At 70.7% G+C, this 57,671-nt stretch carries 52 protein-coding genes and 1 pseudogene; 7 read left to right on the top strand and 46 right to left on the bottom strand.

The window, feature by feature from the left end; all coding sequences use genetic code 11:
* Positions 1-63: 63 nt before the first annotated feature.
* From aroQ to aroC, 4 genes are all read right to left on the bottom strand, one after another.
* On the bottom strand, positions 64-495 hold the full coding sequence (gene aroQ, locus K228_RS0106705) for a type II 3-dehydroquinate dehydratase (RefSeq protein WP_025617732.1): 432 nt from the start codon (positions 493-495) through the stop codon (positions 64-66).
* Positions 492-1,565, bottom strand: coding sequence for a 3-dehydroquinate synthase (aroB, locus tag K228_RS0106700; protein ID WP_025617731.1), 1,074 nt, complete (start codon positions 1,563-1,565; stop codon positions 492-494). Before aroB ends, aroQ begins: the two co-directional genes overlap by 4 nt.
* A gap of 91 nt (positions 1,566-1,656) precedes the next feature.
* Entirely contained in the window at positions 1,657-2,160 is a 504-nt protein-coding gene (locus tag K228_RS0106695) for a shikimate kinase (protein WP_025617730.1), read from the bottom strand.
* Positions 2,160-3,338, bottom strand: a complete 1,179-nt coding sequence (gene aroC / locus K228_RS0106690) for a chorismate synthase (RefSeq protein WP_033776594.1) — start codon at positions 3,336-3,338, stop codon at positions 2,160-2,162. Before aroC ends, K228_RS0106695 begins: the two co-directional genes overlap by 1 nt.
* Positions 3,339-3,492: 154 nt before the next feature.
* Here aroC and K228_RS0106685 point away from each other — a divergent pair, with 154 nt between their 5' ends.
* A complete protein-coding gene (locus K228_RS0106685; RefSeq protein WP_025617728.1) occupies positions 3,493-4,758 on the top strand; it encodes a cation:proton antiporter in 1,266 nt (421 codons plus the stop codon).
* A gap of 69 nt (positions 4,759-4,827) precedes the next feature.
* Here the strand turns inward: K228_RS0106685 and K228_RS26845 are convergent, their stop codons facing one another.
* The 27 genes from K228_RS26845 to K228_RS0106555 all read right to left on the bottom strand — a co-directional run bounded on the left by K228_RS26845 (position 4,828) and on the right by K228_RS0106555 (position 35,483).
* Positions 4,828-5,346, bottom strand: coding sequence for a DUF1990 domain-containing protein (locus K228_RS26845; protein ID WP_080671550.1), 519 nt, complete (start codon positions 5,344-5,346; stop codon positions 4,828-4,830).
* Between the two features lie 92 nt (positions 5,347-5,438).
* Positions 5,439-6,104, bottom strand: coding sequence for a class I SAM-dependent methyltransferase (locus tag K228_RS0106675; protein ID WP_025617726.1), 666 nt, complete (start codon positions 6,102-6,104; stop codon positions 5,439-5,441).
* Between the two features lie 33 nt (positions 6,105-6,137).
* Positions 6,138-7,076 (bottom strand): glycosyltransferase family 2 protein, encoded by a 939-nt coding sequence (locus tag K228_RS0106670; protein ID WP_050580954.1) that lies wholly within the window; start codon positions 7,074-7,076, stop codon positions 6,138-6,140.
* The gene (locus tag K228_RS0106665) at positions 7,073-7,732 is read right to left on the bottom strand and encodes a glycosyltransferase (RefSeq protein WP_029723391.1); all 660 of its coding nucleotides are present in this window, start codon (positions 7,730-7,732) and stop codon (positions 7,073-7,075) included. The genes K228_RS0106670 and K228_RS0106665 overlap by 4 nt, the downstream gene beginning before the upstream one ends.
* A 70-nt stretch (positions 7,733-7,802) precedes the next feature.
* On the bottom strand, positions 7,803-8,285 hold the full coding sequence (locus tag K228_RS0106660; RefSeq protein ID WP_025617723.1) for a glycosyltransferase family protein: 483 nt from the start codon (positions 8,283-8,285) through the stop codon (positions 7,803-7,805).
* A 103-nt stretch (positions 8,286-8,388) separates the two neighbouring features.
* Positions 8,389-9,651, bottom strand: a complete 1,263-nt coding sequence (locus tag K228_RS0106655; RefSeq protein WP_025617722.1) for a hypothetical protein — start codon at positions 9,649-9,651, stop codon at positions 8,389-8,391.
* Positions 9,651-10,550 carry a sulfotransferase domain-containing protein gene (locus K228_RS0106650; RefSeq protein WP_025617721.1) on the bottom strand — a complete coding sequence of 300 codons (900 nt, stop codon included), beginning with the start codon at positions 10,548-10,550 and terminating at the stop codon, positions 9,651-9,653. The genes K228_RS0106655 and K228_RS0106650 overlap by 1 nt, the downstream gene beginning before the upstream one ends.
* 8 nt (positions 10,551-10,558) lie before the next feature.
* The gene (locus K228_RS0106645) at positions 10,559-12,139 is read right to left on the bottom strand and encodes a lipopolysaccharide biosynthesis protein (protein ID WP_025617720.1); all 1,581 of its coding nucleotides are present in this window, start codon (positions 12,137-12,139) and stop codon (positions 10,559-10,561) included.
* Positions 12,136-13,521: an O-antigen ligase family protein gene (locus tag K228_RS0106640; RefSeq protein ID WP_025617719.1), complete on the bottom strand. Its 1,386-nt coding sequence runs from the start codon at positions 13,519-13,521 to the stop codon at positions 12,136-12,138. The genes K228_RS0106645 and K228_RS0106640 overlap by 4 nt, the downstream gene beginning before the upstream one ends.
* Positions 13,522-13,529: 8 nt before the next feature.
* Positions 13,530-15,209 (bottom strand): P-loop NTPase family protein, encoded by a 1,680-nt coding sequence (locus tag K228_RS0106635; protein WP_025617718.1) that lies wholly within the window; start codon positions 15,207-15,209, stop codon positions 13,530-13,532.
* The gene (locus K228_RS0106630; protein ID WP_080671548.1) at positions 15,202-15,744 is read right to left on the bottom strand and encodes an acyltransferase; all 543 of its coding nucleotides are present in this window, start codon (positions 15,742-15,744) and stop codon (positions 15,202-15,204) included. Before K228_RS0106630 ends, K228_RS0106635 begins: the two co-directional genes overlap by 8 nt.
* Positions 15,745-15,831: 87 nt before the next feature.
* Entirely contained in the window at positions 15,832-17,769 is a 1,938-nt protein-coding gene (locus tag K228_RS0106625; protein WP_029723389.1) for a hypothetical protein, read from the bottom strand.
* Positions 17,770-18,007: 238 nt separating this feature from the next.
* On the bottom strand, positions 18,008-18,835 hold the full coding sequence (locus tag K228_RS0106620; RefSeq protein WP_025617716.1) for a shikimate dehydrogenase: 828 nt from the start codon (positions 18,833-18,835) through the stop codon (positions 18,008-18,010).
* Complete coding sequence (mltG, locus tag K228_RS0106615) at positions 18,825-20,030, bottom strand: endolytic transglycosylase MltG (protein ID WP_025617715.1); 1,206 nt, start codon at positions 20,028-20,030, stop codon at positions 18,825-18,827. Before mltG ends, K228_RS0106620 begins: the two co-directional genes overlap by 11 nt.
* Positions 20,027-20,488, bottom strand: a complete 462-nt coding sequence (ruvX, locus tag K228_RS0106610) for a Holliday junction resolvase RuvX (protein WP_025617714.1) — start codon at positions 20,486-20,488, stop codon at positions 20,027-20,029. Before ruvX ends, mltG begins: the two co-directional genes overlap by 4 nt.
* Before the next feature lie 64 nt (positions 20,489-20,552).
* Entirely contained in the window at positions 20,553-23,231 is a 2,679-nt protein-coding gene (gene alaS, locus K228_RS0106605) for an alanine--tRNA ligase (protein ID WP_025617713.1), read from the bottom strand.
* A complete protein-coding gene (locus K228_RS0106600) occupies positions 23,228-23,533 on the bottom strand; it encodes a hypothetical protein (RefSeq protein ID WP_025617712.1) in 306 nt (101 codons plus the stop codon). The genes alaS and K228_RS0106600 overlap by 4 nt, the downstream gene beginning before the upstream one ends.
* A 31-nt stretch (positions 23,534-23,564) precedes the next feature.
* Positions 23,565-24,026: a DUF948 domain-containing protein gene (locus K228_RS0106595; RefSeq protein ID WP_025617711.1), complete on the bottom strand. Its 462-nt coding sequence runs from the start codon at positions 24,024-24,026 to the stop codon at positions 23,565-23,567.
* Positions 24,027-24,177: 151 nt separating this feature from the next.
* Entirely contained in the window at positions 24,178-24,903 is a 726-nt protein-coding gene (locus K228_RS0106590; protein ID WP_025617710.1) for a hypothetical protein, read from the bottom strand.
* Between the two features lie 215 nt (positions 24,904-25,118).
* Positions 25,119-25,277 (bottom strand): hypothetical protein, encoded by a 159-nt coding sequence (locus K228_RS28200; RefSeq protein WP_155251560.1) that lies wholly within the window; start codon positions 25,275-25,277, stop codon positions 25,119-25,121.
* 1,218 nt (positions 25,278-26,495) lie between these two features.
* Complete coding sequence (locus K228_RS0106585; protein WP_025617709.1) at positions 26,496-28,004, bottom strand: replication-associated recombination protein A; 1,509 nt, start codon at positions 28,002-28,004, stop codon at positions 26,496-26,498.
* A gap of 121 nt (positions 28,005-28,125) precedes the next feature.
* Positions 28,126-29,514: an MFS transporter gene (locus tag K228_RS0106580; protein WP_025617708.1), complete on the bottom strand. Its 1,389-nt coding sequence runs from the start codon at positions 29,512-29,514 to the stop codon at positions 28,126-28,128.
* The gene (locus tag K228_RS0106575) at positions 29,514-30,110 is read right to left on the bottom strand and encodes an ArsR/SmtB family transcription factor (protein ID WP_025617707.1); all 597 of its coding nucleotides are present in this window, start codon (positions 30,108-30,110) and stop codon (positions 29,514-29,516) included. Before K228_RS0106575 ends, K228_RS0106580 begins: the two co-directional genes overlap by 1 nt.
* A 168-nt stretch (positions 30,111-30,278) precedes the next feature.
* The gene (aspS, locus tag K228_RS0106570; protein ID WP_025617706.1) at positions 30,279-32,102 is read right to left on the bottom strand and encodes an aspartate--tRNA ligase; all 1,824 of its coding nucleotides are present in this window, start codon (positions 32,100-32,102) and stop codon (positions 30,279-30,281) included.
* 200 nt (positions 32,103-32,302) lie between these two features.
* On the bottom strand, positions 32,303-33,238 hold the full coding sequence (locus K228_RS0106565) for an acyl-ACP desaturase (RefSeq protein WP_025617705.1): 936 nt from the start codon (positions 33,236-33,238) through the stop codon (positions 32,303-32,305).
* Positions 33,239-33,384: 146 nt separating this feature from the next.
* Positions 33,385-34,713: a histidine--tRNA ligase gene (gene hisS / locus K228_RS0106560; RefSeq protein WP_025617704.1), complete on the bottom strand. Its 1,329-nt coding sequence runs from the start codon at positions 34,711-34,713 to the stop codon at positions 33,385-33,387.
* A gap of 53 nt (positions 34,714-34,766) precedes the next feature.
* Complete coding sequence (locus K228_RS0106555) at positions 34,767-35,483, bottom strand: MBL fold metallo-hydrolase (protein WP_025617703.1); 717 nt, start codon at positions 35,481-35,483, stop codon at positions 34,767-34,769.
* A 238-nt stretch (positions 35,484-35,721) separates the two neighbouring features.
* On the opposite strand from K228_RS0106555, the gene K228_RS0106550 reads away from it, so the two are divergent.
* Together K228_RS0106550 and K228_RS0106545 are read left to right on the top strand one after the other, a co-directional pair.
* Positions 35,722-36,597, top strand: a complete 876-nt coding sequence (locus K228_RS0106550; RefSeq protein WP_025617702.1) for a peptidylprolyl isomerase — start codon at positions 35,722-35,724, stop codon at positions 36,595-36,597.
* A 41-nt stretch (positions 36,598-36,638) separates the two neighbouring features.
* Entirely contained in the window at positions 36,639-37,472 is an 834-nt protein-coding gene (locus tag K228_RS0106545; protein WP_025617701.1) for a peptidylprolyl isomerase, read from the top strand.
* Positions 37,473-37,536: 64 nt separating this feature from the next.
* On the opposite strand, the gene K228_RS0106540 is transcribed toward K228_RS0106545, so the two are convergent.
* The 8 genes from K228_RS0106540 to ruvC all read right to left on the bottom strand — a co-directional run bounded on the left by K228_RS0106540 (position 37,537) and on the right by ruvC (position 47,064).
* Complete coding sequence (locus K228_RS0106540; protein WP_025617700.1) at positions 37,537-39,996, bottom strand: RelA/SpoT family protein; 2,460 nt, start codon at positions 39,994-39,996, stop codon at positions 37,537-37,539.
* A gap of 271 nt (positions 39,997-40,267) precedes the next feature.
* The gene (locus tag K228_RS0106535) at positions 40,268-40,834 is read right to left on the bottom strand and encodes an adenine phosphoribosyltransferase (RefSeq protein ID WP_025617699.1); all 567 of its coding nucleotides are present in this window, start codon (positions 40,832-40,834) and stop codon (positions 40,268-40,270) included.
* 86 nt (positions 40,835-40,920) lie between these two features.
* Positions 40,921-42,105 carry a protein translocase subunit SecF gene (gene secF, locus K228_RS0106530; RefSeq protein ID WP_025617698.1) on the bottom strand — a complete coding sequence of 395 codons (1,185 nt, stop codon included), beginning with the start codon at positions 42,103-42,105 and terminating at the stop codon, positions 40,921-40,923.
* 1 nt (position 42,106) lies between these two features.
* Positions 42,107-44,101 carry a protein translocase subunit SecD gene (gene secD, locus K228_RS0106525; protein WP_029723388.1) on the bottom strand — a complete coding sequence of 665 codons (1,995 nt, stop codon included), beginning with the start codon at positions 44,099-44,101 and terminating at the stop codon, positions 42,107-42,109.
* A gap of 240 nt (positions 44,102-44,341) precedes the next feature.
* Positions 44,342-44,677, bottom strand: a complete 336-nt coding sequence (yajC, locus tag K228_RS0106520; protein WP_025617696.1) for a preprotein translocase subunit YajC — start codon at positions 44,675-44,677, stop codon at positions 44,342-44,344.
* A 144-nt stretch (positions 44,678-44,821) separates the two neighbouring features.
* Positions 44,822-45,880: a Holliday junction branch migration DNA helicase RuvB gene (ruvB, locus tag K228_RS0106515; protein WP_025617695.1), complete on the bottom strand. Its 1,059-nt coding sequence runs from the start codon at positions 45,878-45,880 to the stop codon at positions 44,822-44,824.
* Between the two features lie 54 nt (positions 45,881-45,934).
* Positions 45,935-46,537 (bottom strand): Holliday junction branch migration protein RuvA, encoded by a 603-nt coding sequence (gene ruvA / locus K228_RS0106510; RefSeq protein ID WP_025617694.1) that lies wholly within the window; start codon positions 46,535-46,537, stop codon positions 45,935-45,937.
* Complete coding sequence (ruvC, locus tag K228_RS0106505; protein ID WP_018743965.1) at positions 46,534-47,064, bottom strand: crossover junction endodeoxyribonuclease RuvC; 531 nt, start codon at positions 47,062-47,064, stop codon at positions 46,534-46,536. The genes ruvA and ruvC overlap by 4 nt, the downstream gene beginning before the upstream one ends.
* 231 nt (positions 47,065-47,295) lie before the next feature.
* Between ruvC and K228_RS0106500 the strand changes: the two genes are divergently transcribed.
* Positions 47,296-48,078 carry a 3-hydroxybutyrate dehydrogenase gene (locus tag K228_RS0106500; protein ID WP_025617693.1) on the top strand — a complete coding sequence of 261 codons (783 nt, stop codon included), beginning with the start codon at positions 47,296-47,298 and terminating at the stop codon, positions 48,076-48,078.
* A gap of 14 nt (positions 48,079-48,092) precedes the next feature.
* The gene (locus K228_RS0106495; protein WP_025617692.1) at positions 48,093-50,012 is read left to right on the top strand and encodes a helix-turn-helix domain-containing protein; all 1,920 of its coding nucleotides are present in this window, start codon (positions 48,093-48,095) and stop codon (positions 50,010-50,012) included.
* Positions 50,013-50,067: 55 nt separating this feature from the next.
* On the opposite strand, the gene K228_RS0106490 is transcribed toward K228_RS0106495, so the two are convergent.
* From K228_RS0106490 to K228_RS0106465, 6 genes are all read right to left on the bottom strand, one after another.
* On the bottom strand, positions 50,068-51,081 hold the full coding sequence (locus K228_RS0106490) for a branched-chain amino acid ABC transporter permease (protein ID WP_025617691.1): 1,014 nt from the start codon (positions 51,079-51,081) through the stop codon (positions 50,068-50,070).
* The gene (locus K228_RS0106485; protein WP_025617690.1) at positions 51,078-51,959 is read right to left on the bottom strand and encodes a branched-chain amino acid ABC transporter permease; all 882 of its coding nucleotides are present in this window, start codon (positions 51,957-51,959) and stop codon (positions 51,078-51,080) included. The genes K228_RS0106490 and K228_RS0106485 overlap by 4 nt, the downstream gene beginning before the upstream one ends.
* Positions 51,956-53,215: an ABC transporter substrate-binding protein gene (locus K228_RS0106480; RefSeq protein ID WP_025617689.1), complete on the bottom strand. Its 1,260-nt coding sequence runs from the start codon at positions 53,213-53,215 to the stop codon at positions 51,956-51,958. The genes K228_RS0106485 and K228_RS0106480 overlap by 4 nt, the downstream gene beginning before the upstream one ends.
* 40 nt (positions 53,216-53,255) lie before the next feature.
* Positions 53,256-53,948: an ABC transporter ATP-binding protein gene (locus K228_RS0106475; RefSeq protein WP_025617688.1), complete on the bottom strand. Its 693-nt coding sequence runs from the start codon at positions 53,946-53,948 to the stop codon at positions 53,256-53,258.
* Positions 53,935-54,696 (bottom strand): ABC transporter ATP-binding protein, encoded by a 762-nt coding sequence (locus K228_RS0106470; protein WP_025617687.1) that lies wholly within the window; start codon positions 54,694-54,696, stop codon positions 53,935-53,937. The genes K228_RS0106475 and K228_RS0106470 overlap by 14 nt, the downstream gene beginning before the upstream one ends.
* Positions 54,697-54,971: 275 nt before the next feature.
* On the bottom strand, positions 54,972-55,316 hold the full coding sequence (locus tag K228_RS0106465; protein WP_025617686.1) for a hypothetical protein: 345 nt from the start codon (positions 55,314-55,316) through the stop codon (positions 54,972-54,974).
* Here K228_RS0106465 and K228_RS30125 point away from each other — a divergent pair.
* Positions 55,302-56,056: pseudogene (locus K228_RS30125) on the top strand (DUF5753 domain-containing protein). The gene K228_RS0106465 and the pseudogene K228_RS30125 sit on opposite strands and share 15 nt — an antisense overlap.
* Positions 56,053-56,244 carry a DUF397 domain-containing protein gene (locus K228_RS0106455; protein WP_025617684.1) on the top strand — a complete coding sequence of 64 codons (192 nt, stop codon included), beginning with the start codon at positions 56,053-56,055 and terminating at the stop codon, positions 56,242-56,244. The pseudogene K228_RS30125 and the gene K228_RS0106455 overlap by 4 nt, the downstream one beginning before the upstream one ends.
* A gap of 148 nt (positions 56,245-56,392) precedes the next feature.
* Here the strand turns inward: K228_RS0106455 and K228_RS0106450 are convergent, their stop codons facing one another.
* On the bottom strand, positions 56,393-56,689 hold the full coding sequence (locus tag K228_RS0106450) for a maleylpyruvate isomerase N-terminal domain-containing protein (protein WP_025617683.1): 297 nt from the start codon (positions 56,687-56,689) through the stop codon (positions 56,393-56,395).
* Positions 56,690-57,671: the final 982 nt, after the last annotated feature.

Raw genomic sequence — 57,671 nt, 5'->3', positions numbered from 1 at the left:
CGGCAAGTCTACTAGGCCGCGTTCGGACAGGCTCGCCCGAGCAAGCGCGGCCCCCGCCGACGGTCAGCGGACCCGGGCCGCCAGGTGGTGCAGCGCCAGGCGGTAGCCGTCCACGCCCAGCCCACAGATCACCCCGGTCGCCACCGCCGAGACCACCGAGTGGTGCCGGAACGCCTCCCGGGCATGAATGTTGGAGAGGTGCACCTCGACCAACGGGGCACGCAGCAGGGCGCAGGCGTCCCGTACCGCGATCGAGTAGTGCGACCAGGCGGCGGGGTTGAGCACCACGCAAGCGCCCAGGTCAGCAGCCTCATGCAGCCAGCCGAGCAGCTCATGCTCGGCGTCGGTCTGCCGGACGACCACCTCCAGCCCCAGCTCCCGCCCGGTCTGCTGGCACAGCTCGACCAGGTCGGCGTAGGTGGTGGTGCCGTAGACCTCCGGTTGCCGGGTGCCCAGGCGGCCCAGGTTGGGCCCGTTGAGCACGTACACCCTCATTCGGCGATCTCCTGGTAGGCGGCGTACAGCAGCTCGTCGGAGGGCGCCTCGAGAATCGTCGGGCGGGCGAGCCCGGCCAACACCACGAAGCGCAGGATGCTGCCCCGCGCCTTCTTGTCCACCCGCATCGTGGCGAGCAGGTCCGGCCAGGCCTCCGCCCGATATCCGGTGGGCAGGCCGAGCGCACCCACCACCGCCCGGTGCCGCTGCGCGGTCTGCGCGTCCAGCCGGCCTTCGAGCTGGGCCAGGGTCGCCGCGTAGACCAACCCCACCGCAACCGCGTGGCCGTGCCGCCAGCGGTAGCCCTCCACCTTCTCGATGGCGTGCGCCAGGGTGTGCCCGTAGTTCAGTATCTCCCGGGCCCCCGACTCGCGAAGGTCGCCGGCGACAACCTGCGCCTTGACCCGGATCGCCCGCTCGACCAACTCCCGGAGCACCGGCCCCGCTGGGTCAACGGCGACGGCGGGCTCCCGCTCGACCAGCTCCAGGATCACCGGGTCGGCGATGAAGCCACACTTGACCACCTCGGCCATTCCCGCGGCCAGGTCGACCGGAGAGAGGCTGTCCAGCGCAGTCAGGTCACAGATCACCCCGGCCGGCGGGTGGAAGGCACCGACCAGGTTCTTGCCGGCGGAGGTGTTGATCCCGGTCTTGCCTCCTACCGCCGCGTCAACCATGGCCAGCAGCGACGTCGCCACCGGCACCCAGCGCACCCCGCGCAGCCAGCAGGCCGCGACGAAGCCAGCCAGGTCGGTAACCGCGCCGCCGCCCACACCAACGACGGCGTCGGCGCGGGTGAAGCCCGCTGCACCGAGCCGTTCCCAACAGCTGGCGGCGACCTCGATGTGCTTGCCCGCCTCCGCGTCCGGCACCTCGACCAGCAGCGGCGTCACGCCGGCCGCCCGGGTCCGCTCCGCCAGCTGCTCGGCCCGGCCCTGCATCGGCGGCGCGTACAGCACGGCCAGCCGCTGCGCGCCCGGCAGCAACTCTGGCGGGTCGAACAGATCCCGCCCCACCAGCACGTCGTACGGTTGGTCACCACCAACCACGATCCGGGTTATCTCGTCCATCGCGCGCAGCCTAGCTGAGCCGACCGGGCCGAAGGCGGCGACGGGCACCGCGTCCCGAACCGTAGACCGCCCGACTGGACCATGGCGCCCGTCAGGCGGGAAGCAGCGCGGCGACCTCGGCCGCGAGCTGCTCCGGCGTCCGGCCGTCGGTCACCACCGTCGCCGTCGCCACCGCCGCGTAGTGCGGCCGGCGCTGCTCCAGCAGGTGTTTGAGGGTGGCCCGTGGGTTGACCGCGAGCAGGGGTCGCCCCGCACCGAGCCCGACCCGGCGTACCGCGTCGGGCAGCTCCACCGAGAGGTACACGACGGTGTGCCCCACCAGCGCCGACCGGGTCTGTTCGGCGAGCACGGCGCCACCACCGAGGGCGAGCACGCCGGTGGCAGCGGCGAGCGCCGTCGCCACCGCCGCCCGTTCGAGGGTACGGAAGTGCGCCTCCCCCTCGTCGATGAAGATCTCCGAGATCGGCTTGCCCGCCATCGCCTCGATGTCGAGATCGGTGTCCCGAAACTCCACTCCGAGCAATTCAGCGAGTGCCCGCCCGACGGTGGTTTTACCCGAGCCGGGTGCGCCGACCAGGACGCAGACCGGCGCCATCAGCGGACAACCAACGCTTCGAGGTAGCCGACGAGGTTTCGGCGCTGCTCGGCCACCGAGTCGCCGCCGAGCTTCTCCACCGCCGCCTCGGCCAGCACCAGCGCCACCATCGCCTCGGCGACGACCCCCGCGGCCGGAACCGCGCACACGTCCGAGCGCTGGTTGATCGCGGTGGCGGGCTCGCCGGAGGTGATATCCACCGTCGACAGCGCGCGGTTCAGGGAGGAGATCGGCTTCATCGCGGCCCGCACCCGCAGCGGCTCACCGGTGGTGATGCCCCCCTCCAGGCCGCCGGCCCGGTCGGTGGCCCGCCGGACACCGGTCGCGGTGGGGATGATCTCGTCGTGCGCGACGGAGCCCCGGGAACGCGCCTGCTGCCAGCCGTCGCCGATCTCCACCCCCTTGATCGCCTGAATGGACATCAGCGCGGTGGCCAGCCGGGCGTCCAGCTTCCGGTCCCACTGCACGTGGCTACCGAGCCCCGGGGGCACCCCGTACGCGAGCACCTCGACCACGCCGCCGAGCGTGTCGGCGTCCTTCTTCGCGGCGTCAACCTCGGCGACCATCCGGAGGCTCGCCTCCGGGTCCAGACAGCGCAGCGGGTCCGCGTCGATCCGCTCGGCGTCCGCCGGGCTGGGTCGCAGCCCCGGCTTCGTGGCGACTATCCCCAACTCCACGACGTGCGAGACGACCTCGATGCCCAGCGCCTGCCGGAGCAGCGCCTTGGCGACGGTGCCGACGGCGACCCGGGCAGCCGTCTCCCGGGCGCTGGCCCGCTCAAGGATCGGGCGGGCGTCGGTGTGCCCGTACTTCTGCATGCCAGCCAGGTCGGCGTGCCCCGGTCGGGGACGGGTCAGCGGCGCGTTCCGGGCCTGTCCGGCCAGCTCCGCCGAGTCGACCGGATCGGCGGACATCACCGTGCGCCACTTGGGCCACTCGGAGTTGCCGACCCGGATCGCCACCGGGCTGCCCAGGGTCACCCCATGCCGCAGCCCCCCGATGATCTCGACCTCGTCCTGTTCGAACGCCATCCGGGCACCCCGCCCGTAGCCGAGTCGACGCCGGGCCAGCTCACCAGCGATCTCCTCGGTGGTCACCTCGACCCCGGCCGGCACCCCCTCGAGCAACGCGACGAGAGCGGGACCGTGTGATTCCCCTGCAGTCAACCAGCGCAACACAACGGCCAGTTTGGCATGTCCGGTCGGCACCCGGTGCCACACCCGCCCCGTCCCGCCTTGCGGACACGACTGTCCGCGGGACGGTCACGATCACCCCGTTGGCAGCGAATCCGTACGATCTTGGCGGCCTCCCGGAAGTCTGGTCGGCGACGACGTGGTTTCGACCCACCCGGAGGCCCCGGTGCTGCTCCTCGCGTTCGCAGCCGTGCTGCTGCTGGCCGTCCTGCTGTCCAGCCTCGCGCACCGCAGCATCCTCTCCACCGCCGTGCTCTTCCTCCTGGCCGGCTTCCTCCTCGGTCCGGACACCACCGGTGTCCTGGAGATCACCGCCGACAGCGAGATCGTCGCCACCCTCGCCGAGCTGGCACTCTTCACCGTGCTCTTCACCGACGGCATGCGAGTCGGCTTCGCCGACCTGCGCTCGGCGTGGCGGCTGCCCGGGCGGGCGCTCGGCTGGGGGCTACCGCTGACCCTGGGGATCACCGCCGTGTTGGCGCACTACGTGGCCGGGCTCGACTGGCCGGAGGCGCTGCTGATCGGGGCGGTCCTCGCCCCCACCGACCCGGTCTTCGCCGCCGCCCTGGTCGGCAACGTGGGTGTTCCGCGCCGACTGCGACACCTGCTCAACGTCGAGTCCGGCATCAACGACGGACTCGCACTGCCGTTCGTCATCCTCTTCCTGGCGGTCGTCGAGGGCTCCGACGACCTGCACCTCGACGAGTTGGGCATCGAGCTGCTCCTGGGCCTGGTGATCGGGGTGGCGGTGCCATGGCTGGCCCTACGGCTGGAGAAGGGGCGGTACTTCTCCGCCTCCACCCAGTACGAGCCCCTCAACGGCGTGGCGATCGGCCTGCTGGTCCTCGCGCTGGGGCTGATCACCCACGCCAACCTGTTCCTCGCCGCGTTCGCCGCCGGCATCACCGTGGCCACCTTCGGCGAGCAACAGCGGGAGAGCTTCGAACACTTCGGCGAGCTGATCGCCGAAGTGTTCAAGCTCGCCGCCCTGCTGGTGTTCGGGGCCCTGATCTCGGTGCAGTTCCTCAGTGAGATCAACTGGACCGGCTGGCTCTTCGCGGTGTTGGCCATCGTGGTGGCCCGCCCACTCGCGCTCGCCGTGTCGTTCCTCGGTTCGAACCTAAGCCGCACCGAGCAATTCGCCGCCATGTGGTTCGGCCCGAAGGGTTTCGCCTCGGTGGTCTACGGTCTGCTGGTGCTCCAGGCCGGTATCGCCGCGGGAGACCAGGTGTTCCACCTGGTGGCGCTGACCGTCGTGTTGTCGATCCTGGCGCACTCGTCAACCGACGTCCTGGTCGCCCGGATCTTCGACCCGGCGATGACCCCCCAGTGGTACGAAAGACTGCGGGCGGCCTCCGCCGATCGGCGAGAACGCCGCAGTGACGGGGATCAGCCGCCGCCGTAGGCCGCCCAGGCAGGTCGGGAGTGGTTGCTCAGGTCGGGAGCGGTCGCCCAAGTGGTGGGAGCCGGTCAGTCAAACCCGGGACAGGGACCGCATCGCGCCAAGATATCTCGACGTTATTACATCCTGCGCGAGCCGACCCAGCGGCCCAGCTATTCGAGCAGCCAGCGAAGCCGGCCGCGAAAAGGCCCGCACCTCGAAGTAAGACCGCCCGCCCCCGTCCCGACGAACCAGAAATGCCTCCTCGCCACATTCGGGATGCCCCGGTAACGTACCGTAGGCAAAGCCCGCGCGATCATCCTCGTCAATCGTATAGATAATGCGGCAGGGAGCCTGCACCAACAGCCCTCGCCACCCGATTCTCAGCCGAAAGTCCGCACCCGGCTGGGGCCGCAGATCTGGGCGATCAACGCCAACCCCAGCCCGACGGTGCATGCGCCACCGAAGCAATGCGCGGACAGCCTGGTCAAAGACCCGAACATCCGCACCAAGAAAAGCGCTGCGGTGGACGTGCCGATACCCGGACGGCAGGACGCCCGCTGAGGCACCAACCTCCGGGTAGGTTAGATCATCCCAATCCAATAGAGCCATCCCAAAACAGGGTCGCGCATTCCTTAACCGCTCCCGCGATGCGAGCGTAACACCGTGGCCCGATGACTCGGCCACGATGAACCGCGCGCCGGTCACGCCGACGGAGATTTTCGAATCGCAATCAACGATTTGGTGAGGCCGAGCAGACGCTCGCTACGGATGCGAGCGTCCGGAAAGAGGTAGCGCAACTCTGCCCGACCGATCAATTCGGTCGTCAGGACCTGCCGCATGGCCGCCTCGTACGACTTGCCCGGCGTGTAGGCCAGGGGCCACTTCCGCGCCACCACCACCCGTGCTGACACCGGCAGGAACTGCATGGCGGGAGCCACCCAGTGTGGCTCTATCGGAAAGTACCGGTACGGGGTCTGTACCCAGTACTCAGGGGCCAGCTCACGAATCGCCTCCGCCATCCGACGACGCCGTTCGTACCCGCCGACATGCTCCAGGACACTGTTGCTGAAAACAAGGTCGTACCGACGGCCAAGAATACGCTTCGGCAGTTCGCATGCATCGGCATGATCGGCTTCAGCCCAGCCTGGCAGCTCCGTCGGCAACGGCTCCAGATTCACCACGTGCACGTGCGCTGGTCGGACCGGCACCGTTGCCCAGCTCTCCACCCGTCCACCAAGATCAAGGACATTCATCTCGGCCAGGTCGGGAAACGTCTCGGAGAGCCAGGCCGCCCGTCGCGCCCTCCGTTTGGCACCAACCGAGGAAGGTGAGTCCACCAGCCGGAATCTCAACGAGTGAAATGCCATCGAACGAGCTCCTAACCTACTGCGTCTACGGGATTAGATGCCCCGGCCGCGCTTGTGCAGGGCGCGCAGCACCGCGTCCGCCCGGACCACCCGCCCGGCCACCGCGAGCGCCAGGTACGCCCGTGGCTCCCGCGGATTGCCCCGGAGGGTACGGCGGGCCCAGCGCAGCGCGCCCTGGCGGTCACCGGAGGCGGCGCGCGCAAAGGCGATCTGCCCCGCCACCCGGGCCGCACCGGCCGGCTGGCTGCCGAACTCCGGGTAGCGTTCCAGCAGCCACTGCAGCGCCGCCGAGATGGTGTCCCAGCGCTGCATGAAATACGACCGGTGGTGCCAACGCACCAGCACCAGCGGGGTGCGCAGGTTGACCAACGGTGCCCGGCGGGCCGCCCGCAGCAGGAACTCGTAGTCCTCGGCGTAGCTGCCCGGAATCTCCTCGTTGACCAGTCCGAAGCCGTCCCGGAGCACGGCGGCGCGGAACAGGAAGGTTGACGGGTGCAGCTCGGTCATCCGATCCCGCAACAGGTCAGCGAGGGTGATCCGGTCCCGAGACAGCGACCGGTCGACGGTTTGTCCGTCGTAGCTCACCCGGATGCCACCCGAGACGAACTCGGCGCCCGGAGTGGTGGTGAGCGCCGCAACCTGCGCCCACAGCTTGCCGGGCAGCCACTCGTCGTCGTCGTCACAGAAGGCGATCAACTCGCCGGTGGCGGCCAGGGTGCCGGTGTTGCGGGCGCCCGCGAGGCCGGGTGTCCGGCCGTTCTCGGTGACCCGGACCGGCCGACCCGGTCGGGACAGCTCAGTCAGGGTCGGATCCGGCCCCGAACGGTCGTACACGACGACCACCTCGAGCTCACCTGGGTAGTCCTGGTCGAGGAGGGCGCGGACCGCGGCCCGCAACAGCTCCGGACGGTCCCGGGTGGGCACCACCGCACTCACCCTTGGCTGTGCGCTCACCTCCGGCAGCGCGGTCATCCTCGCGCTCCGCTCCGAGGCGACCGTGACCACGGCCACCACCAGGACCGTCGGCCGTTCGCCGCGGCCACCAACTTCTCCACGATCTCACCAACCCGGGCCACGGCGGCCTCCCGCACCCGGGCCGAATCGGGGTCCGCCCGGACGACGAACCGGGACGGCTCGGCCAGACCAGCAGTGAGCTCCGCCACGAACGCCGCTCGGGTCTCACACACCACCACCAGGCCCGCCGCCCCGAGCCGACGCGCGAAGCGCAGCTGGTGGTCATCAACGTGTTCGCCGTGGGCCGGATCCCGGGGGACCACAATCGGCACCCGGCCAAGCTGACGGACCTCCAGAATCGTGGCCGGGCCGCCGTGACAGATCACGAGGTCGGCTGCGGAGATCGCCGCCTGGAGCTCGTCGTGCCCCAGAAAGGCCACCGCGCCGGGAACTTCGGCCGCTCCGGTGTGACCATGCTGGACGGTCAAGACCACGCGGTCGGGGACGGTGGGTTGCCAGCTCTGAAGCCAGTCGACCAGCCGGTCAAACGGGTGCTTGTCGGTACCGACGACGACCAGTACCTGCTGCACCCGACCGACACCAGACCGGTCCCGTTGCCGGGGAACGCGGCTGGGCTCGGACCCCACCGGCGTCGCGACTCGCTTCGTACTCACCGCGTCCCCCCTCTACCCGGGCTGACGAAACCTGGCATCGCGCGTCGTCGCTCCGCCACACCCTCCACGCTCACAGCAGCGGCCCCACCACAGTCGCCTCCGGGTAGTGCCGGCGTTGCTCCTCCCACTGCACGAGCATCGCGGAGAGGAACGGGCGACACAGGCGCGCGGTCAGGGTCGGGGTGTCGATCCGGTCATACACCTCCACATAGACGGTGGGAATTCGCCGCAGCCAGGCGAAGACCACGAACGGCACCGCAACCCCGGCTCCGGTCGTCACTACCGCGGCGACCCGATGCCGCCGCAGCAGCCGTACCGCCAGCACCGCGTTGCGCACCAGGTTGGGCACGTTGCGGGTGGTCGGGTGATGAGCCGAGACGACCTCCTCCCCCGAGAGCCGGGAAAGTGCGTCCGGGGTGTCGAAGGTTACCCAGCAGCGACGCCAGCGCTCATACCAGGAACGCAGCGCCAGCAGCTGGGCCAGGTGCCCACCGCTCGACCCGACGAGCAGCAGGACCGGGGAGTCGCCGCGACCCCTGGGGTACCTCTCCATGCGCGCCTCACCGTCCACTTCCTTCGGTCCGCTTCGGCTCCGATCGATGGCTTGCGAAAGCAGACCACGTATCGCGCCGTGGGGACATCGGGTAACCGGACTGTCACCATTGGTTCCGCTGCGCGAAGAGCTCCAGCAGAGCGGGGTGCAGCGCGGGGTTCCAGCCCGCCCCGGCGTTGGCCAGGCGCCAGGTCCGCAGCCACAGCTCCAGCAGGTACGCGTCAGCCACCAGGCGCTGCCCAGCCCGGTTCAGGCCGAGCGCGTCGCCGTACCGTCGGAGTTGGAGATCAACAGCGTCGGCCGCGACGGCGACGGAGGAACCCCGCAGCACCAGGGCCCGCTGGAACGCGTCGTGCGCCAGGTCGAAGCCGACCGGGACATCCGGGGCACTGTGCTCCCAGTCCCAGGCCACCAGCCGGCCGGCATGCCGACCGAGGTTCCACGGGACCCAGTCGCCATGCCAGTGCCCGAACTCGACCGGGGTCTCCCCGTGCCGCGAAGCCAGCCGGTCCGCCGCCACGACCGCCCGGGTGTCGGCCGACATCCTGGCGGCGGCCCGGTGCGTGCTCCGGGTGAGCCGGGCTAGGAAGCTCGAGCCGGCCAGTGGCCGGGGCGGGGCGGGCGGGCGGCCCCGGCGAGCGACCGCGAGCACCGCGGCGACCTCGGGCTCGGCAGTGGTGGATAACCCACGGACCGCCGGTGGCAGCGGCTGCACCAACGCGACGGAGCGCCCGGCCCACCGGAGCTCGGCCAGCAGCCGCGGCGGCACCGGGTGGTCCGGCACCCGGGCCAGCGCGGGGAGTTCCCGCAGGGCCGCCGCCTCGGCGGCCACCAGGGCCCGGGTGGCGTCATTCCAGCCGATCTTCGCGAAACCGAGCGGTTGGCCATTCGGGGCGAACAGCTGCAGGGTCGGCTTATGGTTCGGATCCGGCGGTCGCACCCCACACGCCGCGTACGCGGCTCCCCCGCCCAGCAGTGCGGCGAGTCGGTGGACCAGCAACGCCTCCTCCGCGGCGACCGCATCGGGCAGCGACACGGTCAAGACCGGGAACCGGACCAGCTCCACCCCACCGAGCCGGGCAAGCCCACCGAGAACCGCTCGCACCGCCCGCACCCGGGGTGGTCGCAGCGCGTTGTACGCCAGCAGCGACGCCGCCGTTGCCCGCGGGGAGCCCAACGGCAACAGAAACTGGGCCCGCCGGACAGAGGGCACAATCGCGTACCGCGCCACCGCCCGGCGCCCAGCCGGCGACGCACCGTCCACGGTGAGCCCGACCGGCTCGGCGCCGAAGACCGCCCGGGTGACCCAACCCAACCCGTCGGTCCGGGTCCGCGGGTCGGCGGAGGCAGTGGCCGGCTCGATCATCAGGCGCCGTCCGACCAGTCGAGGTCCGTTCCGAGCCGCTGCCGCAGCGCCTCGTTGTAGGGGCGGTAGTAGGCCGTCAGCTCCGCCTGAAGTGCCGGGTCCAGCGGCGCGGAGCGGCGGTCGTTGTAGACCCGGAAGTTCGCCAGGTCGTACGCCGGCAGCCCGAGGAAGGACAGGGTACGGCGATACGTTGACCGGGCGTCTCGATAGAGGTCCTCGCTGCGCAGGAAGAGGAACTGCGTACGGTCGAACCGGTCCAGCCACGGCTGAAGGTGCTCAAGGTAGCGGCCCCGGGCCCGGTAGGTGTACCAGTCGTAGGCCTCGCTGACGTACTCCGGCTCGGCAGCCAGCCGCTCCCACTCCCCCCGGGTGCGCCCCGGCTCGGCGGCGAGGGCGGCGGCGAAGTCCAGCGGCTCGATGCCGTGGGTGCGCCGCTCCTTCCAGTGTGAGTAGGCCCGCTGCACCGGATCGCGCAGCAGCACGACCAGCTTGACCGACGGCATCAGCGCGGCGACCCGCTCCGCGGCGAGCGGGTGGAACATGTACAACGGGGCGGCTTCACCGGCCCGGACCGGGCCGCCGTGCCGCCGCTGTAGCGCCGCCCGCTGGCGTCGAGTCGGGAAGTGCGAGCGGTACCACGCCTCGCCACGCCGCCAGTGCTCCTCGAAGTAGTGCGTGGACTTCGTGTTCCAGGCCGGGAAGAGCCGCGGCACCAGCGGATGCTGAATCAGATAGTTCCACAGTGACGTGGTGCCGCCCCGCTTGGTGCCGATGACCAGGAAATCTGGCAGTGGCCGCCGGTCGCTGGTCTGCACCCCGTAGCCAACGAGGGACTCCCGCACCCGCTCGGTCACCTGGTCCGGCACGAACCGCTTCACCCGGTCCCGCATCGCCGACACGACGGACCTCACCTCTCCTTCTGCTCGGGTAGGCCGGGGGTGGCCGAGACGGCCATCGCTCCGCCACGGAGTTGCCGCAGGCTCGCCCCGAGGTCGGGCCGGATTCGGGACAACGCCCCGACGCCGCCGACGGCCAGCACCGCCACCGCCACCAGCAGGCCGGGAGTGCCCCGCCCGCCGGCCAGCACCCCCACCCCGGCGGCGGAGCCCACCACGGCGATGGTGATCGCCGCCGCGCGCAGCATCGCCGGGTCCACCAGCGGGTGCCGCACCACGAGCCAGGCGTACGTCACGGCGGTGAGGGTCTCGGTGAGGATGCCCGCCGCCCAGGCCACCGCCGCCCCGGTGGCACCGTGCGCAGGGATCAACACCAGGCCGAGCGAGACCGTCACCAGCAGCCCACCCAGGGTGGCGGCCAGGTGTAGGCCACTGCGGCCCCCCATCAGCAGCAGGCTCTGCACGTTGCCCGCACCCGTGCGCACCAGCATGGCCAGTGCGAGGACGGTCAGCGCGGTGGTTCCGGCGGTGAAGCCGGACCCGAACAGGTCCAGGAAGGCCACCCCGAAGACAGCGAGCAGCAGATACACCGGCCAGGAGAGCACCAGCCCCCAGGTGGTCAACTGCCGATGCACGGCCGCCGCGAGGACCGTCTGGCCCGCGCCGAGCAGCCGGGACAGCCGGGGTGCCACCGTCACCCGCAGCCCCTGCATGGCGAGCTGGCCGGCGAGGACGTACCGGCCGACGGCACCGAACACACCGGCCTCCTCCGCCCCGGCGAGTGCCGAGGTCAACAGCACCCCGATCCACAGGTTGCCGGCGTCGATGGCGGCCGAGACGGCCCGGGGCAGCGCGAACCGCCAGAAGGTTGACCAGTCCCGCGGTCCGGGGCGGAGCCGAGCGCCCCGCCCGATGCGCAACGGCCCCCCGACCAGGGCCAGGCAGACCAGCAGGGCCAGTGCGGCCGGAGCGAGCCAGGCGGACACTCCGGCCACCAGGCCACCGCCGACCAGGACCGCGACGCCGACCAGGACCGGCCGGGCCACCGGAAGGAGAAAGAACTGCACCGACACGTACGCCCGAATCGGCCGGACGCACCGCAGCGCGGCGAGCAGCAGCGTCAGGAGGACGACCACCGGAACGGCGGCGAAGCTCACCGCCAGCAGCTGCGACCCGGCGGCCGGCCCGAACACCCCGGGCGCCAGGGAGTCGGCGGCGAGCACCCCCGCCAACGCGACCACGGCGGCAACCACGAACGGTGGGAGCAGGGCCACCGGCAGCACCCGGGCGGCGTCCCCCCGCCCCCCGGCCGCGGTACGGCGGGGCAGCGCCCACAGCAGACCGGTCTCGGCACCCAGCGTGCACACCGCGGTGGCCACTGTGATCACCCCGATCGCGGTGAAGAAGACGCCGGAGCCGGTGGGGCCGTAGCCACGGGTGATCACCACCGCAAGGAGAAAGCCGAAGAGCCCGCTGGTGGCCGCGCCGAGCAGCCCAGCGACCCCGCTGCGCGCACTGTTCCGGCGCTCCGCCTCGTCCGACCACCCGGCGGCGCGGCCGGACGACGCCGCCGGAGCTGTGCCGGCGGTCATGCGGCCGTCCGGTCAAGAGTCGTCGGCAGCCGCGGGGGCGCCCCTCGTGCCGGTCCAGCCGGGCCGGGGTCCAGCGGGGGTCGGGGCCGTGGTGCCGGTTCACCCTCGATGCGGGCCATGGCGAAGGCGATCACGTAGAAGGCGACGGCGAGGTTCTGGTTGGCCATGCCGTAGAAGGGGATCTGCACCAGGCACACCACCGGGACGATCGCCAGCCACTGCCCCGCCGGCGAGGCCGCCCGGGCACAGCAACGGGCAGCCACGACGAACCAGGCCAGAAAGCACAGCAGAGCCGGGATCCCGTGGCTGAACAGCACCATCCACAACTGTCCCTGGGTGCCGATCGGGGCCTGGGCCGAGACCGTGTCGACATTCACCGGAGCGCCATAGCCGAGCCACGGCGAGTCACCGACCCGCCCGAGTACCGCACCGTAGAGGGCGAGCCGGTCGGTGTTGGTGCCGCTGTTCCCGACCCGGTCCCCGATCAGCTGGGTAACCGGGATGAAAACGGTAGCGAGGAGGCCCACCAGCAGCACGCCGACAATCGAGGTGGCGACCCGGGTGTTGCCGTGCCGACCGGCCCGAACCCCGAGCACCAGCAGGCCGACGCCGAGGCTGAGGAACATCGCTCGGTTCAACGTGAGGAAGGCCGGTGCCAGGGACAGCGGTAGCGACCCGAGCAGCAGCCAGCGCAGCACCCCGCGCCGCCGCAGCATGATCACCGCGACCACACCGGGCAACAACATCGCGTACGCGCTGCCGTAGTTGTTGGTGTACGCGTACGGCGCCGCGGGACGGTAGATCGGGTTCAGCGACTGGGCGCTGTACTCGGCGGTAGAGAGGTGGACCATGTCGTGGACGAATGGTTCCGCGGCGATCGCGCCGGGCAGCAGGACCTCCACCGGGGTGGTCATGCCGAGCCGGGGTGCGAGCACGCTCAGCCAGCCCAATGCCACCAACCCGAGCCAGAACGCGCAGAGGGGCAGGAGCACCCCGCTGCCTCCGGCCCGTTCCCGGGCCACCACGTAGACGTAGACGCCGACCACCAGCGCGGTGACGTAGAAGCCCAGCCGCAGCCCAAAGGTCAACACCGAGCTGGGCGACCCCAGCCGGGTGGCGCTGACCAGGACGACGGCGAGGAAGAGCAGCCAGATCCCAGCGCCCGGCGGCAGTGGAACCCGACCCCGAACCAGCAGCAGGGCCAGCAGCACCGCGCCCAGCAGCGGCCAGCCCAGGTAGAACGCGCCGGCCAGCCACCAGATCGGCACCAGGCCGAACATCAACGCCAGCGGCCAGATCGGTAGCCGGGGTGGGGGTGGCGACGGAAGGACTTCGGTGGCCCCGTCCCCGGCCGATTCGCTCGTTGCCGGGGTCCCACCCACGGGCACGGTCAGCCCCGACCGCGGTGGGTGAGGACGAAGCCGAGGGGAGCCACGCCGGCCGCTCGCAGCCGCTCCGCCAGCCGACGTAGGTCGCTCTGCCGGGTCTGGTCCTGCTCGACCACCACCACCGCGGCGCCCTGTCGGGCCGCCGCGACGCCCCGCTCATCGGCCTCCGCCGGCGGGGCGTTGAACAGCACCACCCGGCTGGCCGCCCGCTGCCGCCAGGTGCCGAACCGAATGGCGCCGGCGCCGACCACCACCGTGTCGCCGGGCGCTCCGACTGCGCTCTTTCCGCTGTTCGGCGCGGTGGATGCGATCCGGGGCAGCAAGATCGTGCCGTCCGGGTCGTTGGGCGCCGGGCCGTTGGCGGCAGTAACGTGGCCGGCCGCGGTCGCGCGCTGGACGGTGGTCTGGCGGGGAAGAGCGGTCGGGCGGGGGGAGGGTCGCCGGACGGTGATCTGCTCGGTGACCTCGTCAACGGGGGCCGTCCTTCGGCCCTGGCGCGGCTGCGGCACCACCGGCCGGGCGGAGTTCGCTGTTGCCGCCGGCAGGCGCGCCACGCCAGCCAGCACCTCGCTGCGCAACCGTCCGAGGCGACCGATGTCATCGGCGAGGTACACCTCCCGGCCGGTCGCCGCGAGCGCCACCGCCAGCCCGGCGCTCAGCACGGTCTGATCCCCCCGGGTGGTCAACAACACGATCCGGGCCGGTTCCCGAGTCCGCCCAGCGATGGCCATCGCCACGTACCGGATGTCGGCATCCACGGCCTGCCGTGAGCCGCGCGCGTTCGGGCCGCGGGCGGTACCGAGCAGTGGCAGGCCGGTAGCGTCCCGGCCGTCGTCAACCGACCGGATGCGCCGGTCCACCGACTCCCACCCGTAGGCCAGCACGACGCCGAGCAGCACACCGCCCAGGAGTCCCGCGAGTAGGTGGAGCAGTCGATTGCCCCCCGAGGGGACCAGATTCGTCTCCGCCTCGCGGGTGACCCAGCCGGGGTTGACATCGACCGCCGCGATCTCGGTACGGGCTGAGCCGAGCTGGACCAGTTGGCTGTTCACACCGGACAGCTCGGCCACCGCCGCCTCCGCCTCGCCCTCCCGCGCACTGGCAATCCGACGTTGCAACGCCTCCTGCTGCGCCTGAACCTTGCTGATGCTCTCGTCGTACGAGCGCAGGATGTCCGCCCGCTGCTGCTCATACATGGTGCGACGCACGTCCAGATAGGCCGCTGCGGCGAGGTTGACGCCGGCGACCGCCTCCTGGGGTGAGCTCGCGGTGAATCGGAAACGCAGGATCTGGCCACCGGTCGGCACCTCGAGCTCAAGCGCGTCCTGCACGTCACGCTGGTCCCGGCCGGTGCCGTCCACCAGCCGCCGCACCACTTCGGTCCCGGTGGCGATGCCACGCTCCACGTTCATGTTCACCGCGCGGTCGGCGGACGCGCCGCTCGGCGTGAAGGCATCGGTGACCACCGGTCGGACCGCCACCACGGCGTCGGCGGTCACCGCGCTCGGCACCAGCAGCACATAGCCGAGCGCGGCGAGCAGCCCGAGCACGGCGGCGCCGGCCAGCACCGGGATCCGGTGCAGCGGCACGCGGAGCAGGTCGGTCAGGGTGAGCGTTCGCCCCACGGTCGCCCCACTGGAGGCGGCGTTGGCGGTCCAGCCACCACCAGCGGCGCTAGTCATTGAAATTCTTCACCGTCTGTTGCGGGTTTCCAATAACCACCACCCGGGGCGGGACATCCGTCCGGACCACCGTGGCGGCGCCCACGACACTGTCTCGGCCGATCCGCACACCCTTCAGCACGAGTGCGTGTGCGCCGATCCAGACGTTGTCCTCAAGGACGATCGGGGCTCGGGTACGTGGGCTGGGCGGGTCGTGTCGCACCTCGGGCCGCAGATTGTGGAAGTCGTTGTCCCGCACCTCACAGTTCGACAAGAGGCAACGGTCACCGACCGTGACCGAGGTCCAGGCACCCACCCAGGTCGCACTCAACAGACAGTCGGCTCCGATGTGGACCTCCCCTGGACCGGCGAACCGCACCAGCTTGTTGATCCGAGTCCGGTCACCGATACGCACCCGTGCACCACGGCGTAGCCGGACCCGCCCCCGGATCTCCACATCCCGGCCGAGACTCAGCCTCGGATAGCGCAACCGGTACCAGCCACGCTTCAGCGCGAACCCGGCTCTTACCCCAACACCACGGCGGATGCTCCGCAACGATCTCCCCCCCCGTCAGGGGACGACGGCACAACTCACCGCCAGCCAACGTGAGTCATCCACCATAATCGACGATAGTCAGTTGCCTTACTGCACAGCGAAGAACAGTCGCGAAGTAGACCAGGTCAGCTCCGGGCTCGCGGTCACGAGCAGGACGCTTTCCGCGCCGTCCACCACCGGGTCGGCCGCCGGCCGGAAGGGGACGCTACGCAGGTTCCCGTCGGTGCTTCCGTACACGATCCTGCCGTCCACCCAGGCCGTGCCCCGCACCGTCGACCAGTCGACCCCGGTGGTGGGCAGGGTGAACTCGGTGGCACCGAGGTAGTTCCCGTCCGTCTCGAAGTACCGGTAGTGGAGGGCGTCGGAGTCGGCCCGGGTGTAGTGCAGGCGCCCGTCAAGGAAGAAGGCACCGGTCAGCTCCGACGCGTCGAACCAGTCGTTGTAGCCGGACGACTCCCACGGGACACCGATCACGCCCCCGGGGAACATCGAGATGTCGATCCGGCTGCCCGTCGGGGTCCCGGCGACGGTGTGTGCCCAGTAGATCCGGTCACTCATTCCCCAGGTCGCCCCAGCGCCGGTGTAGTTCGGCTGGCTGACCATGGTCGGTGCGCCGATGCCGGTGCCGTCGAACGGAACCCGGGCCAACTCGCCCTCCCCGATGCCCAGGTAGAGATTGCCGCTGGTCGCGGTCGACGGGTTCTTCGGGGTGATCGTCCGACCACTGGAGCGGGGGAACATCCCAAGCCGGCCGTGGTACTCGCCCCCCATGCCGTCGGAGTTGTGCCCGAAATAGAGCCCGTCGTTGCCGCGCCAGAGCACCGGCACGGTGGAGCCCCACGGACTGGTGCCGGCGGGCAGCGACGAGCCACCGCTGCGACGCGGATTCCAGTTCACCGGCATCCCGGTGGCCGGGGTGACCGCGGCGATACCAAGCCGGTCAATGGCACCGTCGCCAGCGCCGCCCCAATGTGCGGTCGGATTGTTCAGCCAACGGAAGTGCCCACCGAGATAGATGACATTGTCGACCACCTCGACCGAGGTGATGGTGTCCCGACCGGTGTAGTTCACCCAGGTGCCGAGCTGACCGTCGCCGCGGGCTGCGGTCTCGAAGCGCACGAGCGCGTCACAGTACCCCGCCGGCCAGCCCGAACCGCCGTTGGTGCCAACGACGAACCAGCTGCCGTCACCGCCGAACCGGACATCCTGCACGTAGGAGAAGGCCGGCCGTCCTTCGCACGGCGCCACGAACTTCTCCGTGCTCCAGTCGAGGACGCTCGGTGTGCCGGAGAGGTCGACGAGCGCCATCTGGTTCCGCGACAGAGTGTTGACATCGGTGAAGTTGCCGCCCGCTACCAACGTCTGCCCATCCGGGGAGACGTCGATGGTCCAGACGTATGAACTGGTGCCGCCTCGCCCCACCGTGGCGTTGACGGCAAAGGTGGGGTCGATCGCCCCCGTGCCGGCGTGCAGTCGGGCGAGCCCGGCGTGCGGGGTGCCGTTCACCCAGTTGAAGGCACCCGCCAGGTAGAGCCAGTCGCCGTGCAGCGCCATGTCCCGCACGTTGCCGCCGTCGGAGCGACCCACCCAGCTGTCGACGGTGGCGCCGGTAATCGGGTCGAGCGCCACCAGATTCTTCCGGGACACCCCGTTGGCGTTCCGGAAGGCCCCGCCGACGATCAACGTGTCGTTCGGGCCGGCGACAAGCGAGTTCACCGCACCGTCGAGCACCGGCAGGAAGGTCGTCGAGATCGCCCCGGTGGCCTTGTCGTAGCCGAACAGGTAGCGCTGGCTGACCCATGCCGCGGTCGGGTCCTGCCGGATCTGGGTGAAGGTGCCCCCCACGTACACCATCGAGCCGATCTCCGCGAAGGCCCGGGCCTCGCCGTCGCGGGCGTGCGGCGTCTCGTCCACCGGATCGCTCGACACCAGGATCTGGGTCTCGGGCACCGGCGGGACGGTGGCGGAGGCCGCAGATGGTACGAGCAACGCGGCGGCGACGGTTACCCAGCAGATCACGGACATCCGAACAGGGCGACCCGAAATCCGCCGACGAAGCAAGAACCCAGCCACGCTAAGCCTCCACAGGGTGAGAACCCGCGTAGCGTGCCTTGCCCGACCCCCTCAGCGATATCCACCGATTGGTTGGCACTTGCCCACTGGCCCCGCCCCGGCGCTCCGACAGCGCCCCGGCCTCCCCCGCTCGGCGTACGCCACCGCCGGTTCGCCCCCATTGGCACGCGACGAGTCGCCGCTGTGGGGATCAGCCCGCCCGAGCCGCGGTGAGCGCGGCAGCCATCGCCGCACGGGGCGCCGGCACCCCGGTGAACTGCTCGAACTGGCCGACCGCCTGGGCCAGCAGCAGATCGAGACCAGAGCAGACGCGGCAGCCGGCGGTCTGTGCGGCGGACGCGAGCGAGGTCGGCCAGGGGTCGTAGAGGGCGTCGAAGAGCACAGTCGTGGGCCGCCAGGCCACCGCCGCGGCGAGCGGATCGGCGGCCCCGGCCGGCACGGTCGAGATCACCACATCGGCGGAGCAGGCCACGACAGCGTCGGCCCAGGGAACTCCGGTCAGCGACACGCCCACCGCCGCGGCCACCGGACGCAGGTCGGCGATCGCGGCCTCCCGCCGGGCCACCACGGTCACCGCCCGGGCCTGCAGCGCCGCCGCCGCGGCCACCGCCGCCCGGGCCGTACCACCGGCGCCGAGCACCGTCAGCGTCGACTCCGGGCCGACCCCGGCGGCGGTCAGCACCTCCACCATGCCGGCGACATCGGTGTTGTCCGCGTGCCAGGAGCCATCCGGCCGGCGGACCAGCGTGTTGGCCGCGCCGACAGCGGCGGCGACCGGCGACGCCGTCGCGGCCACCGCGAGCGCCGTCTCCTTGCCCGGCATGGTGACCGAGAGCCCCGCCCACTCCGGGCCGAGGCCGGCGACCAGAGCCGGCAGCTGCGCCTGGGCGCACTCGAGGCGGGTGTACGACCAGTCGTGCAGGCCGACCGCGGCGTAGCCGGCGTTGTGGATCACCGGGGAGAGGGAGTGCGCGATCGGGGCACCGACCACCGCCGCCCGGACGCGCTCAGATGACACCCGCCTCCCTCGCCTTTTCCTCGTTGCGCAGCTGCTCCTCGTAGGTTTCCGCGAAGGCGGACTCCCCCTCCTTGTTGATCGCGACGAAGAAGAGCCAGTCTCCCGGCGGCGGGTCCATGGCGCCTTCCATCGCCAACTGGCCCGGGTTGTTGATCGGTGTGGGGATCAGGCCCTTGAGCTTGCGGCTGTACGGGCTCTTTGTGTCAAGCAACTCGTCCTGGGTCATATCGGCCGAGGCCTTGGTCTCCTGGCCGGTCAACTCCAGGTAGTAGTTGACCGTGACATCCATCTCCAGGCAGTTGCATTGGAAGTCGCCGTAGACCCGGTTGTAGGCGACCCGGGCGACCTTGCCGAGATCCCCCGGCGTGCCCGCCTCGGCTTGGGCGAGCGACGCGACGATCAGCGCCTCGTAGGGCGCGATCTGGCGTTCGTTCTGCACCCGGTCGACGAACTCCAGCTCCTCGGCGACGGTGAGGAATCGCTCCACCATCAGCGCGAGAATCGACTCAGCCGTGGGGTCCGGGGGAAGCTCGTAGGTGTCGGGGAAGAGGAAACCCTCGATCGACGGCTCGACCGTCCGGTCATCCGTCCGCTTGAACCACCACTCCGGGACCCCGAGCGCGAGCGGATCCTTCGCCGCCGCCTCGAACTCCTCCGCGGGGATCTCGGTCTCCTCGGCGAGCAGCTTGTAGATGCTCTTCGCGGTCCGCCCCTCGGGCACGGTGATCCCGTTCACGACCCGGTTCTCCGGGTCCAGCATCGCGGCCACGGCGTACTCGCCACTCATCTGCCTACGCAACTCGTACTGGCCGGGCTGAATATTCTTGCTCTGACTGTTTTCCTCCGCCGCATTGACGAAAGCCTTGGTACTCTTGACCACCCCGGCCTCGTAGAGGGTGACCGCGATGGCGGCGATCGGAGCGCCCTCCGGGATCTCGACCGTCACCGCCTCGGTCCCGGCCCCGTCGTAGTCTGGCGTGCCGAGCAGGTTCTGGATCCGTTCGAAGCCGTAGTAGGCGCCACCACCTAGGCCGCCGAGCAGCGTCAGGGTCAGCAGCAGGGCCAGCACGGTCTTGCCGCGCCCGCCGCCCGAGCCTCGCTCGCGCTGACGCTTACGCTTACGCACGTAGCCGCGTCGATGCCGGCCCTTCTCCCCCCGATCCGAATCGAACCCGGGGTCCAGATCCTCGATCATTGCATCCGCCTCCGCTGCGCATCGAGCCAGCTCTGCAGGATTTCCACCGCGGCCGCCTGGTCCACCACCGCCCGCTGCCGCCGCCCCCGAACGCCACGCTCCGCAAGCCTACGACTAGCCACCACCGTCGACATCCGCTCGTCGGTGAGCGTCACCGGCACAGGCGAAATCACTTCGACCAGACGGCTGACATACGCCTGCACGTGTACGGCGGCCGGGCCCTGCCGACCGGCGAGATTCACCGGAAGGCCAACCACCACCTCGACCGCCTCGTGTTCGGTCACCAACGCGGCCAGCTCGGCCATGTCGCTGGGGACCGCCTCCGGGGCGGCGGTGCGGTCCCGAGCGAGGGTGACCAGCGGGGTAGCTAGGACGCCGTGTGGATCGGACCGAGCCACGCCGACCCGGACCTGTCCGACATCCACCCCGAGGCGTACGCCCCGGGACCACTGCGCCACGAATGGTCACCTCCCTGGGAGAACGAGCGGGCTGCGCCTCCGGCACCGGGCATCCCCCGGCACCTTACGCCCCGGCGATGGCATTCTCGACCGTGCGGAGCAGCCCCGGCGCCTCCGCCGCCGACAGACCGCCCCCCTGGGCCAGCTCGGGACTGCCCCCACCCCGACCGGCGAAGGCTACCTTGACCAGATCCGCCGCCGACAGCCCCTGGCTCCGGGCGGCTGGGTTGACCGCCACCACCAGCGAAGCCTTGCCGTTTGCCCGGGCCGCCACCGCGACCACCGCCGGGCGCGCCGGATCGATCCGGCTACGGATCTCCTGCGCGAGGGTCCGCACATCATTGCCGGCCGCGCCCTCGGGCGCCTCAGTCCCGACGTACGCCACCCCACGCACCTCGCTCGCCTGGGCGGCGAGGGCCGCCGCGCCGCCGAGCACCAGCTGCGCGCGCAGCTTCTCCAGCTCCTTCTCGGCGTCGCGCAGCTGGGTGACGGTCTGCTCCACCCGCTCCGCGACCTGGTCGGACGGGACCCGGTACAGCTCGGCGAGGCGGGCCACGAGCAGGTGTTCGCGGGCAAGGAAGTTGAACGCGTCGATCCCGACCAACGCCTCGACCCGGCGAACCCCGGACCCGATCGACGACTCAGAGAGGATCTTCACCAGGCCGAGCTGGCCGGAGCGGCCCACGTGGGTACCACCGCACAGCTCTCGCGCGTAGTCGCCGACCTCGACGACCCGCACCTGCTCGCCGTACTTCTCGCCGAAGAGCGCCATCGCGCCGATCCGCCGCGCCTCGGCCAGCGAGGTGACGAACGCACGCACCTCCAGGTCAGCCAGGAGCGCCTCGTTGACCTGCTGTTCCACATCCCGCAGCACACTCGGTGCCACCCCGGTCGGGGTGTTGAAGTCAAACCGGAGCCGCCCCGGTGCGTTCAGCGAACCGGCCTGGGTGGCGGACTCACCGAGGAAGTTACGCATGGTCTGGTGCACGAGGTGGGTCGCGGTGTGCGACCGGGAGATCGCTCGACGGCGATCGGTGTCGATCTCGGCGAAGCCGGTCTCACCGACGCGCACCTCTCCCCGCAGCACCCGGGCCCGGTGGACGATCAACCCCGGCACCGGCTGCTGCACGTCGAGGACCTCCACCTGGCCCCCACCGACGGTGATCACGCCGAGATCCGGCTGCTGACCACCACCCTCGGCGTAGAACGGGGTGGTGTCGAGTACCAGCTCGACCGTCTCGCCCTCGACCGCCGCGGCGTGTGGGCTGGCCGCACCGAGCACCGCCCGCACCGTTGACTCGCGGGAGACCTCCTGGTAGCCGGTGAAGGTGACCGGGCCACCCTCGTCTAGCACCGTCCGATATGCGGACAGGTCCACGTGCCCCGTCTTCCGGGCCTGCGCGTCGGCCTTCGCCCGAGCCCGCTGGTCGGCCATCAGCCGACGGAAACCCTCGGCGTCGACCTGTAGACCCTGCTCGTTGGCGATCTCCAGGGTCAGGTCGATCGGGAAGCCGTACGTGTCGTGCAGTTGAAATGCCTTCGCTCCGGAGATCGCCCGCCCGCCCGCGGTGCGGGTCTCGGCGATGGCGGTGTCCAGGATCGTGGTGCCGGCGCGCAGCGTGGACAGGAACGCATCCTCCTCCGCGTACGCGTAGTCGGCGATCCGGCCGAAGTCCGTCGCCAGCTCCGGGTACGACGCAGCCATGCAGTCGCGGGCCACCGGTAGCAGCTCGGGCATCGCCCGTTCCTGCCAGCCCAGCAGCCGGATCGAACGAATCGCCCGACGCATGATGCGGCGCAGCACGTAGCCCCGCCCCTCATTACTCGGGGTAACCCCGTCCCCGATCAGCATCAGTGCGGTACGGACATGGTCGGCGACGACCCGCAACCGGATGTCGTCCGGGTGCGATTCGCTGGCGACGTGACTGGAGTGCGCGCCGTACCGCTTGCCGGTCAGCTCGGCGGCCTTGGCCAGGATCGGCCGCACCTCGTCGATCTCGTAGAGGTTGTCCACGCCCTGAAGGATGGAGGCCATCCGCTCCAGGCCCATCCCGGTGTCGATGTTCTTCGCCGGCAGGTCGCCGAGGATCGGATAGTCCTCCTTGCCGGCACCCGGCCCCCGCTCGAACTGCATGAAGACGAGGTTCCAGAACTCCACGTAGCGGTCCTCGTCAACCGCCGGGCCGCCCTCCGGGCCGTACGCGGGGCCGCGGTCGTAGAACAGCTCGGAGCACGGCCCACACGGGCCGGGGATGCCCATCGACCAGAAGTTGTCGGCCTTGCCGCGACGCACGATCCGATCCGCCGGCACCCCGACCGACCGCCAGATCTGGAACGCCTCGTCATCGTTGTGGTAGACCGTCGGCCAGATTCGCTCCGGGTCGAGCCCGAGCCCCCCGGCGTCAACCGGCTTGGTGGACAGGTCCCAGGCCAGCCGGATCGCCTCGTCCTTGAAGTAGTCCCCGAACGAGAAGTTGCCGTTCATCTGGAAGAACGTGCCGTGCCGACTGGTCTTGCCCACCTCGTCGATATCCGGCGTACGGAGGCACTTCTGCACGCTGACGGCCCGCTTGTAGGGCGCGGTCTGCTGCCCCAGGAAGTAGGGGATGAACTGCATCATGCCAGCGGCGACGAACAGCAGGTTCGGATCGCTGATGGCGGGCAGCGGAGCGGACGGCACCACGGCGTGACCGTTCGCCTCGAAGTGCGCGAGGTACCGCCGCCTGATCTCCGCCGTCTTCATCGCTGGTGCTCCTCCGGGAAAGTGTCTCGGTCACCGGTGTGCGGATATCCCCGCAGGTCGGCGACGTTGTCGTCAAACGCCTCGCCGCGCGCGAAGGCCTCGTGAATCTCCTGCTCGCGCTCGGCCATTCCGATCCGGACGTCCGACACGAAGCTACGTACCGACTCGGCCAGGCCGCCAGCGGATTCGGACAGCCCGCCGGCGATCCCGGCCGGCGTGTAGGCCTGGGCCGTCCGGGTGGCCTTGCGGACCACCAGCACGCCCACGGCCAGCCCGATGCCCAGCCAGAACAACCGCCTCATGCTCTCCCCCTCCTGCGCGCCCCGGCGCTGCTCAGCGGCGACCGCGCCGACGGCCTCGCTGTTGCTGTTTAATGGTGTCCCGCACCTCACGTTCGGTCTCCGCATGCCGGCGGGCGGCCGTGGCCCGACGCACGCCATAGCCGAAGGCGGCCACCTTGACCAGCGGGCTCGCGGCGGCGGCGGAGACGATCGTGGCGAGGTTGGCGACGTTGGCGGTGATGTTCTGCGCGTGGCTGGTCATGGTATCGACCTTGGCGAGCTGGAGATTCACCCCATCCAACGAGGTCTGCACCTGATCCAACGCGGTGTTGACATTCTTCACCGTGGTATTGACCTCGCCGAGCAGCGGCGCGGTGCGGTCATTGACGTCGTTGATCATCCGGGTGGCCGCATCAACCGTGTGCCGCAGCCGCAGGATCGGCAGCACCAGGATCAACACCAACATCGCGAACGCGATCGCCGCGATCAGCGCCGCGACTTCTCCAAGGTCCACGCCTGTCCTCCTCAAGCCGAATCAGCGGGCACCGGACGTTCGGAGCAAGCCGCCGTCGTCCCCACACCCGTGCCGCGCGCCCCGGCCACTGGTCTGCCGGAGGCAGGCGGGCCTGCCAGCCCAGACCCTACCGTCCGTGATGGAGACCGCCTCAGGATGGTGAGGGGGTCTGTTCACCGAGCGGATCCTCAGACACGGTCGGGAAAGGATCCTCACCGGTGAGCGACGGGTCGGTGCTCGGCTGCGGTCGCGTCCGGTCATCGTCGATGGCGCTTCGCACCTTCACCGAGACCAACGAACCGGTGCACTCCGCCGCCTGGGTCGACGGATCCGGGGACGGCACGAGCGCCGGCTCACCATCGACCGGCGGCGGCACGCAGGCGGGCTCGCGTACCCACAGATCGAGGGTCAGCTCATCCCGTCGCCAGCAGGTGTAGCTGCCCTTCGCCGGTTGCTCGGGGCAACGGTCGACCTGCCACGGCCGCCAGCCATCCCCCCGCAGCGACGCCTCGTAGACCTGGACAGTCTCCTCCGGAGAACGTTCCGAGGCCACGGTGCGCTCGCGGAGTCGACAGTCCAGCAGACACCAGCGACTGCCACTGACGTCGTCCACCGTCTCGGTCGCCGCCCAGCTGGGAACCGCCAACTGGTCGAGGGTGTCGAAGACCGGGTCACGACTCAGCGTCTGTAGCCCGAAGACGGCCGGGACCACTCCGAGCAGCACAATGCTGGCCAGCGCCAGGGCTCCGGTCCGGAGCCGCTGCTGCGATTGCCGGCGCAGGTACGAGCGGGCTCCGCCGGGGCCGTCCGGTGCGGCGGTGTCGACCGCGGGCGGTTCTGCCCGGCCGCGCGGCGACCCGTCCGGCGCGGCGTCCAACGACGCTGGCGGGACGCCCGGGGGCGTGGCCCGGGCCGGCTCTCGGGGTGGCGGCAGCGCGCGACCCGACGGTCGCTCGTCCACGCTGGGACGGGGGCCGACGGGCCGGGCCGTCCCCGCCGCGGGCCGGGGAACAGCTGGCGCATCACCGGGCCGGACAGCGCCGGGCGGGGCCACCATCGGGGGTTGACCGCCCGGGCCACCGCCGGGCCGGGCTACGCCGGGCGAATGAGCTCCACCCACCGGCGGAGTCGGCGGGCCGGCCCGCCGCGGGGCAACCGTGCCCAACGGCGGCCCGGCGGCAGCTCGTGGCGGCGGCGGCTGGTCCGGATGGCCCGGACGGACAACGCCCGGGCCAGACGGAGGCTGCTCACCGATCGCACCGCTCGCGGCGGCGGACGGGCGGGGCCGCTCAGCAGCCGGTCCGGCGGGCGGGTGTGGCCGCGCGGGGCCGGCCGCTGTCGGGTGCGGACCGGCGGGGCCGGGCCGCGCTCGCCCGGCTGCGGGACCGCCCCGGGACGGTTCAGGTCCCGAACGCGAACCGTCAGCGGGTCCCCGGCCGCCGGCGGGCGGCCCGCTACGCGGGGCTACCGGCGAGCCCGGGGGGACCGCCGGTTGATTCAGGGAACGCAGCGTGGGGTCGGTCTGGTGGGGAGTACGGCCGGCCTGCCGTAGCCAGTCGGCGGGCCGCTTCGGTCGAGCTCGCCGCCCCTCGCTGGTGGCCGGGTCGGCGCTGTCGGTTCGCGGGCTCGGGATGTCGGTGTTCACCGCGGGCGTGGCCCGCCCCGGACCGCCCTCGGGGGCGGACGGACGGCCACGCGGTACCACGGTGTCCTCCTCCGGCGTCTCCCGTCGGCCATGCCGGGCGACACCACCGGACGGCGGGGCGGCACGGTGGCCGGGTGACCTGCCGCCCTCGGCTGGCACCCGGTGTCCACCTGCGGCGGGAGGAATCCCACCGGTTGGCTCGTCCCCGGCCCGGCCGGGGACCGCCGGCGGGGTGCCCGGAGCGCCCGTCGGTTCACCGGCACCACGTCGTCCACCCCGGCCGGCCGACGGGGCGAGGCCCGGCTGGGACGCGGCGGCCGGCGGACGCGCCGGCGCTGCCGGGCGGCCACGGCCGACCGGCTCGGAGGTCGGCGGGCCGGGCGGGCCACCGCGCCCGTGGGCCCGCGGGGCTGCAGGGCCGGGAGGAGCGGAAGGCCCGGGAGGAGCGGGCGACGCAGGAGGAGCATGCCTGGGAGGAGCGGAAGGCCCCGGAGGGGTCGCGGGCTCCGCAGAGCCGGGCCGCCGGCCAGCGTCGGGACGCGGACGGGGCGCTTCGGGCGCGTCTCGCCGAACGGGCGGGGCAGCACCGGTGGCGCTCGGCCCCGGTTCGGCACCGGGGCGCTGCGGCGGCGTGGACGGGCCGGACCCGCCCTCCGGACCCAGCTCGGCCCGCTGCGCCTTCGCCGTACGCAGGTCGTCGATCCAGCCGAACTCCTCGCCGGTGACCGGCTCCCCGGCCGCGGCCTCGGCCTTCCCCCGCCCCCAGCGGCGCCCCTTGCGCCGCTGGTCGGCGCTCTCCTCGGGCTGGTCCGCCCCTCGCGACTTCACTGCTGCCCCTCCTCAGTGGCGTCCGCGCCACCCTCGTGCGCCCCGTCGTCACCCGGTCCTTCGGGTTGGCGGCCGTTGCCCGCCCCGGTGCCGCAGGGCGCCACCGCCGGCTGGCGGTCAGCCGTCGGCGCCGACCGGCGGATGATCCGGCGCAGCAGCGGCAGTCGATCGGCGACGGCTCGCTCGGCCCCGTGCTGGCTGGGCCGGTAGTAGTCGGTGCCGACGAGGTCATCGGGCACGTACTGCTGGTTGACCACACCCCGCTGGTCGTCGTGGGGATAGCGGTAGCCGGTGCCGTGGCCAAGCCCCTTGGCGCCGGGATAGTGCGCGTCCCGTAGCCCGCGCGGCACCGCCCCACCCCGACCGGCCCGGACATCGGCGAGGGCCGCCCCAATAGCGGTGGTCGCCGAGTTCGACTTCGGGGCCGTGGTCAGGTGGATCACCGCTTGGGCGAGGTTGAGCTGGGCCTCCGGCAGGCCGACGTACTCCACCGCGTGGGCGGCGGCGGTGGCCACGCCGAGCGCACCCGGGTCGGCCATGCCGACATCCTCGCTGGCGAAGATGACCATCCGTCGGGCGATGAACCGCGGGTCCTCGCCGGCGACCAGCATCCGGGCCAGCCAGTGCAGCGCCGCATCCACGTCGGAGCCGCGCATGCTTTTGATGAACGCACTGGTCACGTCGTAGTGGCTGTCGCCGTCGCGGTCGTAGCGGACGGCGGCGCTGTCCACCGCCTGCTCGGCGGTGGACAGGTCGATGCGGCTGGCGCCGACCGCGGTGGCGGAGGCGGCCGCGGCTTCCAGGGCGGTGAGCGCCTTGCGGACATCACCAGCGGCGAGCCGGACCAGGTGCTCCTCGGCGTCGGGGGCGAGAGCGGGCGTGCCACCCAGGCCGCGACCGTCGGCGACCGCACGGCGGAGCAGGCTGCGCACCGCGTCGTCATCCAGCGGCTGCAGGGTGAGGAGCACGCACCGGGACAACAGCGGCGAGATGACGGAGAAATAGGGGTTCTCGGTCGTCGCCGCCAGCAGCGTGACGGTCCGGTCCTCGACCGCGGCGAGGAGCGAATCCTGTTGGGTCTTGCTGAACCGATGCACCTCGTCAATAAAGAGCACGGTCTGCGGGCCGCCGGCGCGGCGCTGCCGGCGGGCGGCGTCGATGACGGCACGGACGTCCTTCACCCCGGCGTTCAGCGCCGACATCGCCACGAAGCGACGGTCGGTGGCTCCGGCCACCAGGTGCGCGATGGTGGTCTTCCCACTGCCGGGTGGCCCCCAGAGGATCACCGACATCGGCGCGGCCCCGGAGACGAGTTGGTGTAACGGCGCTCCGGGAGCACGCAGGTGGTCCTGGCCGATCAGCTCGTCGAGCCCGGTCGGGCGCATCCGGACGGCCAGCGGCGCATCCTGGCCGACCGGCGCGAACCCAGCCACGCCGGCAGTACCCGCGGGCGCGACAGCCGCGGCGGCGGGCTCTCCGAAGGAGAAGAGGGCGTCGGGATCCATCACGGGAACAGTACCGGGCGCGGCCGGGGTCGACAGAATCAGCGCCGCCGGGCGGAGCTGACCTGCCCCTTGCGGTCCGGCCGGTGCCACCGGCCGCGCAATGCGGCCGGTGGCACCACCATCAGCCCCGAGCCGCGCCCGCGCCGGTGGTCGGGTCACCCGCGTGGGCCGGAGGCACGGCGGGCTCTCCGCTGACCGGCGCCGACCCCTCGGGCTGGGTCGCCGGGGACTCGGACGACGCGCCGGCCGTCGGCGCACCGACCGGGGCGGGAGAACCATCGCGGCTCGCCCGCCAGGCGGGCAGGTACAGCGGCGCGGCGATCGCGAGCACGACCGCGCCGGCCAGCATCGCGACACTGACGCCGGCCCGGTCGGCGACCAGGCCGAGCAGGATCCCGCCAGCGGCACCGGCAGGCATGGACACCATCGAGTTCAGGGAGACCACACTGGTTCGGTACGGCCCGTCGACCTGCCGGTGCACCAGCCCCATGTGCAACGGGTTCGAGGCGCCATGCACGACGTAGCACACGACGAAGGCGATCAGCACGCCGACCGGACCGGCGAGCAGCGCCATCCCGACCACGGTGATGCCCTGCGCGATCCGCAGCAGCGCCGCGGCGGGCGCGGCGCCCAGCCACCGAGTGAGCAGCGGGGTCGCCGCCGCGCCGCCGGCATTCGCGAGCCAGGCCACCATGGTTGCCGGCCCGAGCAGCGCCCCGGCTCGATCGGAGTCGCCGAGCACCTCGGCGAGCCGGACCGGCAGGAGAGCTTCAAAAGTGACCATGCCGAAGCCCCAGAAGAGCTCGACCGAGAGCAGGGCGAGCAGCACCCGGGAGCGGCGGAGCAGACCCATCGCCTGGCCGATCATCCGGGGGGCCTCCGCGATCGACTCGCGGAGCGCCGACGACCCGGCGGTGGTACGACGCTCGCGCATCAGGGCGAGCAGGGCCACCAGCCCGACGATCTGCAGCACCACGATGGCCACGATCGGCATGGTCAACGCGCTGAACGGGCCGACCGGGCCGAACGCGACCAGCCCGCCGCTGAGCAGGGCACCGGCCGCCATGGCGACGCCGACGGCCGTCCCGCCCTGGCTCAGGCCCCGCTCGTACTCGGCCTCGGGGTCGGCGGCGAGGGTGCTGTCCACGAACCAGGACTCGAGCGGGCCGCTGTCCAGCGCCCGATAGACCCCCTGCAACGCCCACATCACTACCAGGAGGGCGAACGAGTCGGCCACGACGAAGAGCGCCACGGAGGCGAGGTTGACCACCGCGGCGAGCACCAGCACCGGTCGGCGTCCCACGGCGTCGGCGAGCCCGGCGGTCGGCAACTCGAGCGCGAGGACGAGGACACCCTGGGCCGCGAACGCCATGCCGATCTCGGCGAGGGTGAGGCCCCGCTCCTGCATCAGCAGGACGAAGACCGGGACCAGCAGGCCGACCGGCAGCCAGCGCAGGCTGAGCAGGATGAGGTAGCGGTTGCGGACCTGCTGGACGGAGAGGGCAGCCATCACGCCTCCTTCGGTAGCGGGTAGGCGGCGAGGTAGACCTGAACCTGCTCGGCGCCGGGCTCCGGCGGGTCGGCCGATTCGCGGTAGCGCTCCAGGACCTGCCAGAGTTCGTCGTTGAGCGCCTTCAGCCGGTCTACCGGGAGGGTCAGGAAGGCGTCACCCATCCCGAAGGCGTCCCGCCACTCCGACGACCACTGGCTCTGTGCCGCGTACCACCGCTGCGCCTGCTCGGTCAGCAGGCGCACCTGGTGGCCCTGGATCCACTCCATGGCGGCGCGGGCGTCCGGGTCGTCGTCGAAGTCGGTGGGCTCGAAGTCGCTGAGCTCGTGTGCGGCCCGCCACCAGCGCTGCCGGCCGGCGCCCTGCTCCGGGTCCTCGGCGACCAGCCCCACGTCGGCGAGCTGACGCAGGTGGTAGCTGGTGGCACCGGTGTTGGTGTCGAGCAGTTCGGCCAGCATGGTGGCGGTCGCGGAGCCCTGCATTCGCAACGCCCCGAGGAGCCGGATCCGTAGGGGGTGCGCCAACACCCGCACCTGCCGGTGGTCGATATGCACCGCGCGCGGAGTCGGCCCGGCCCGTTCCCGGTCATCAGTCATGCTTGCACACTATCTTTGCATAACTTCTATGCACAAGAGTTTTGCACATAAGTTATGCATAGACCTCGGGTTCGACTGCCCCACGCCACTCAGCCCGACCGGGCGCCGCACACGACAGTGGCGGCCCGGCAAAGCCGAGCCGCCACTGGAATGGCCAACGAGGGGCGGTCAGGTGGGGTCGGCCACCGGAGCAGCCGGGCCGGCGGTGCCGGCCTGCGCCCGCACCTCGGGCTTGGGCCGGGCGTCCACACCCGCCTCCAGGCGCTGCGCCGCGGTGATCGGGGTCGGCGCGGCGGTCAACGGGTCGAACCCACCACGGGTCTTCGGGAAGGCGATGACCTCACGGATCGAGTCGGCGCCGGCAAGCAGCATGCAGACCCGGTCCCAGCCGAAGGCGATACCGCCGTGCGGCGGCGGGCCGTACTTGAACGCCTCCAGCAGGAAGCCGAACTTGTCCTGCGCCTGCTCGGGCGTGATGCCGAGCAGGTCGAAGACCCGCTGCTGCACGTCCTCGCGGTGGATACGGATCGAGCCGCCGCCGATCTCGTTTCCGTTGCAGACAATGTCGTACGCGTACGCCAGCGCCCGGTCCGGCGCCTCCTCGAAGTGGTCCACCCACTCGTCGTTCGGCGCGGTGAACGGATGATGCACCGCGGTCCACCCGCTCGCTCCACCCTCCTCGCGGTCGGTGACCCGCTCGAACATCGGCGCGTCAACCACCCAGCAGAACGCCCAGGCGCTCTCGTCAATCAGCTTCGCCCGGCGGGCGATCTCCACCCGGGCCGCGCCGAGCAACTCCTGAGCCGCCCGGCTCTCCGCGCCGGCGGCGAAGAAGATCGCGTCGCCGGGCTTCGCGCCGACCGCGTCGGCCAGACCCGCCAGGTGCTCGGTGGAGAGGTTCTTGGCGACCGGGCCCCGTGCCTCACCCGTCTCGGCGTCGAGCACCACGTAGGCCAGGCCCTTCGCACCCCGCGCCTTGGCCCAGTCCTGCCAGCCGTCCAGCTCCTTACGGGACTGCGCCGCACCGCCGGGCATCACGACCGCACCGACGTAGCCGCCCGCCTCGATCGCGCCGGCGAAGACCCGGAACCGGGTGCCGCGCAGGTAGTCGGTCAGCTCGGTCAACTCCACCCCGTAGCGCACGTCCGGCTTGTCCGAACCGTACCGAGCCATGGCATCGTGCCAGGTGATCCGCGGGATCGGCCGAGTGATCTGGTGGCCAGCCAGTTCCCGCCACAGCCGGGACACGATCGCCTCGCCGAGGTCGATCACGTCGTCCTCGGTGACGAAGGACATCTCGATGTCCAGCTGGGTGAACTCCGGCTGCCGGTCGGCGCGGAAGTCCTCGTCCCGGTAGCAGCGGGCGATCTGGTAGTACCGCTCCATTCCGCCCACCATGAGCAGCTGCTTGAACAACTGCGGCGACTGGGGCAGCGCGTACCAGGTGCCGGGCTGCAGCCGGACCGGCACCAGGAAGTCCCGGGCCCCCTCCGGCGTCGAGCGGGTCAGCGTCGGGGTCTCGATCTCCAGGAAGTCCCGCTCGTGCAGCACCTTACGGGCGATCTGGTTGGCCGCGGACCGCAGCCGCAGGGCGCTGGCCGGACCGCTGCGACGCAGGTCCAGGTACCGGTAGCGCAGCCGGACGTCGTCACCGGCCTCGACCTGGTCGTCCACCGGCAGCGGCAGGGGCGCCGCCTCGGAGAGCACCTCCAGCTCCTCCGCCGTCACCTCGACCTCGCCGGTGGCCAGTTCCGGGTTCTCGTTGCCTTCGGGACGACGGGTCACCTCGCCGGTGACCCGGACGCAGTACTCGTTGCGCAGCACGTGGGCGTCCTCCTCGCGGAGGACGACCTGGGCCACCCCGGAACCGTCCCGCAGGTCCACAAAGATGACACCGCCGTGGTCGCGCCGGCGGGCCACCCAGCCGGCGAGCGTCACCGTGGTGCCGGCGTCCGTCGCGCGCAGGCTTCCGGCGTCATGGGTACGGATCACGGCGTGCGTCTCCCTCGTCTGCGGAATGAATCTGCCCAGCATCATCGCCAGGCCGCCCCGGGGCCGCATCCTCGTTTCCAGCCTGTTCCGGGGCAGAATGTCTCTGCCCCGGCATTCTGTCAGGGCTACCGCACCGCCGTTTGCCGGGTGCGCGGAAGAAGGGTCCGCGCACCGGGCGGCGGTGCCGCGCCCTGGCGCCGTCAGCCTCGAGCCGCCTGCCGGGCGCGACGGGCATCGCGCTTCTCCTCAAATCGAGACGCGGCGAGCTCCAGGCCGTCGAGATGAGCCGCGATCTGGTCCCGGGCCACCTCGCCGTCCGCGTTCAGGCCCGACACCTCGAAGATGTCCCACTGCCGCAGCACCGGCAGCACCACCTCGTCCCGGTGCTGGCGCAGGTCGTAGATGCCGGCCAGGGCGATCGCGACGGACTTCCGGGCGAACCCGTCGATGCCGTTACCCGGCATCTGGAACTCGGCCAACACGTCGGCCACCGCCCGCATCGTCTGGCTGGGAGCCAGCTCGAAGGAGGCGGCGAGCAGGTTTCGGTAGAAGAGCATGTGCAGGTTCTCGTCGGTGGCGATTCGCGCCAACAGCGCCTCGCAGAGCGGATCGCCGGTGGCCCGGCCGGTGTTGCGGTGCGCGATCCGGGTCGCCAACTCCTGGAACGACACGTACGCGAGCGAGTGCAGCATCTCCTCGTCGTGCGCGTTGCGGTAGCCGGCCGACATGTGCGTCATCCGAGCCCGCTCCAGGGCCACCGGGTCGACCGCCCGGGTCACCGTCAGATAGTCCCTTATCGCCGTGCCGTGCCGCGCCTCCTCGGCCGTCCACCGGTGCACCCAGGTCCCCCACGCCCCGTCCCGACCAAAGAGCGTGGCGATCTGGTGGTGGTACGAGGGCAAGTTGTCCTCGGTGAGCAGGTTGACGATCAACGCGGTGCGGGCGACCTCGGGCAGCTGTGAGTCGGCCGGCGTCCACGCCTGCCCACCGAGCGGACCGTCGAAGGTCCGCCCCTCGCTCCAGGGCACGTACTCGTGCGGGAACCACTCCTTCGCGATCGACAGGTGCCGGTCGAGGTTCTTCTCCACGACGACTTCCAGCTCGTGCAGGAGTGCGGTCTCGCTGAGGATGCTCATTCGGGTCTCCCTACGGTGGCGTAACTTACGCCACCGTAGGTCCGATCGCCGGTCCGCGCCAGTAGCATCCCAGATGCGCCCCGAAGCAGCGCCTTCCTGCCGAAACACCGACCCCCGGACCGACCGCGGCCGACGGTCACGTGAACTCAGCTCACCACCGGCCGCAGGTCCGCCGCGGGTGGCTGCCACACCTCGGCCCGCGCCGACACCTGGGCGCCGGTACGGATGTCCTTGACCTCGTCCGCGCCCTCGTCCGTGCCGGGGAACCACACGTACGGGATGCCCCGCCGCTCGGCATAACGAATCTGCTTGCCGAACTTCGCCGCGCTCGGCGCGACCTCGGTGCAGATGCCCCGGGCCCGCAGCGCCTCCGCGACCCGGTTACTCACCGCCCGCTGCGCCTCGCTGGTCACCGCCACCACCACGCAGGTGGGGACCGGGCGGGAAATGGTCAACTCCCCGGCACCGAAGAGCAGGCCGAGCAGCCGGGTCACGCCGATCGAAAGGCCCACCCCCGGGAACGCGACGGCACCGGCGCTGGCCAGGTTGTCGTACCGGCCGCCGGAGCAGATCGAGCCGAACCGCTCGTACCCGACCAGCTGCGTCTCGTAGACGGTCCCGGTGTAGTAGTCCAGGCCACGGGCGATCCGCAGGTCGGCGACGCAGAGGCCGGGGGCGTGCTCGGCGGCGGTCTGCATCACCTGGACCAGCTCCGCGAGGCCCTCGTCGAGCAGCGGGTGACTGACCCCGAGCGCATTCACCGCATCGGCGAACGACGCATCCGGCGCCGAGATCTCCGCCAGCGCCAGCACGGCCTTCGCCTGCGCCTCGGTCGCCCCAGCTGTGGCGGCCAGTAGGTCGGCCACCCGGGCCGGGCCGATCTTGTCCAGCTTGTCGACCGCGCGCAGCGCCGCCTCCGGGTCGGTGATCCCCACCCCCCGGTAGAAGCCCTCACAGATCTTGCGGTTGTTGACCTGGATCCGCACCGGCGGAATCGGCAGCGACCGCAGCGCGTCCCCGATCACCAGCGGCATCTCGGCCTCGTGGTGCGGCGCCAGCGTGTCCCGGTCAACGATGTCGATGTCCGCCTGCAGGAACTCCCGGTAGCGGCCCTCCTGTGGTCGCTCGCCCCGCCACACCTTCTGGATCTGGTAGCGGCGGAACGGAAACTGGAGCTTGCCGGCGTTCTCCAGCACATACCGGGCGAGCGGCACGGTTAGGTCGAAGTGCAGGCCGAGCGCGTCGTCGCCGGTCGGTCCGTCGGGGTCGGCCTGCAGCCGCCGGAGCAGGTAGACCTCCTTGGAGGTCTCCCCCTTGCGCAGCAACTGGTCAAGCGGCTCCACCGCGCGGGTCTCCAGTGGGGCGAACCCGTACCGCTCGAAGGTGTCCCGGATCCGCTCCAGGACGTACTGCTCGATCATCCGCTGGGCAGGCGTCCACTCCGGAAAGCCGGAGATCGGCGTGGGCTTACTCATGGTGCTCCGTTCGCGAACCCCGCGCGGTCCACGCGGGGAAGAGGATGCGGCGGCTACAGGCCGCGGGCAGGGGCCGCCGGTCGCGCCGGCTCGCCCGCCACCTCGAGGAGGTACGGGTTGGCGGCGCGTTCCCGGCCGATCGTCGTGGTGGGACCGTGGCCGGGCAGCACGACCGTGTCGTCCGCCAGCGGGAGGATCTTGCTCCGCAGGCTGGCGAGCATCGTCGGATGGCTGCCGCCCGGCAGGTCGGTACGGCCGATCGAGCCGGCGAAGAGCACGTCCCCGGAGAGGCAGATCTCGTCCGCCTCCCAGCGGGAGCCCGCGCCGGGCAACCGGAAGAGCACCGACCCGCCGGTATGGCCCGGCGCGTGGTCAACGGTGATCTCCAGCCCAGCGAGGTCGAGGGTGGTGCCGTCGGTCAGTGCAGCGACGTCCGCCGGCTCGGTGTACGGCAGCCGGCCGCCGAAGAGCCCGGCCAGGTCGGCCGAGAGCCCTTTCGCCGGATCGGCGAGGAGTTCCCGGTCGGCCGGGTGGACGTACGCGGTGACCCCACGCGCACCGCAGACCGGTGCGACGGAGAAGGTGTGGTCGAGGTGGCCGTGGGTCAACAGGACGGCGGCCGGATGCAGCCGGTGCTCGGCCAGCAGGGCGTCGAGTCGGTCGAGTACCCCGATGCCGGGATCGACCACCACACACTGCTCCCCCGGCGCCGTGGCGACCACATAGCAGTTGGTGCCGAAGGCGTCCGCGGGAAAACCGGCCACGAGCACGACGGCTCCCTTCCCTCGAAGTGTCAGGTCGTCTGCTGAGCCTAGTCGCCGAAGCAACCGATCTCGCGCGGTGCGGCCCGGTGGTGGGTGCAGCAAGCTCCGCGAGTCACCACCGCGCCACCTCGTACACGACAATCCCCGCCACTGGCCGTACACTCTGGCGGGCGTGTGGCATGGCACACCTGACCAACGGTCGGGCCGCCCGTCACGGAACCAGGGTAGAGGAAGGGGAGCGCGGGTGGCCTCCAGCAGGGATCGGCAGCGCAAACTGGCGCGGGCAAAACTCGACCGACAGCTGGCCCGGCGGGCCGCTCGGGCCCGCCGCCGACGGCAGGTCCAGGCCGGGGTGGGCGTCGCAGTCGTCCTCGCCCTGATCGTGGCCGGCTCCGCCTGGGCGCTGGGCGCCTTCGATCGGGACCCGGTCGAGGACACCGCGGCCGAGGAGCTCTGCCTCTGGACCCCGGAGGACGCCACCGCCAACACCAACCTGACCGACGTCGGCACACCGGCCACCACCGGGCTACCGACCGAGGGGGTCCGGACGATGACGGTCGTCACGAACCAGGGCGCCCCGGTCACCGCCGAGCTGGACACTGCCGCCACCCCGTGCGCCGTGGCGAGCATCTCCCACCTGGCGGCGAACTCCTTCTACGACAACACGAAGTGCCACGAAATCACCACCGAGGGTGCGGTGCGTTGTGGCGACCCGAGCGGCACCGGACTGGGCGGACCCGCCTACTCCTTCTATGACGAAAACGTTCCCACCCCGGCGGAGGCCTCGGCCAGCCCTGCGTCCGACCAGCCCGCGACCTACCCGAAGGGCACGGTCGCGATGGTCGGTAACAGGCCCGGCGCCAACGGAAGTCAGTTCCTGATCTTCTTCAAGGACTTCACGACCGCCGACCCGGCGTACACGGTCATTGGCAGCGTCACCGGTGGAGTGGATACGGTCGAGAAGATCGGTGCGCTGCCGACCGTGGAGAATGCGGGCGGAGCGAAGGTCAAGCCGAAGGACGATGACGTGGTCATCCAGAGCCTGACGGTCACCGAGCCGGCGACGACGCCGACCACCACCGGGTCGGCCACCCCGGCGGTCGACTCGAGCGCCGGCTGACCGATCCCAGCCAAACCCACATCGTGCAGGAGGATCCAGGCGTGACGTCCCCCAATGAGCGGCAACGCGCGGCGGCCCGCGCTCGGCTCGAGAAGGAGATGGCCGAGCGGACCGCCCGGGCTCGTCGGCGTCGGCAGACCCAGGCGATCGTCGGGGCGAGCGCGGCTCTCCTCCTGGTGGTCGCCGGCACCGTCTGGCTGGTGTCGAGCCTCGGCGACGACTCGGCGACCGACTCGCCCACCGCCGCCGGTGCTGCCGAGTGCGTCTTCACCGAGATCCCCGCCGACCAGCGGACCCCACAGATCAAGGACGTCGGCCTGCCGAGCAACCAGCAGCCGAACACCGGCGCCCAGACCCTCACCATCGACACGAACCTCGGGCCGATCACGGCCAAGGTCGACCGGTCCCAGACGCCGTGCACCAGCGCCAGCTTCACCCACCTGGCTGAGCAGAACTTCTTCGACAACACTAAGTGCCACCGCCTCGTCACCGAAGGCATCAAGGTGCTCCAGTGCGGTGACCCGAGCGCGACCGGCGACGGTTGGCGGGAAACCGACGGCACCGGCGGGCCGAGCTACCGGCTGGCCGAGGAGAACCTACCCACGGACAAGCGGCCCCCGTACCCGGAGGGCGTTATCGCGATGGCCAACTCCGGCGCACCCGGTAGCACCGGCAGCCAGTTCTTCATCGTCTACGGTGACTCGCCACTCGACCCGAACTACACCGTCCTCGGCACCATCACCAGTGGGTTGGACATCGTCACGGAGGTCGCGGCCGCCGGCGACGACGCGGCCTACGCGCAGATGGCCGGCGGCGGACACCCGAAGAAGGAGGTCACCATCACCGACCTCACGATGAGCGCATCCCAGGGCTGACCGCCCCAGCCAAAGCGCGACGCGCCCCCGGCTCCCGCCGGGGGCGCTCGTGCATGCTGATGAGTCAGGAGCCGGAGGTAACCCGGTAGGCGTCGAAGACGCCGTCGACCTTCCGCACCGCGGCCAACAGGTGCCCCAGATGCTTGGGGTCGGCCATCTCGAAGCTGAACCGGCTCACCGCCACCCGGTCCCGCGTGGTCGTCACGGTCGCCGAGAGGATGTTGACCCGCTCGTCGGAGAGCACCAGGGTCACATCGGTGAGCAGCTTGTGCCGGTCGAGCGCCTCGACCTGGATGGCGACGAGGAAGGTCGACGCGCTGGTGAGCTTCCAGCCCACCTCCACGACCCGCTCCCCCTGCGCCTTGAGGTCCTCGGCGTTGGCGCAGTCGTCCCGGTGCACACTCACCCCGCCGGAGCGGGTGACGAACCCGAACACCGAATCCGGCGGGACCGGGGTGCAACAGCGGGCCAGCTTGATCCACACATCGCTAACGCCCCGGACGACGACACCCGGGTCGTTGCTGCTGGCCCGGCTCCGCGGCGGGCGGGTCGCCACGGCGGTCTCGGCGATGTCCTCGACGGCACCCTCCTCACCGCCGTAGGAGGCCATCAGCTTCTGCACCACCGACTGGGCGGAGACGTGACTGTCACCGACCGCCGCGTAGAGCGAGGCGACGTCGGCCAGGTGCAGATCCCGGGCGATCGCCATCAGGTTGTCGGAGCTGAGCATCCGCTGCAGCGGCATCCCCTGCTTGCGCATCGCCTTGACGATCGCGTCCTTGCCGGCCTCGATCGCCTCCTCGCGCCGCTCCTTGTTGAAGTACTGCCGAATCTTCGTGCGCGCCCGCGGGCTCTTGACGAACCCCAGCCAGTCCTGGGTCGGGCCGGCCGTCTCCGACTTCGAGGTGAAGATCTCGATCACGTCGCCGTTGGAGAGCGTCGACTCCAACGGCACCAGCTTGCCGTTGACCCGCGCCCCGATGCACTTGTGCCCCACCTCGGTGTGCACCGCGTACGCGAAGTCCACCGGCGTTGACCCCGTCGGCAGCGGAAAGACGTCACCCTTCGGGGTGAAGACGTACACCTCCTGGCTGGACAGGTCGAAGCGCAGCGCGTCCAGGAACTCGCTCGGATCGGCCGCCTCCCGCTGCCAGTCCAGCAGCTGCCGCAGCCAGGTCATCTCATCGATGTGCGCCGGCGGGCCCACGATCTGGGTGCCCTTGTGCTCCTTGTACTTCCAGTGCGCGGCGATACCGAACTCGGCGGTACGGTGCATCGCGTACGTGCGGATCTGCATCTCCACCGGTTTGCCGGTGGGCCCGATCACCGTCGTGTGCAACGACTGGTACATGTTGAACTTCGGCATCGCGATGTAGTCCTTGAACCGGCCCGGGACCGGCTGCCAGTTCGCGTGAATCACACCCAACGCCGCGTAGCAGTCCCGCACCGTGTCGACCAGGATCCGGACGCCCACCAGGTCGTAGATGTCGTTGAAGTCCCGCCCCCGCACGATCATCTTCTGATAGATCGAGTACAGGTGCTTCGGCCGACCGGTCACCTCCGCCCTGATCTTGGCGGACTTCAGGTCGGTGCCGACCTTCCTGGTCACCTGCCGCAGCAGCGCCTCCCGCTGCGGCTGGTGTTCCCCGATCAGGCGGTTGATCTCCTCGTACCGCTTCGGGAAGAGGGTGCCGAAGGCCAGATCCTCCAGCTCCCACTTGATCGTGTTCATACCCAGGCGATGTGCCAGGGGAGCCAGGATCTCCAGCGTCTCCTTGGCCTTCTGCTCCTGCTTCGGCCGCGGCAGGAAGATCAGGGTACGCATGTTGTGGAGCCGGTCGGCCAGCTTGATCACCAGGACGCGGGGGTCCTTCGCCATGGCGACGACCATCTTGCGGATCGTCTCCGCCTTCGCCGCGTCGCCCAGCTTGACCTTGTCGAGCTTGGTCACCCCGTCAACCAGCAGCGCCACCTCGCCACCGAAGTCGGCCCGCATCTGGTCAAGCGTGTACTCGGTGTCCTCGATCGTGTCATGCAGCAGCGCCGCGACCAGCGTGGTGGTGTCCATGCCCAGATTGGCCAGGATGGTGGCCACCGCGAGCGGATGGGTGATGTAGGGATCGCCGGACTTACGGTACTGACCGGAGTGCCAGCGAGCCGCCGTGTCGAAAGCGCGTTGCAACAGCCGCGCGTCAGCCTTCGGGTGATTCTCCCGGTGACTTGAGATCAGCGGTTCCAGCACCTCGCTGACCTGCGAGGACTGCCAAGGCGCGTTGAACCGGGCCAGCCGGGCCCGCACCCGGCGCCCGGTCGGCGCGCTGGAGAGCGCGAATCCGCCGCCAGGAACGGTCTCGGGCACCAGATCGCCCCGCTTCGGACCGACCGCCTCCTCGCTCCCCGCGTCCGGGCTGGTGCGGAGGGCGTCTGTCGCTCCAGCGCCGCTACCGGGACCAACCCCAGGCCGGGAGCCACCACTGCGGTCGGTCACCGAGCCGTCGCCTGTCGGGTGCACCGTGTCCTCCACCGGAGGGGCGACATCGTGAGACACCGGCCTCCTCACCGCTCGCCGGGCGCGCCGACCAGACGGCCGACGTCGGACTCAACCGGCCGCGCCGGCCGGCGTTGTCGATCCCGGCCGCACCGGCCGGGGTGGCTCCGCCGACCTTCGGCCGCCGGGTCCTCGCCACCGGACGAATCCACGCGCCCGGTTAGCAAATGGCAATGCTACCCGCACTCACGGTGCGCCGCCGTCTCGCCGACCCGGGCTGCACCGGCTCATCCGCCCGGCCAGACGATCAAACGGTCAACAGGGCATGGACCGGGCGCGGGGCCAGCCGCTCGCGACCGCCGAGGAAGCCCAACTCCAGCAGGACGGTGAAGCCCGCCACCGTACCGCCGGCCCGCTCGACCAGGTCGAGGGTCGCCTCGGCGGTGCCACCCGTGGCGAGTACGTCGTCCACCACCAGGACCCGATGCCCGGCCGTGAACGCGTCCTGGTGCACCTCCAGGGTGGCCTCACCGTATTCCAGCGCGTACGACGCCGAGTAGGCCACCCGGGGCAGCTTGCCCGCCTTGCGTACCGGCACCACCCCGACGCCGGCGGCATACGCGATCGCTGCCGCGACCACGAACCCACGGGCCTCGATCCCCACCACGGTGTCGAACGAGTCCCGCCCGTGATAGCGCACGATGCCGTCAATGACCTCGCGAAAAGTATCGCCGTCGGCAAAGAGCGGCATCAGGTCCTTGAACATGACGCCGGGCTTCGGGAAGTCCGGTACATCCAGCACCCGGCTGGCCACCAGTTCGGCCATCTCCCGGCCGCTGTCCCCCCGTACCCCGGTGGTGTGGGTCTCTGTCACGCCGCTCCGCTCCTTGCTCCGACGACGGCGTCCTTCACGCTGTTCGCACAGCCTGAAAGACGCCGTCGTTCCGTTCCACTGGCGCGTCAGCGCCGCTTGCCGCCCGGGCGGTTGCCGCCACCGGCGGGGCGGCCACCGCGCGCGCCGGTCGGCCGCTTGCCCGCCGGCCGTGCCCCCACCTTCGGGGCCGCGCCGGCGAGGGCCGGCGCCTCCGGGTCGTTCCGCTCCTCGGCACTCTCCGTCGGCCGCGGCGCGCTCTTCGCCGAACCCTCGCCACGCTCCAGCGCGGCCCGGCGGGCCAGCACCCGCTTGTTGTGCGCCTGGATCCGCGGCTCCTGGTTCTTCAGCAGCACCAGCAGCGGGGTGGCCAGGGTGATCGAGGAGAAGAACGCCACCGCCATGCCGACGAACAGCACCAGGCCGAGGTCCTTCAGGGTGCCCGCGCCGAACAGGCCGGCACCGATGAAGAGCAGACCGCCGACCGGGAGCAGGGCCACGATCGAGGTGTTCAGCGACCGCATCAAGCTCTGGTTGATCGCCAGGTTGGCCGCCTCACCGTACGTCTGGTTGCTGTTCGCGGTGATGCCGCGGGTGTTCTCCTGGATCTTGTCGAAGACCACCACCACGTCGTAGAGGGCGAAGCCCAAGATGGTGAGGAAGCCGATCACGGTCGACGGGGTCACCTCGAAGCCGACCAGCGAGTAGATGCCGGCGGTGAGGACCAGGTTCATCAGCAGGGAGCTGACCGCACCGACCGCCATCCGCCACTCGAAGCGCAGCACCAGGTAGACCATCACCAGCACGAGGAAGATCACCAGGCCGAGCACCGCCCGCTCGGTGACCTGGCTACCCCAGGCCTGGCTGACCTGGCTGCCGCTGACGTCGCTGACCGGGAGGCCGAACTCCTCGGCTACCGCCGCCTTGACCGCGTTGGACTGCTCCGTGCTGAGCTGTGAGGTACGCATCTCGTAGAAGTCGTCACCGGTACCGCCGACCTTCTGCGCGGTCACCACCTCCGCGCCGCCGCCCTCAGTGGCCAGCGCGGCGTCAACCGCCTCCTCGGCCTGCTCCAGGGTGCCGACGCTGGCGGGCACCTGGATCGAACTACCGCCAGCGAACTCGATACCGAGGTCGAACCGGAGGAACGCGAAGCTCAGCACCGAGATCAGGGCCAGCACCCCGGCGAGGCCGAACCACACCTTGCGGCGGCCGACAATGTCGAGACCGGCCTCACCACGGTAGAGGCGACTCGCGAGACCAGCACCGGCCATCTCAGGCCTCCTTCGCGCGCGGGTTGCGGGGCTGGGCCGGCTTGTCCCGGGCCGGCAACGCCCGACCGAGGCCGCTGACCCGCGGGGACAGGAACGCCCGGGTGCGGGCGAACATCGTCATGATCGGGTGTCGGAAGAGGAAGACCACCACCAGGTCGAGGATCGTGGCGAGGCCCAACGCGAAGGCGAAGCCCTTGACCACCCCGACCGAAACGATGTAGAGCACTACCGCGGACATCAGGGTGATCGCGTTGGCGGAGATGATCGTCCGACGGGCGCGGATCCACGCCCGGGACACCGCGCTGCGCGGGCTGCGCCCCTCCCGGATCTCGTCCTTGAGCCGCTCGAAGTAGATGACGAAGGAGTCCGCCGCCACACCGAGCGAGACGATCATGCCGGCGATGCCGGCGAGGGTGAGAGTGAACCCGATCTGCCGGCCGAGGACCACCAACGCGCCGAAGACAAGCAGCGCGGAGAGGACCAGGCTCAGGAAGATCACGGAGCCGAGCAGCCGGTAGTAGAAGAACGAGTAGATGATCACCAGCAGCATCCCGATACCGGCCGCGAGCAGGCCAGCCCGCAGGTGGCTGGCGCCCAGGGTCGCGGTGACGTTCTGCTGCGCCTGCGGCTCGAAGGTCACCGGCAGCGCGCCGTAGCGCAGCGTGCTCGCCAGGTCGCTGGCGTCCTGCTGGGTGAAGTTGCCGGTGATCTGCGAGTTGCTGGTCAACACGCCCAGGATCTCCGGCGAGGAGACGACCTGGTTGTCCAGCACGACGGCGACCCGGCAGTTGCCGCTGTCCCCGAGCGCGCTCGGGTCGCAGGCAGCACCCTCGTTGTTGAACGCCTCGCGGGTCAGCGCGGTCCACTTCTCCTGGCCGGAGCCGGTGAAGTCCAGGCTGACCACCCACTGGCTGGTCTGGTCGAGCACGGCGTTGGCGTCGTTGATGTCGGTGCCGACGACCTTGGCCTGGTCGAGCAGGTACTTGATGCTGCCGAACTCGCAGGCGACGACCTGTTGGTCAACGGCGGAGATCGACGCCGGCGGGCGGGCGTCCAGCTGGCCACAGGTGATCTGCGGGACGTTGAACTGCATCTGGGCCGGCAGCACCGCGATCTCACGGTCGGTCAGCGATGCGAACGGCTTGAGCTTCTCGACCAGCGACGGGTCGGTGGTCACGTCGGTGGGCGACTGAAGCCCGTTCGCGGCCTCCCAGGCGGCCGCACCGACCTTCTGCTCGACCGCCCTGCGCTGCTCCTCGATGCTGGCCGGCACCGGGGTGGCGCCGTCACTCGCCGCCGGTGTCGCGCTGGGTGAGGAGGACGCGCTCGGCGTGGGCGTGACGCTGGGCGAGGCCGCGGGGGTGGCGCTCAGGCTCGGCGCCGCGGCACCACCGCCCTCACCTCCGGTCGGCGAGGCCGTGACCTGGACGCTGCTCGACGGGGTGGGGGAGGCGCTACCGGTTGCGGACGGCGTGGCAGAGCCAGACGGCGCGGCGGAGCCAGACGGCGTGGCAGAGCCAGACGGCGTGGCGGAGCCAGACGGCGTGGCAGAGCCAGACGGCGTGGCGGTGGGGGTGGCGGACGGGCTCGGCGGCGGGTTCGCCGCCGCACCACTACCGTCGGCCACCTGGAGCACCTTCCGGAAGCGCAGTTCCGCGGCGCTACCGACCTCGGTCAGGTCCCGGTTCTCGCCGGGAAGGGAGATCACGATGTTCCGGTCGCCCTCGGTGACGACCTCGGCCTCGGCGACCCCGAAGGCGTTGACCCGGCTCTCAATGATCTGCCGGGCCTCCTCAAGGTTCTCCGCGGTCGGCGCCTGGCCGTCGACGGTGTTGGTCGCCTCCAGCGTCAGCCGGGTGCCGCCGACCAGGTCGAGACCGAGCTTGGGCTCAAGCCGGTCCTGCCAGCTACCGCTCGCGCCGCCGCCGAAGAAGACCAGAAGATAGAGGACCACGAAGATGGCCCCAAGCACGGCGAGCTGCCGCCCGGGGCGCATCTGTTTCTGAGGTGGTGCCACGGCTGTCCTGTCTCCCTGTAGGGTCACGCCGCCACGCCAGCGGCGGCTGTCGGCCGGGCGAGCCGGCCGAAGCTATGTGGGGGTCGCCGCAGCGGCGCACGGGTGCCGACGCGGAACGCCACCACACCCTGCACCTACCGAGGGTGGCGTATCGACCCGATTGTCAAATTTTCGTCCAACTCATGCGCTGCCCGGGCCGCCGGAATGACGGGCGGGATGTCACTCCTTGACGGCGTCCGCGTCGTCGACCGCCGCCTCAGCGGGCTCCTCCGCCTTGGTGACGACCCGCGCGATCGCGGGACGGGCGTACCGGGTCTCCACGCCGGGAGCGACCTCCAGCAGCACCGTCTCGTCGTCCACCCCGGTGACGGTGCCGTAGAGCCCGCCGATGGTGACGACCTCGTCACCGTGCCCCAGGGAGGACTGCATGGCCGCCGCCTCTCGGCGCCGCTTCTGCTGCGGGCGGATCATCATGAAGTACATGACTCCGAAGAGCAGGACGATCATAAGGATGGGCGTGAAGCTGCCAGCGCCGCCATCTTGTGCCAAAAGCACGGTGGTAGAACCTTCCCATTGGCCCCCATACCGGCACAAGGGCACCGGGGTGAAGGCGATTTCTTACATCTGTACAGACCGCGGCGAGTCTAGTCGCTTCACCTGGGAACACCGAATGCGACACAGATCACGTTCGCATCACGGCTAATCAGGCTCTACCGAGAACAGGTCTCGCGCGGGAGGGGTATCCGGGCCAAATGTACCATTCGGCGGCATACGCCCCAGGTGGCGCCAGGCCGCCTCGGTGGCGACCCGACCACGCGGTGTTCGGGCGAGGAGACCGGCCCGTACCAGGAACGGCTCACAGACCTCCTCCACCGTGTCCGGTTGCTCCCCCACCGCCACCGCCAGCGTGGAGAGGCCGACCGGACCGCCCCGAAACAGATCCACGAGCGCGGTAAGCACCGCGCGGTCAAGCCGGTCCAGCCCCAACGCGTCCACGTCGTACACGGTCAGTGCCGCCTGCGCGGTCTCCCGGCTAACCACGCCGTCGGCCCGGACCTCGGCGAAGTCACGCACCCGGCGCAGCAGCCGGTTCGCGATCCGGGGAGTGCCCCGCGCGCGGCCGGAGATCTCGGCCGCGCCGTCGACGGTGATCGGCACGCCGAGGATGCGGGCCGAGCGGTTCAGCAGTCGCTCCAGGTCGGCTGGGGAATAGAAGTCCAGGTGTGCGACGAAGCCAAACCGGTCCCGCATCGGGCCGGTGAGCAGCCCGGCGCGGGTGGTCGCCCCGACCAGGGTGAACGGCTCCACGTCCAGCGGGATGGCGGTCGCCCCGGGCCCCTTGCCCACCACCACGTCAACCCGGAAGTCCTCCATCGCGCTGTAGAGGAGCTCCTCCGCCGGCCGGGCGATCCGGTGGACCTCGTCGATAAAGAGCACATCCCCCTCACCGAGGCTGGTCAGGATGGCCGCCAGGTCACCGGAACGCTCGATCGCCGGGCCGCTGGTCACCCGGATGCTGGTGCCCAGCTCGGCGGCGACGATGTTGGCCAGGCTGGTCTTACCCAGCCCGGGCGGGCCCGACAGGAGGATGTGATCGGGGGGGCTGCCGCGGCGTAGCGCGCCCTGGAGCAGCAGGTCGAGCTGATCCCGGACCCGCTCCTGCGCGATGAACTCGGCCAGCCGGCGCGGCCGGACGCTGGCCTCCGCGTCCCGCTCGGCGTCGCTCACATACGCCGAGACCAGATTGTCACCCGTCATCCCGACTCCTCATCCGCGCCCCGGATGCGGTCGGCCGACGCACTCCCCCACCCGTCATCGGGTCCGGCCCAGCAGCCGAATCGCCTGCCGGAGCAGGACCGGCACCGGGGGCACCTCCCCCTCCACCGTCTCCGCCACTGCGGCGACCGCCTGATCCGCCTGCGCCGTCGTCCAGCCGAGCCCGACCAGGGCCTGACGCACCTGCTCCGGCCAGTTGCCGGTCGTGACGCCGACCGCCGCGTCGGCACCGACCGGGGCGGGACCGATCCGGTCCCGCAGCTCCAGCACAAGCCGCTCGGCGCCTTTCTTGCCGATCCCCGGCACCCGGGTCAACGCGGCGATGTCGGCGTTGGCGATGGCCGCCCGGACCGCCTCCGGCGCGTGCACCGCGAGGACGGCCTGGGCAAGTCGGGGGCCGACCCCACTGGCCGTCTGCAGGAGCTCGAACAGGGCCTTGGCGTCGTCGTCGGCGAACCCGTAGAGGGTTAGCGAATCCTCCCGGACGACCAGGCTGGTGGCGAGGCGGGCCGGCTGGCCCACCCGCAGGTCAGCGATCGTGCCCGGCGCACACTGCACCGCCAGGCCCACCCCGCCGACCTCCACGACGGCGTGGTCGGGACCGGTCGCGGTCACCACACCCCGGACACTGGCGATCATCGGCCTCCTCCTCGTCGTCGGGCCCGGTCGGCGGCGGTCGCCAACTTCGAGCGGGTGCCACCGCGCCACACGTGGCAGATGGCCAGGGCCAGGGCGTCGGCGGCGTCCGCCGGGCGGGGCGGGGCGGAGAGCCGCAGCAGCCGCGTCACCATCGCGGTCATCTGGGCCTTGTCGGCCTGACCGGAGCCGGTCACCGCCGCCTTCACCTCGCTCGGAGTGTAGGTCTGCACCGGCAGGCCCGCCCGCGCCCCGGCGAGAACAGCGACCCCGCTGGCCTGCGCCGTGCCCATCACCGTGCGGACATTGTGCTGGCTGAACACCCGCTCGACGGCCACGCTGTCCGGCCGGTGCTCGGCCACCAGGGCGGTGAGCGAGCGGTCCAGGGTCAGCAGGCGCAGCGGCAACTCGTCATCGGGGTCAGTGTGGACGACATGGTAGGCGACCAACGTGCAGGGGCGCCCCGGCACGCCCTCGACCACGCCGACCCCGCACCGGGTCAGCCCCGGGTCAACGCCGAGCACGCGCACGCCGCCTCCTCCCCAACCGCCAGCAGTACGTGTGTTCGACACCCTACCGAGATCGTCGGAGCCGCAGCCGGCGGGACACGCCGGAGCCCGAGGGCAGTGCGGGCGCCGAGCCCGACGGCGGCGCCGGCGGCGGGATTCGCCCGATGTCGACTGCGACCACACAGCACCGACGACGAGTATGTGTCGCTACCCCATGTGCACCTGACCGCACAGGTCGTAGTTTCATGCGCCATGACGGCAGATCCGAGGACGACCCCCCACGTCGTACAGGTCGATCTCACCGGGCGAACCGCCCTGGTGACCGGGGGCGGCAGCGGCATCGGGCGGACGTGCGCGCGACGACTCGGCGCCGCCGGCGCCACCGTGGTGGTGGTGGACCGGAACCTCACCGCCGCCCGGACAGTCGCCGCCGAAGTGGGCGGCCGGGCCGTCGGTGCCGACCTGGCGGACCCGGAGACGGTCAACCACCTCGACACCAAGGTCGACATCGTGGTCAACAACGCCGGGCTCCAACACGTCGCCCCGATCCCGGAGTTCGCCGTGGAACGCTTCGAATACCTGCACCGGGTGATGGTCGAAGCCCCGTTCCTGGTCATCCGCCGGGCCCTGCCGCACATGTACGCCGAAGGCTGGGGACGCATCGTCAACATCTCCTCGGTGCACGGGCTGCGCGCCTCGCCGTACAAGGCGGCGTACGTCTCGGCGAAGCACGCGTTGGAGGGTCTGTCCAAGGTGGTCGCGTTGGAGGGCGCCGCGCACGGCGTGACCGCCAACTGCGTCAACCCGGCGTACGTGCGCACCGCGCTGGTGCAGCGCCAGATCGCCGACCAGGCCGCCAGCCACGGCATCCCGGAATCCGAGGTCGTCGAGAAGATCATGCTGGGCCGGGCGGCGATCAAGCGGCTGCTCGAACCGGAGGAGGTGGCCGAGTTGGTGGCGTACCTGTGCTCACCACCGGCGGCGTTCATCACCGGCGCGTCCATCGCTCTCGATGGGGGGTGGACGGCGAACTAGGGCGCCGGCGCACAATGGCCGTCATGTCCTCGCCGGTGGAGTTCCTGGAACTACTCGCCCGCGAAGCCACGGCGGTGGAGTTCGAGGGCCCACTGGTGGCCGCGCGCACCGCCAGCGCGCCCCCGGAGCGGCTGGCCGAGCTGGAACGGGCGAAGACGGTCGCGTTGCGGGTACGGGCGCTGCTGGAACGACGGCGACGCCGGGAAAGTGAACTCTCCGGGCTGTACGACACCGTCAGCGACCTGGCCGGGCTCCGCGACCTGGACGACGTGCTGCCGGCGATCGCGCGCCGGGCCCGGAACCTACTCGACGCCGACGTCGCGTACATGACACTCAACGACGACCGGCGCGGCGACACCTACATGCGGGTCACCGACGGCTCGGTGTCGGCCCGGTTCCAACGGCTGCGGCTACCGATGGGCGCCGGCCTCGGTGGCCTGGTCGCCCAGTCCGGTGCGCCCTACGTCACGGCGAACTATCCGGCGGACGACCGGTTCCGCCACACCAGCGAGATCGACGCCGGCGTCGGTGAGGAGGGCTTGGTGGCCATCCTCGGCGTGCCGCTGCGGCTGGGCTCGATCTCGATCGGCGTGCTCTACGCCGCCAACCGCTCGGCGCGCCCGTTCGCCCGGGAGGAGGTGGCCCTCCTGGCGTCGCTGGCCGCGCACGCCGCCGTCGCGATCGACACCGCTCGGCTGCTCACCGAGACCCGCTCCGCGTTGGCGGAGCTGTCGGCGGCCAACACCACCATCGGGGCACACAGCGCGTCGGTGGAGCGCGCGGCGGCAGCACATGACCGGATGACCGCGCTGGTGCTCCGCGGCGGCGGTGTGGAGGAGGTCGCCGCCGCCGTACCGGAGGTCCTGGGTGGAGCGCTCCTAGCCCTGGACGCCGAGGGTCGGCTCCTGGCCCGGGTCGGCGAGATCGACCAACCGAGGCGGGCGGAGATCGTGGCCGCGGTGGCCGCGTCCCGGGCCGCGGGGCGCAGCGTGCGTCGCGGCCCACTCTGGTACGCCGCCGTGGTCGCTGGCGCCGAGAACCTGGGGGCGTTGGTGCTTCGCCCCGACGACGAGTTGGTCGACGCCGACCAGCAGATCCTGGAGCGGGCCGCCCTGGTCACCGCGCTGCTGCTGCTGTTTCGGCGGACGGTCGCCGAGGCGGAGGGGCGGGTCCGCGGCGAACTCCTCGACGACCTGATCGCCGACCCGCCGCGGGACACCGACGCGCTCCGCGACCGGGCCCGTCGACTCGATGTGGACGTGGACACCGCGCAGGTGCTGGTCTGTGTGCACGACGGCGCGATCGCCGCGACGGACCCGGCCCGGCAACGGACCCTCTCCTGGGCCACCACCTACGCCTGCACCCGCGGCGGGCTGGCCGCGGCCCGGGACGGGAAGGTGGTGCTGATGCTCCCCGGCTCGGACGCGGGCACCGCCGCCCGCGCGGTGGCGCGGGACCTGTCCCGGCTGACCGGGCGACGGGTGACCGCCGGCGGCGCTGGTCCCGCCACCGGTCCGGCCGCGCTGGCAGCGGCGTTCCGCGAGGCGAAGCGCTGCCTGACCGCGCTCGGCGCGCTCGGCCGGGCCGGGCAGGGCGCCAGTGCGGACGAGTTGGGTTTCGTCGGCCTGCTGCTGGGCGCGGTCGACATCGGCGGCGACCGCGATGTCTCCCGGTTCCTGGCAGCTACCGTCGGGCCAGTGGTCGACTACGATGCCCGCCGGGGCACCGCCCTGGTACGGACCCTGGAGGCGTACTTCGGAGTGGGGAGCAGCCTGACCCGCGCCGCGGAACAGCTCCACGTGCACGTCAACACGGTCACCCAACGGCTGGAGCGGGTCGGCCATCTCCTCGGCGTTGACTGGCAGCAGCCGGAGCGCGTGCTCGAGGTGCAGCTCGCACTCCGGCTCCACCGCCTCCGCCACCCGCCCGGCTGAGCCCGCCCTGGTTGAGCCCGCCCCAATTGAGGCTGTGGCCGCCCGCGGCGGGGAGTCAGTCCCGCCGCCCCCACCGGCGCCGGGCCAACGCGGACGCGGTGCCCCAGATGCCCCGCCGGAACAGCAGCACCACCACGACGAAGATGCCGCCGGTGACCAGCCCGATCGCCTCGAAGCCGGAGAACGACAGCCAGTCCTCCAAGCGGACCAGGATGCCGGCACCGAGCACGCCACCCCAGAGGGTGCCGATGCCGCCGAGGACCACCACGATCACCGCCTTGCCGGAGGTGGTCCAGTGCAGCACCTCCAGCGAGACGAAGCGATGGCTGACGGCGAAGAGCCCACCGCCGAGGCCGGCGAGGAAGCCGGAGAGCACAAACACGGTGAGCTTGTACCGGTGCACCGGGTAGCCGAGCGCACGGGCGCGCGCCGGGTTGTCCCGGATCCCGACCAGCACCCGACCGAACGGCGAGTGGACGATCCGCCACGCGCCAGCCAGACCGAGCAGCACGATCGGCAGGATCGCGTAGTAGAAGTAGTAGTCGTCGGTCAGGTCCAGCCCGAACAGCTCCCGCGGCACCCCCTGCAGGCCGTTCTCGCCCTGGGTCACCGACCGCCACTCGTTGGCGACGTAGTAGACCAGCTGCGCGAAGGCCAGGGTGACCATGGCGAAGTAGATTCCGGTTCGCCGTACCGCCAGGTAGCCGATCGGCACCGCGAGCACCGCCGCGGCGAGCGCCCCGGCCAGCACCGCGGCCGGAAACGGCAGGCCCAGGTGGATCGCCACCAGACCGGTCACGTACGCCGACGTGCCCCAGAAGGCCGCGTGCCCGAAGGACAGCAAGCCGGTGAAGCCGAGCAACAGGTCCACCGCGACGGCGAAGAGCGCCCAGCAGAGGATGTCCACCGCCACCGCCGGGTACAAGCCATTCGGTAGCCAGAGCGCCACCGCCAGGCCGGCGACGAGCAGCGCGTACCGGGCCCAACCGGGGGCGCGGGCCGCTGCGGCCAGCCCACTGGACGCCCCCCGCCCGACCGGCTCGGACCTGCTCTCCACGGTGCTCGTCATGCTGGCGCCTCCGCCCGGCCGAAGAGTCCGGCCGGGCGCCAGAGCAGCACGGCGGCCATCACGATGAAGACGATCGTCTGGGCCACGATCGGGAAGGCGGAGAGGTAGGCCTCGGCCCACGCCTGCACCATCCCGATCCCGAAGCCGGCGGCGACCGAGCCGAAGATCGACCCCAGCCCACCGATCACCACCACCGCGAACACCACGATGATGAGGTCCGCTCCCATCAGTGGGTTGACCGCGCGCATCGGCGCGGCGAGCACCCCGGCCAGCCCGGCCAGCGCGATACCGAAGCCGAAGACCGGGGTGATCCACCGCCCGACGTTGATGCCGAGCGCCCGGGTCAGCTCCGGCCGCTCCGTCGCGGCCCGAACGATCATGCCGACCCGGGTACGGGCCAGCGCCCACCACACCCCGACGCAGACCGCCACCGCGAAGCCGAGGATGAAGACCCGGTACGTCGGGAAGTCGAAGAGCCCGAAGTCGACCGAGCCGCGGAGCCCGGCCGGCGCCTCGTACGGACTGGACTGCACCCCGTACCGGAGCTTCACCAGGTCCTGCAGGATCAGCGTGAGGCCGAAGGTGAGCAGGAAGTTGTAGAGCGGGTCGAGCCGGGTGAGCCGGTGGATGAACGCCCGCTCGAGCGCCATGCCGAGCAGCGCCAGGGCCAGCGGCACGACCACCAGGGCGACCCAAAACGGCACTCCCGCCTCGGCCAGCAGCACGTACGCGCCGAAGGCACCGAGCATGTAGAAGGCGCCGTGGGCGAAGTTCACCACCCGCAGCATCCCGAAGATGACCGCGAGGCCGAGCGCGAGCAGGGCGTAGAACGCCCCGCTGACCAGCCCGTTGAAGGTGCTCTGGAGAAGAGCGGTCACAGCGTGCAGTCCGGGGACGGGGCTCGGAACGCCTCCTCGGCCGGGATGGTGTCGAGGATCCGTACGTAGTCCCACTCCTCGGTGACCTCGGACTGCGGCTTCACCTGGGCCAGGTAGGCGTCATGGATCACCCGGTGGTCCGCCGCCCGAATCTTGCCGTTGCGCAGGAAGACATCGTTGACTTCCTTACCCTCCAACTCGGCGACGATCGTGTCGGCGTCATCGGTGCCGGCGGCCTGCACCGCCTCCAGGTACTGGGTGGCGGCGGAGTAGTTCGCCGCGTGCGCGAACGACGGCCGGGCACCCGTCTCCTGCTGGAACCGGTCGGCGAACTCCCGGTTCTGCTGATCGAAGTTCCAGTACCAGGCGTCGGTGTAGGTGGTGCCGGCCAGCGCCGCCGGGGTCAGCGAATGAATGTCGGTGATGAACATCAGACCGACGGCCAGACTGACGCCCTTGTCGCGCAGCTCGAACTCGTTGTATTGCTTCACCACGTTGACGAGCTCCGCCCCGGCCTGCATGGTGCCGAGGACGTCCGGCTTCGGATCCAACGTCGCCGCCTTGAGCAGGTAGCTGGAGTAGTCACCGCTGGTGTTCGGGAACGGCGCCCCGTCCTTGCCGACCACCCGCCCACCGGCGTCGGCGATGGCCGCGGAGAAGCTCTTCTCCATGTCCTGACCGAAGGCGTAGTTCGGGTAGAGGATGTACCAGTTCCGGCCGACCTGCTCGGTGGTGGTCCGGCCCGTGCCGTTGGCCAGCATGTACGTGTCGTACGCGTAGTGGAAGGTGTATTTGTTGCAGCTTTTGCCGGTGAGGTCGGTGGTCGCCGCGCTGATGTTGAAGTAGAGCCTGCGCTTCTCCTTCGCCACATCGGCGACCCGCAGCGCCGCCGACGAGGTGGGCACATCCAGGATCAGGTCGACCCCCTGCCGGTCGTACATCTCCTGGGCCTTGCTGTTCGCCAGGTCCGGCTTGTTCTGATGGTCGGCGCTGCGCACGCTGATGTCCGTGGTGACCGCCCGGTCGCCATACTTCGCCCGGAAGTCGGCGATCGCCAGCTCCACGGCCGTGACCGAGTTACGGCCCGACAGCTCGGAGTAGGCACCGGACTGGTCGTTGAGGACGCCCAGCACGATCGCGCCACCGGTCACCTTCTCGTCCCCTTCGGATTGGGGACCTCCACCACCGCAGCCAGCGACCACGAACGCCGTGGCCGTTGCCGCCGCGACCAAACCCACCGTCCTACGCATGACCATCCCTTCGTCCGCGCACCGCGCGGGATCGGTCCTGAGCTACTCAGATGCCGAGGTACGACAGCAGTTCGCGTTCCCGCGACCGCACCTCGGAGTTCTCCATCGCCGCCGTGACGCGCCCCTCGGCCAGCAGGTAGTGCCGGTCGGCGACGCTGGTGGCGAAGCGCAGGTTCTGCTCCACCAGCAGCACCGTCACCCCGTGCCGCTTGGCTTCCCGCAGCAGGTCACCGACCTGCTGCACGAGCAGCGGCGCCAGCCCTTCGGTCGGTTCGTCGCAGAGCAGCATGCGGGCGCCCATCCGCAGGACCCGGGCCAGCGCCAGCATCTGTTGCTCGCCCCCGGAGAGCGTCGTGGCGGCCGAGTTACGCCGCTGGTAGAGGGCGGGGAACGCCTCGTACACCCGCTCCAGCGACCACGGGTCCGGCCCAACGGTGGGCGGCAGGGTCAGATTCTCGGTCACGGTCAGGGTGGCGTAGCTACCCCGATCGTCGGGGACCCAGCCGAGTCCCAGCCGGGCGCGCCGGTCCGCCGACAGGTTGCCGAGCGCTGTCCCGCCCAGCTCGACGGTGCCCCGCCAGCCGGTGTGCAGGCCCATGACACAGCGCAGCAGGGTCGACTTGCCGGCGCCGTTGCGGCCCACCAGGGTGACCACCTCGCCGGGGTCCACGTGGAGACCGGCGTCCCGCAGCACCTGCGCCTCGCCGTACCAAGCAGAGAGGTTCTCAATGCGCAGCATCGGCGGCTCCCAGGTAGGCGGTGATCACCCGCTCGTCGGCGCGAACCTGCTCGTACGGGCCTTCGACGAGGACCCGGCCGGCCTGCAGGACGGTGACGGTGTCGGCGAGCCGCCCCACGACGCTCATGTTGTGCTCGACCAGCACCACGGTTCGGCCCTGCCGAACCTGGGCGATCAGCTCGACGGTGCGGTCGACGTCCTCCAGCCCCATGCCCGCGGTCGGCTCGTCCAGCAGCAGCACCTTCGGGTCCAGGGCGAGGGCGATCGCCAGCTCCAGGGCGCGCTTGCGACCGTAGGCTAGGGCCTCGGCGGGAACCGCCGCCAAGTCGGCCAGCCCGACCATCTCCAGTAACTCGTCGGCCCGATCGGTGTAGCGCCGCATCAGCTTCGCCGACCGCCAGAACCGCCAGCCCAGCCCACTCGGACTCTGCAACGCCAATTCGACATGTTCCCGGGTGGACAGCTGCGGAAAGAGGCTGGTGATCTGGAAGGAGCGGGCGATGCCCCGGCGGGCGACCTGCTCCGCCGGCAGGCCGGTGATGTCGCGTCCCGCCAACTCGATCCGGCCACCGGTGGGCGGCAGGAAGCCGGTGAGCAGGTTGAACAGGGTTGTCTTGCCCGCACCGTTCGGGCCGACGAGCGCATGCACACTGCCTTCGGCGACCACCAGGTCAATGCCGTCAACCGCACGGAAGCCCCGGAAGTCGCGGGTCAGCTCGTGGGCCGACAGGAGGCCTTGCCCGGCCATCGCCACCCCTCTCCCCGGCCTGGCGACGGACGAAAGCGGTGACTGCGGTCACAGGTCCGTCGGGCGTGCAGGAAACCTACGGCCGTAGATCGAGGAGAGGCTATGTTGCCAGACCCCACATTCCGGCACCCGGATGCGTGGCCGGACGACGTCCGGTAGGCGCGGTCCCGGGAATGGTTGGACGACGCCCCCCGAACGCGGGTTCGGGGCGTCGTCCGGGCGAGCGCAAGTCGGAGCAGCCGACCTACGCCCACCTGGTCCGAGATCAGAGCTTGCTATGGCTCCTCCACCTCTGCGGCGGACCGCCGGAACGGATTCCATGCGACGAAGCGCTCGAACAGCGCACGTGGACTTGGTCCATCGTTGGGGTTGAGGCAGTAGAGGTCATGCATCGCCTCGTACATGAGCCCGGCGAGGTAGATAGCGAGCGACGCCATCCTGCCCTCGCGCTCGGCCTTCAGCAGCAGGCGGGCTTGGGCGCAGGGCCACTGTTGACACCACGCCCGGCACGTCCACCTTGGCCGTAGCGGTGTGTGCGGTACCCGAGCCCCGGGACGGCGGCGAGGGTGCTGCGGGTGCGGACCGAGCCTGGGTTGCGGCATCTGATGCATGATCACCATCGACCGCCATTCGCTCGCCACTGCTGGGCGGGGGTCAGCCAGCCGACGCGGCCTGGCCGGGGGTCAGCGAGAGTCGGCCAGGTCACCGACCCGGACGAGCAGGATCGCCACTGGCAGCTCGCGCGCGCTGGGCGGAAGCGAGGCTGGTGGGAGTCGTACCGGGATGTCCTCACCGACTCCCTGGGCTCCTATATCGGCTTCGAGAACGACGCTACGTCCTTGAAGATCTGGTCCTGGGGAGTCTTTCCCGGGCTCCTCCAAACCGAGGCGTACGCTCGGGCGCTCTTCGCCTCGGACCCCGTACGAACGGAGCCCAAAGAGGCGGATCGGCTGATCGCGGCTCGCATGCAACGTCAGCAGCGGATCACGGATGACGGGCTGAACCTGTGGGTTGTCCTGGATGAATCGCTACTACACCGTCAAGTCGGGCCCCAGACGTGCTCACGAAGCAGCTTAAGCGGATTGCCGAACCACCACCAGGGGCGACGGTGCAGGTACTGCCATCGAACGTCGGATGGCATCCCGGCCTGAGCGGCGCCTTCACGATCATGGAGTTTGCCGAGTTCCCAACGATCGCCTACCGCGAAACGCTGACCGGGGACACTCCGGTTGAGGCCGCCCCTGACGTGGGGCACTACACCCTGGCTTTTGATCACCTCCGGGCTGCAGCCTTGAGCCCGGTAGAATCACAGAAAGTCGCCGCGGTGGTGACGCGGAAACTACGGAAGGAACAGCATTGAACCTCGGTGGCGCTGTGTGGCGCAAATCCACCCGGAGTTCCGGTCCCGGTAGCGGGGATTGTGTGGAGGTCGCCGACAACCTTCCTGGCGTCGTGGGCGTTCGAGACAGCAAGGACCCGACCGGGCCGGCGCTGGTGTTCGGACCAGCGGCATGGCGAGCGTTCGTAACACAGACCAAGCAGCACTGATCGTCAGCAAAGCCGAAGCGGACCGGCTCGGGGCGGTCAGCGCGTCGAGGGCTCGATAGACGAGCAAATCAGCCGAGCCGAATGCCTGCGACTTCGCTGCGTCCTCGGCCCCGACCTCGCGGCGCAGGAGAAGGCGTGTCGTCGATGGTCACACGGACGGATCCCAGGCTGGAAGCTGATCGAAGAGTTGCTCGACGGAATCGGCCCACCAAGCCAGGAGGGCCTCGCGTTCCTGAGGCACACCCATGCCGTCACCCCAAGCCGACTTCTCCAGGGGCGCGTCTGCGGTCCCTGCGGCGACGATGGTGGCTGATTTACGACGGCCCAACCCCACGTGTTGCACGAAATTAAACAGCGTCCACTCGGGATGGGCCGGCACCTGCGCGTCGAGGCTGGGTGCCGCGGCGACCGCAGCATGGAAGGCCGCCGACCGCTCGTTGATCAACCGCAGATGATTGTTAAAATGCCATAATGGGTGACAAGGTAGCTGCCATGAATTCCACATCCGCACCCCGATCGCTTCCCCGAAATCGCCTCTTCGTATGCATTGCAACGATCAGTGTCACCCTTTCGGTAGTTGCCTTGGGAGTGCCAGGCGGTACCCTCGCCAGCCTAATTTTCTTACTGCTATCGCGTCGGCGCCGAGCCTCGACGTTAATAGTGTGGAGCTTGGCGGCCATCTTTGGGCTACTCCTGTGCTTAAGTGCTTTATTTTTGGCGGATTCTCTCCTTGCCCATGGCGAATTTCATTCGACAGTCACCCCCTAACAGAAAAGTCCGACCTGCAGGGTGTCGGGCCTTTGCTGACGACTACCGCAGCCGGCAGCGGGCGCCTACGGGACGCCTCGGGCGGTCAACGCGGTGAGGGCACGATCGACCTCGTCCTCGGTGGAGTAGTTGTGGAACGAGACAGATTCGTCCGGCGCACACCGCCGTGCGGGCTGACGGGTCACTCCGGGTTGGAAGCGTTTCACCGCACGTCTTGCAGGTGCAGGTGGTAGAGAATGGCATTCGTTGGTAGGGGTGTTGTCGGTCGGGAGTAGGAAACGATGCGCGGAATCTGTCAGCGGGTAGTCCGTGGCACTGGCCGGGTGGGGCGCGTCCTCGCTGGACCCTGATTCTTCGCGGGTCTGACGCCTGTCGATGATTGAGGGGCCGGCATTGTAGCTGGTGGATGTCTTGGGCTCGTCGGGTATGGCTGTGGGCCGGCTGTCGCGCCGGTGGGGCGTGGTCTCCTCGGGTTCCTCCTGGTCGTCGGGGCGGTGGTGGGGTGGTCAGGTGGCGGGCATGGGCATGCGGCGGATGGTCTCGATGGCGGTAGCTAGGTCGGTGGCCCAGGGCCAGGTGCGGGGCAGGCGCAGCCAGCGGTAGCGGCGGGCGCGGACCAGGCGTGCGGGAGTCTGGAGGATTCGGTAACGCAGCGTTTT

The sequence above is a fragment of the Salinispora cortesiana genome (genome assembly GCF_000484695.1).
GTDB classification, from domain to species: domain Bacteria; phylum Actinomycetota; class Actinomycetes; order Mycobacteriales; family Micromonosporaceae; genus Micromonospora; species Micromonospora cortesiana.
Note: the sequence above shows the minus strand (reverse complement) of the source record. Positions and strands in the feature narration are given on the sequence as shown.

What these genes read in the sequence shown, in the direction of transcription:
- K228_RS0106645 (WP_025617720.1), bottom strand. Translation starts at nt 12,139, where the DNA reads ATGACCGCCGGCACAGCTCCGGCGGCGTCGTCCGGCCGCGCCGCCGGG.
- K228_RS0106565 (WP_025617705.1), bottom strand. Translation starts at nt 33,238, where the DNA reads ATGAGCATCCTCAGCGAGACCGCACTCCTGCACGAGCTGGAAGTCGTC.
- K228_RS0106490 (WP_025617691.1), bottom strand. Translation starts at nt 51,081, where the DNA reads ATGACGAGCACCGTGGAGAGCAGGTCCGAGCCGGTCGGGCGGGGGGCG.
- K228_RS0106470 (WP_025617687.1), bottom strand. Translation starts at nt 54,696, where the DNA reads ATGGCCGGGCAAGGCCTCCTGTCGGCCCACGAGCTGACCCGCGACTTC.
- K228_RS0106500 (WP_025617693.1), top strand. Translation starts at nt 47,296, where the DNA reads ATGACGGCAGATCCGAGGACGACCCCCCACGTCGTACAGGTCGATCTC.
- K228_RS0106465 (WP_025617686.1), bottom strand. Translation starts at nt 55,316, where the DNA reads ATGGTGATCATGCATCAGATGCCGCAACCCAGGCTCGGTCCGCACCCG.
- K228_RS0106475 (WP_025617688.1), bottom strand. Translation starts at nt 53,948, where the DNA reads ATGCTGCGCATTGAGAACCTCTCTGCTTGGTACGGCGAGGCGCAGGTG.
- K228_RS0106675 (WP_025617726.1), bottom strand. Translation starts at nt 6,104, where the DNA reads ATGGCATTTCACTCGTTGAGATTCCGGCTGGTGGACTCACCTTCCTCG.
- K228_RS0106575 (WP_025617707.1), bottom strand. Translation starts at nt 30,110, where the DNA reads ATGACTGATGACCGGGAACGGGCCGGGCCGACTCCGCGCGCGGTGCAT.
- K228_RS0106625 (WP_029723389.1), bottom strand. Translation starts at nt 17,769, where the DNA reads ATGTCCGTGATCTGCTGGGTAACCGTCGCCGCCGCGTTGCTCGTACCA.
- ruvA (WP_025617694.1), bottom strand. Translation starts at nt 46,537, where the DNA reads ATGATCGCCAGTGTCCGGGGTGTGGTGACCGCGACCGGTCCCGACCAC.
- mltG (WP_025617715.1), bottom strand. Translation starts at nt 20,030, where the DNA reads ATGATCGAGGATCTGGACCCCGGGTTCGATTCGGATCGGGGGGAGAAG.
- K228_RS0106585 (WP_025617709.1), bottom strand. Translation starts at nt 28,004, where the DNA reads ATGGATCCCGACGCCCTCTTCTCCTTCGGAGAGCCCGCCGCCGCGGCT.
- secD (WP_029723388.1), bottom strand. Translation starts at nt 44,101, where the DNA reads ATGCGCCCCGGGCGGCAGCTCGCCGTGCTTGGGGCCATCTTCGTGGTC.
- K228_RS0106670 (WP_050580954.1), bottom strand. Translation starts at nt 7,076, where the DNA reads ATGACCGCGCTGCCGGAGGTGAGCGCACAGCCAAGGGTGAGTGCGGTG.
- K228_RS0106695 (WP_025617730.1), bottom strand. Translation starts at nt 2,160, where the DNA reads ATGGCGCCGGTCTGCGTCCTGGTCGGCGCACCCGGCTCGGGTAAAACC.
- K228_RS0106480 (WP_025617689.1), bottom strand. Translation starts at nt 53,215, where the DNA reads ATGGTCATGCGTAGGACGGTGGGTTTGGTCGCGGCGGCAACGGCCACG.
- K228_RS0106495 (WP_025617692.1), top strand. Translation starts at nt 48,093, where the DNA reads ATGGCCGTCATGTCCTCGCCGGTGGAGTTCCTGGAACTACTCGCCCGC.
- K228_RS0106600 (WP_025617712.1), bottom strand. Translation starts at nt 23,533, where the DNA reads ATGAGGCGGTTGTTCTGGCTGGGCATCGGGCTGGCCGTGGGCGTGCTG.
- aroB (WP_025617731.1), bottom strand. Translation starts at nt 1,565, where the DNA reads ATGGACGAGATAACCCGGATCGTGGTTGGTGGTGACCAACCGTACGAC.
- K228_RS0106580 (WP_025617708.1), bottom strand. Translation starts at nt 29,514, where the DNA reads ATGGCTGCCCTCTCCGTCCAGCAGGTCCGCAACCGCTACCTCATCCTG.
- K228_RS0106655 (WP_025617722.1), bottom strand. Translation starts at nt 9,651, where the DNA reads ATGATCGAGCCGGCCACTGCCTCCGCCGACCCGCGGACCCGGACCGAC.
- secF (WP_025617698.1), bottom strand. Translation starts at nt 42,105, where the DNA reads ATGGCCGGTGCTGGTCTCGCGAGTCGCCTCTACCGTGGTGAGGCCGGT.
- hisS (WP_025617704.1), bottom strand. Translation starts at nt 34,713, where the DNA reads ATGAGTAAGCCCACGCCGATCTCCGGCTTTCCGGAGTGGACGCCTGCC.
- alaS (WP_025617713.1), bottom strand. Translation starts at nt 23,231, where the DNA reads ATGAAGACGGCGGAGATCAGGCGGCGGTACCTCGCGCACTTCGAGGCG.
- K228_RS0106660 (WP_025617723.1), bottom strand. Translation starts at nt 8,285, where the DNA reads ATGGAGAGGTACCCCAGGGGTCGCGGCGACTCCCCGGTCCTGCTGCTC.
- K228_RS26845 (WP_080671550.1), bottom strand. Translation starts at nt 5,346, where the DNA reads ATGGCTCTATTGGATTGGGATGATCTAACCTACCCGGAGGTTGGTGCC.
- ruvB (WP_025617695.1), bottom strand. Translation starts at nt 45,880, where the DNA reads ATGACGGGTGACAATCTGGTCTCGGCGTATGTGAGCGACGCCGAGCGG.
- aroQ (WP_025617732.1), bottom strand. Translation starts at nt 495, where the DNA reads ATGAGGGTGTACGTGCTCAACGGGCCCAACCTGGGCCGCCTGGGCACC.
- K228_RS0106635 (WP_025617718.1), bottom strand. Translation starts at nt 15,209, where the DNA reads ATGACTAGCGCCGCTGGTGGTGGCTGGACCGCCAACGCCGCCTCCAGT.